Origin of the sequence: Corynebacterium sp. CNJ-954 (genome assembly GCF_001942345.1) — a bacterium.
Taxonomy (GTDB): domain Bacteria; phylum Actinomycetota; class Actinomycetes; order Mycobacteriales; family Mycobacteriaceae; genus Corynebacterium.
Map to the genome: position 1 here is coordinate 57,672 of NZ_MKKI01000042.1, position 56,938 is coordinate 114,609.

Annotated in this window: 59 protein-coding genes and 2 pseudogenes (2 of these 61 only partly in view); 14 read left to right on the forward strand and 47 right to left on the reverse strand. The window is 66.6% G+C overall.

Annotated features, from left to right (window positions below):
* The 16 genes and pseudogenes from pyk to hisD form a co-directional block, all read right to left on the reverse strand.
* A pseudogene (gene pyk / locus BJF89_RS12960) lies at positions 1–505 on the reverse strand (pyruvate kinase); it reaches 910 nt to the left of the window's first position.
* A gap of 33 nt (positions 506–538) precedes the next feature.
* Positions 539–1,462: a prolipoprotein diacylglyceryl transferase gene (lgt, locus tag BJF89_RS12965; RefSeq protein ID WP_075815483.1), complete on the reverse strand. Its 924-nt coding sequence runs from the start codon at positions 1,460–1,462 to the stop codon at positions 539–541.
* Entirely contained in the window at positions 1,459–2,232 is a 774-nt protein-coding gene (trpA, locus tag BJF89_RS12970) for a tryptophan synthase subunit alpha (RefSeq protein WP_075815485.1), read from the reverse strand. The genes lgt and trpA overlap by 4 nt, the downstream gene beginning before the upstream one ends.
* Positions 2,229–3,581, reverse strand: a complete 1,353-nt coding sequence (trpB, locus tag BJF89_RS12975; protein WP_075815487.1) for a tryptophan synthase subunit beta — start codon at positions 3,579–3,581, stop codon at positions 2,229–2,231. Before trpB ends, trpA begins: the two co-directional genes overlap by 4 nt.
* A gap of 30 nt (positions 3,582–3,611) precedes the next feature.
* Positions 3,612–4,424 carry an indole-3-glycerol phosphate synthase TrpC gene (trpC, locus tag BJF89_RS12980; RefSeq protein WP_075815489.1) on the reverse strand — a complete coding sequence of 271 codons (813 nt, stop codon included), beginning with the start codon at positions 4,422–4,424 and terminating at the stop codon, positions 3,612–3,614.
* 86 nt (positions 4,425–4,510) lie between these two features.
* Entirely contained in the window at positions 4,511–5,173 is a 663-nt protein-coding gene (locus BJF89_RS12985) for a TIGR02234 family membrane protein (RefSeq protein WP_075815491.1), read from the reverse strand.
* Positions 5,170–6,750: an anthranilate synthase component I gene (locus BJF89_RS12990; protein ID WP_075815493.1), complete on the reverse strand. Its 1,581-nt coding sequence runs from the start codon at positions 6,748–6,750 to the stop codon at positions 5,170–5,172. Before BJF89_RS12990 ends, BJF89_RS12985 begins: the two co-directional genes overlap by 4 nt.
* On the reverse strand, positions 6,743–7,138 hold the full coding sequence (gene hisI / locus BJF89_RS12995; RefSeq protein WP_075815495.1) for a phosphoribosyl-AMP cyclohydrolase: 396 nt from the start codon (positions 7,136–7,138) through the stop codon (positions 6,743–6,745). The genes BJF89_RS12990 and hisI overlap by 8 nt, the downstream gene beginning before the upstream one ends.
* Positions 7,135–7,911: an imidazole glycerol phosphate synthase subunit HisF gene (gene hisF / locus BJF89_RS13000; protein ID WP_075815497.1), complete on the reverse strand. Its 777-nt coding sequence runs from the start codon at positions 7,909–7,911 to the stop codon at positions 7,135–7,137. Before hisF ends, hisI begins: the two co-directional genes overlap by 4 nt.
* 7 nt (positions 7,912–7,918) lie before the next feature.
* Positions 7,919–8,917 (reverse strand): inositol monophosphatase, encoded by a 999-nt coding sequence (locus BJF89_RS13005; protein WP_075815499.1) that lies wholly within the window; start codon positions 8,915–8,917, stop codon positions 7,919–7,921.
* Positions 8,910–9,668 (reverse strand): bifunctional 1-(5-phosphoribosyl)-5-((5-phosphoribosylamino)methylideneamino)imidazole-4-carboxamide isomerase/phosphoribosylanthranilate isomerase PriA, encoded by a 759-nt coding sequence (priA, locus tag BJF89_RS13010; protein ID WP_075815501.1) that lies wholly within the window; start codon positions 9,666–9,668, stop codon positions 8,910–8,912. The genes BJF89_RS13005 and priA overlap by 8 nt, the downstream gene beginning before the upstream one ends.
* A 37-nt stretch (positions 9,669–9,705) precedes the next feature.
* Complete coding sequence (gene hisH, locus BJF89_RS13015; RefSeq protein WP_075815503.1) at positions 9,706–10,359, reverse strand: imidazole glycerol phosphate synthase subunit HisH; 654 nt, start codon at positions 10,357–10,359, stop codon at positions 9,706–9,708.
* Between the two features lie 78 nt (positions 10,360–10,437).
* Complete coding sequence (locus tag BJF89_RS13020) at positions 10,438–11,715, reverse strand: MFS transporter (RefSeq protein ID WP_075815505.1); 1,278 nt, start codon at positions 11,713–11,715, stop codon at positions 10,438–10,440.
* Positions 11,712–12,308, reverse strand: coding sequence for an imidazoleglycerol-phosphate dehydratase HisB (hisB, locus tag BJF89_RS13025; protein ID WP_075815507.1), 597 nt, complete (start codon positions 12,306–12,308; stop codon positions 11,712–11,714). Before hisB ends, BJF89_RS13020 begins: the two co-directional genes overlap by 4 nt.
* Entirely contained in the window at positions 12,305–13,420 is a 1,116-nt protein-coding gene (locus BJF89_RS13030; protein WP_075815509.1) for a histidinol-phosphate transaminase, read from the reverse strand. The genes hisB and BJF89_RS13030 overlap by 4 nt, the downstream gene beginning before the upstream one ends.
* Positions 13,420–14,748, reverse strand: a complete 1,329-nt coding sequence (hisD, locus tag BJF89_RS13035) for a histidinol dehydrogenase (protein WP_075815511.1) — start codon at positions 14,746–14,748, stop codon at positions 13,420–13,422. The genes BJF89_RS13030 and hisD overlap by 1 nt, the downstream gene beginning before the upstream one ends.
* Positions 14,749–14,837: 89 nt before the next feature.
* On the opposite strand from hisD, the gene BJF89_RS13040 reads away from it, so the two are divergent.
* The gene (locus tag BJF89_RS13040) at positions 14,838–16,532 is read left to right on the forward strand and encodes a hypothetical protein (RefSeq protein ID WP_075815513.1); all 1,695 of its coding nucleotides are present in this window, start codon (positions 14,838–14,840) and stop codon (positions 16,530–16,532) included.
* 5 nt (positions 16,533–16,537) lie between these two features.
* On the opposite strand, the gene BJF89_RS13045 is transcribed toward BJF89_RS13040, so the two are convergent.
* Complete coding sequence (locus BJF89_RS13045) at positions 16,538–17,056, reverse strand: hypothetical protein (protein WP_075815694.1); 519 nt, start codon at positions 17,054–17,056, stop codon at positions 16,538–16,540.
* A 98-nt stretch (positions 17,057–17,154) separates the two neighbouring features.
* Here BJF89_RS13045 and BJF89_RS13050 point away from each other — a divergent pair, with 98 nt between their 5' ends.
* The 6 genes from BJF89_RS13050 (at position 17,155) to BJF89_RS13070 (ending at position 20,758) form a co-directional block, all read left to right on the forward strand.
* On the forward strand, positions 17,155–17,823 hold the full coding sequence (locus BJF89_RS13050) for a hypothetical protein (RefSeq protein ID WP_075815515.1): 669 nt from the start codon (positions 17,155–17,157) through the stop codon (positions 17,821–17,823).
* 28 nt (positions 17,824–17,851) lie between these two features.
* A complete protein-coding gene (locus tag BJF89_RS13055) occupies positions 17,852–18,382 on the forward strand; it encodes a TetR/AcrR family transcriptional regulator (RefSeq protein ID WP_075815695.1) in 531 nt (176 codons plus the stop codon).
* Positions 18,383–18,393: 11 nt separating this feature from the next.
* The gene (locus tag BJF89_RS19680; RefSeq protein WP_255372647.1) at positions 18,394–18,720 is read left to right on the forward strand and encodes a hypothetical protein; all 327 of its coding nucleotides are present in this window, start codon (positions 18,394–18,396) and stop codon (positions 18,718–18,720) included.
* 316 nt (positions 18,721–19,036) lie between these two features.
* Positions 19,037–19,264: a hypothetical protein gene (locus BJF89_RS19685; protein ID WP_255372648.1), complete on the forward strand. Its 228-nt coding sequence runs from the start codon at positions 19,037–19,039 to the stop codon at positions 19,262–19,264.
* A 16-nt stretch (positions 19,265–19,280) separates the two neighbouring features.
* Positions 19,281–19,784: a hypothetical protein gene (locus BJF89_RS13065; protein WP_075815517.1), complete on the forward strand. Its 504-nt coding sequence runs from the start codon at positions 19,281–19,283 to the stop codon at positions 19,782–19,784.
* Positions 19,781–20,758, forward strand: a complete 978-nt coding sequence (locus BJF89_RS13070) for a GTP pyrophosphokinase family protein (protein WP_075815519.1) — start codon at positions 19,781–19,783, stop codon at positions 20,756–20,758. Before BJF89_RS13065 ends, BJF89_RS13070 begins: the two co-directional genes overlap by 4 nt.
* Here the strand turns inward: BJF89_RS13070 and BJF89_RS13075 are convergent.
* From BJF89_RS13075 to dnaE, 4 genes are read right to left on the reverse strand one after another with little or no spacing between them, the layout of a single operon-like run.
* Positions 20,740–21,096: an RNA-binding S4 domain-containing protein gene (locus BJF89_RS13075; protein WP_075815521.1), complete on the reverse strand. Its 357-nt coding sequence runs from the start codon at positions 21,094–21,096 to the stop codon at positions 20,740–20,742. The two genes, BJF89_RS13070 and BJF89_RS13075, sit on opposite strands and share 19 nt — an antisense overlap.
* A 3-nt stretch (positions 21,097–21,099) precedes the next feature.
* Complete coding sequence (locus BJF89_RS13080; RefSeq protein ID WP_075815523.1) at positions 21,100–21,330, reverse strand: hypothetical protein; 231 nt, start codon at positions 21,328–21,330, stop codon at positions 21,100–21,102.
* A 20-nt stretch (positions 21,331–21,350) separates the two neighbouring features.
* Positions 21,351–21,986: a YigZ family protein gene (locus BJF89_RS13085; RefSeq protein WP_255372649.1), complete on the reverse strand. Its 636-nt coding sequence runs from the start codon at positions 21,984–21,986 to the stop codon at positions 21,351–21,353.
* 8 nt (positions 21,987–21,994) lie between these two features.
* Complete coding sequence (gene dnaE / locus BJF89_RS13090; protein WP_075815527.1) at positions 21,995–25,558, reverse strand: DNA polymerase III subunit alpha; 3,564 nt, start codon at positions 25,556–25,558, stop codon at positions 21,995–21,997.
* 56 nt (positions 25,559–25,614) lie between these two features.
* On the opposite strand from dnaE, the gene BJF89_RS13095 reads away from it, so the two are divergent.
* From BJF89_RS13095 to BJF89_RS18660, 3 genes are all read left to right on the forward strand, one after another.
* Complete coding sequence (locus BJF89_RS13095; protein ID WP_075815529.1) at positions 25,615–26,355, forward strand: DnaB-like helicase C-terminal domain-containing protein; 741 nt, start codon at positions 25,615–25,617, stop codon at positions 26,353–26,355.
* Between the two features lie 29 nt (positions 26,356–26,384).
* Entirely contained in the window at positions 26,385–26,963 is a 579-nt protein-coding gene (locus BJF89_RS13100) for a hypothetical protein (RefSeq protein ID WP_083650787.1), read from the forward strand.
* A gap of 116 nt (positions 26,964–27,079) precedes the next feature.
* A complete protein-coding gene (locus tag BJF89_RS18660; RefSeq protein WP_139312051.1) occupies positions 27,080–27,583 on the forward strand; it encodes a hypothetical protein in 504 nt (167 codons plus the stop codon).
* Between the two features lie 192 nt (positions 27,584–27,775).
* Here BJF89_RS18660 and BJF89_RS13105 read toward each other — a convergent pair whose 3' ends face one another.
* The 5 genes from BJF89_RS13105 to nadA all read right to left on the reverse strand — a co-directional run bounded on the left by BJF89_RS13105 (position 27,776) and on the right by nadA (position 30,913).
* A complete protein-coding gene (locus tag BJF89_RS13105; RefSeq protein ID WP_158026068.1) occupies positions 27,776–28,213 on the reverse strand; it encodes a hypothetical protein in 438 nt (145 codons plus the stop codon).
* Entirely contained in the window at positions 28,179–28,337 is a 159-nt protein-coding gene (locus BJF89_RS18915; protein WP_158026069.1) for a hypothetical protein, read from the reverse strand. Before BJF89_RS18915 ends, BJF89_RS13105 begins: the two co-directional genes overlap by 35 nt.
* 115 nt (positions 28,338–28,452) lie before the next feature.
* On the reverse strand, positions 28,453–28,884 hold the full coding sequence (locus BJF89_RS13110) for a hypothetical protein (protein WP_139312055.1): 432 nt from the start codon (positions 28,882–28,884) through the stop codon (positions 28,453–28,455).
* Between the two features lie 26 nt (positions 28,885–28,910).
* Complete coding sequence (nadC, locus tag BJF89_RS13115; protein ID WP_083650792.1) at positions 28,911–29,834, reverse strand: carboxylating nicotinate-nucleotide diphosphorylase; 924 nt, start codon at positions 29,832–29,834, stop codon at positions 28,911–28,913.
* Positions 29,831–30,913 carry a quinolinate synthase NadA gene (gene nadA, locus BJF89_RS13120; protein ID WP_075815536.1) on the reverse strand — a complete coding sequence of 361 codons (1,083 nt, stop codon included), beginning with the start codon at positions 30,911–30,913 and terminating at the stop codon, positions 29,831–29,833. Before nadA ends, nadC begins: the two co-directional genes overlap by 4 nt.
* A 62-nt stretch (positions 30,914–30,975) precedes the next feature.
* On the opposite strand from nadA, the gene BJF89_RS13125 reads away from it, so the two are divergent.
* Together BJF89_RS13125 and BJF89_RS13130 are read left to right on the forward strand one after the other, a co-directional pair.
* The gene (locus BJF89_RS13125) at positions 30,976–32,148 is read left to right on the forward strand and encodes an amino acid deaminase/aldolase (RefSeq protein WP_255372650.1); all 1,173 of its coding nucleotides are present in this window, start codon (positions 30,976–30,978) and stop codon (positions 32,146–32,148) included.
* Positions 32,145–33,452 (forward strand): D-arabinono-1,4-lactone oxidase, encoded by a 1,308-nt coding sequence (locus BJF89_RS13130; protein WP_075815540.1) that lies wholly within the window; start codon positions 32,145–32,147, stop codon positions 33,450–33,452. Before BJF89_RS13125 ends, BJF89_RS13130 begins: the two co-directional genes overlap by 4 nt.
* Here the strand turns inward: BJF89_RS13130 and rarD are convergent.
* The 4 genes from rarD to lspA are packed head-to-tail and all read right to left on the reverse strand — an operon-like array spanning position 33,449 to position 36,445.
* Positions 33,449–34,327, reverse strand: a complete 879-nt coding sequence (gene rarD / locus BJF89_RS13135; protein ID WP_075815542.1) for an EamA family transporter RarD — start codon at positions 34,325–34,327, stop codon at positions 33,449–33,451. The two genes, BJF89_RS13130 and rarD, sit on opposite strands and share 4 nt — an antisense overlap.
* Positions 34,324–34,989 (reverse strand): hypothetical protein, encoded by a 666-nt coding sequence (locus BJF89_RS13140; protein ID WP_075815544.1) that lies wholly within the window; start codon positions 34,987–34,989, stop codon positions 34,324–34,326. The genes rarD and BJF89_RS13140 overlap by 4 nt, the downstream gene beginning before the upstream one ends.
* Entirely contained in the window at positions 34,989–35,900 is a 912-nt protein-coding gene (locus tag BJF89_RS13145; RefSeq protein ID WP_075815698.1) for an RluA family pseudouridine synthase, read from the reverse strand. The genes BJF89_RS13140 and BJF89_RS13145 overlap by 1 nt, the downstream gene beginning before the upstream one ends.
* Before the next feature lie 26 nt (positions 35,901–35,926).
* A complete protein-coding gene (gene lspA / locus BJF89_RS13150; protein ID WP_075815546.1) occupies positions 35,927–36,445 on the reverse strand; it encodes a signal peptidase II in 519 nt (172 codons plus the stop codon).
* A gap of 70 nt (positions 36,446–36,515) precedes the next feature.
* On the opposite strand from lspA, the gene BJF89_RS13155 reads away from it, so the two are divergent.
* On the forward strand, positions 36,516–37,451 hold the full coding sequence (locus BJF89_RS13155) for a hypothetical protein (protein ID WP_255372651.1): 936 nt from the start codon (positions 36,516–36,518) through the stop codon (positions 37,449–37,451).
* Here the strand turns inward: BJF89_RS13155 and BJF89_RS13160 are convergent.
* Positions 37,448–38,029, reverse strand: a complete 582-nt coding sequence (locus BJF89_RS13160; RefSeq protein ID WP_369803727.1) for a hypothetical protein — start codon at positions 38,027–38,029, stop codon at positions 37,448–37,450. The two genes, BJF89_RS13155 and BJF89_RS13160, sit on opposite strands and share 4 nt — an antisense overlap.
* An 80-nt stretch (positions 38,030–38,109) precedes the next feature.
* Here BJF89_RS13160 and BJF89_RS13165 point away from each other — a divergent pair, with 80 nt between their 5' ends.
* The gene (locus tag BJF89_RS13165; RefSeq protein WP_075815548.1) at positions 38,110–39,000 is read left to right on the forward strand and encodes an asparaginase; all 891 of its coding nucleotides are present in this window, start codon (positions 38,110–38,112) and stop codon (positions 38,998–39,000) included.
* On the opposite strand, the gene BJF89_RS13170 is transcribed toward BJF89_RS13165, so the two are convergent.
* From BJF89_RS13170 to mraY, 16 genes and pseudogenes are all read right to left on the reverse strand, one after another.
* Positions 38,997–40,352 carry a DNA polymerase IV gene (locus BJF89_RS13170; protein ID WP_075815549.1) on the reverse strand — a complete coding sequence of 452 codons (1,356 nt, stop codon included), beginning with the start codon at positions 40,350–40,352 and terminating at the stop codon, positions 38,997–38,999. The genes BJF89_RS13165 and BJF89_RS13170 overlap by 4 nt on opposite strands.
* Positions 40,353–40,387: 35 nt before the next feature.
* Positions 40,388–41,800 carry an HNH endonuclease signature motif containing protein gene (locus BJF89_RS13175; RefSeq protein ID WP_083650796.1) on the reverse strand — a complete coding sequence of 471 codons (1,413 nt, stop codon included), beginning with the start codon at positions 41,798–41,800 and terminating at the stop codon, positions 40,388–40,390.
* Between the two features lie 47 nt (positions 41,801–41,847).
* Positions 41,848–45,054: an isoleucine--tRNA ligase gene (ileS, locus tag BJF89_RS13180; RefSeq protein ID WP_075815551.1), complete on the reverse strand. Its 3,207-nt coding sequence runs from the start codon at positions 45,052–45,054 to the stop codon at positions 41,848–41,850.
* A gap of 223 nt (positions 45,055–45,277) precedes the next feature.
* The gene (locus BJF89_RS18295) at positions 45,278–45,475 is read right to left on the reverse strand and encodes a hypothetical protein (protein ID WP_187344718.1); all 198 of its coding nucleotides are present in this window, start codon (positions 45,473–45,475) and stop codon (positions 45,278–45,280) included.
* Between the two features lie 60 nt (positions 45,476–45,535).
* Positions 45,536–46,554, reverse strand: a pseudogene (locus tag BJF89_RS19875) (DivIVA domain-containing protein).
* Positions 46,555–46,745: 191 nt separating this feature from the next.
* Positions 46,746–47,042 carry a YggT family protein gene (locus tag BJF89_RS13190; protein WP_075815553.1) on the reverse strand — a complete coding sequence of 99 codons (297 nt, stop codon included), beginning with the start codon at positions 47,040–47,042 and terminating at the stop codon, positions 46,746–46,748.
* A gap of 6 nt (positions 47,043–47,048) precedes the next feature.
* Complete coding sequence (locus tag BJF89_RS13195) at positions 47,049–47,642, reverse strand: cell division protein SepF (protein ID WP_075815555.1); 594 nt, start codon at positions 47,640–47,642, stop codon at positions 47,049–47,051.
* Between the two features lie 70 nt (positions 47,643–47,712).
* A complete protein-coding gene (gene pgeF, locus BJF89_RS13200) occupies positions 47,713–48,477 on the reverse strand; it encodes a peptidoglycan editing factor PgeF (protein ID WP_255372665.1) in 765 nt (254 codons plus the stop codon).
* Complete coding sequence (gene ftsZ / locus BJF89_RS13205; protein WP_075815557.1) at positions 48,437–49,708, reverse strand: cell division protein FtsZ; 1,272 nt, start codon at positions 49,706–49,708, stop codon at positions 48,437–48,439. The genes pgeF and ftsZ overlap by 41 nt, the downstream gene beginning before the upstream one ends.
* Before the next feature lie 145 nt (positions 49,709–49,853).
* Positions 49,854–50,567, reverse strand: a complete 714-nt coding sequence (locus BJF89_RS13210; protein WP_075815559.1) for a cell division protein FtsQ/DivIB — start codon at positions 50,565–50,567, stop codon at positions 49,854–49,856.
* A gap of 6 nt (positions 50,568–50,573) precedes the next feature.
* Positions 50,574–52,043 (reverse strand): UDP-N-acetylmuramate--L-alanine ligase, encoded by a 1,470-nt coding sequence (murC, locus tag BJF89_RS13215; RefSeq protein ID WP_222843849.1) that lies wholly within the window; start codon positions 52,041–52,043, stop codon positions 50,574–50,576.
* 48 nt (positions 52,044–52,091) lie between these two features.
* A complete protein-coding gene (gene murG / locus BJF89_RS13220) occupies positions 52,092–53,192 on the reverse strand; it encodes an undecaprenyldiphospho-muramoylpentapeptide beta-N-acetylglucosaminyltransferase (RefSeq protein ID WP_075815563.1) in 1,101 nt (366 codons plus the stop codon).
* A gap of 3 nt (positions 53,193–53,195) precedes the next feature.
* Entirely contained in the window at positions 53,196–54,191 is a 996-nt protein-coding gene (locus BJF89_RS13225; protein ID WP_255372652.1) for an FtsW/RodA/SpoVE family cell cycle protein, read from the reverse strand.
* The gene (locus tag BJF89_RS19700; protein WP_255372653.1) at positions 54,170–54,652 is read right to left on the reverse strand and encodes an FtsW/RodA/SpoVE family cell cycle protein; all 483 of its coding nucleotides are present in this window, start codon (positions 54,650–54,652) and stop codon (positions 54,170–54,172) included. Before BJF89_RS19700 ends, BJF89_RS13225 begins: the two co-directional genes overlap by 22 nt.
* The gene (murD, locus tag BJF89_RS13230; protein ID WP_075815565.1) at positions 54,649–56,094 is read right to left on the reverse strand and encodes a UDP-N-acetylmuramoyl-L-alanine--D-glutamate ligase; all 1,446 of its coding nucleotides are present in this window, start codon (positions 56,092–56,094) and stop codon (positions 54,649–54,651) included. Before murD ends, BJF89_RS19700 begins: the two co-directional genes overlap by 4 nt.
* Positions 56,095–56,126: 32 nt before the next feature.
* Positions 56,127–56,938, reverse strand: the 3' portion of a protein-coding gene (mraY, locus tag BJF89_RS13235) for a phospho-N-acetylmuramoyl-pentapeptide-transferase (protein WP_075815567.1). Its footprint extends 289 nt past the window's final position; 812 of the gene's 1,101 nt are visible here — the last part of the coding sequence; its start codon lies beyond the right edge, outside the window; it ends in the stop codon at positions 56,127–56,129.

Genomic DNA, 56,938 nt, shown 5'->3' on the forward strand with positions numbered 1-56,938 from the left:
GCGCGGGAACGGAGATGTTCATCCCCGGCAGGGACACACCCTTGTTGTTGGAGACGGGGCCGCCCTCGACGACCTCGCACACGACGTCGTTCCCCTCGACGGACTTGCAGACGAGTCCGACCTTCCCGTCGTCGACGAGCAGCCGGTCGCCGGGGCGGGCGTCCCTGGCCAACTGCTTGTAGGTCGTCGACACACGGTCATGGGTGCCGGACACGTCGTCGACGGTGATCCGGATCTCCTCGCCGGTCTCCCAGTAGGTCTTCTCCTCGGCGAAACGGCCGAGCCGGATCTTGGGGCCCTGCAGGTCGGCGAGCACACCGACTGATCGGCCGGTCTCCTCCGCGGCCTGGCGGACCCACTCATAGTTCTGCTGGTGATCCGCGTGCTCACCGTGCGAAAAGTTCAGCCGGGCGACATTCATCCCCGCCAGAACGAGTTCACGGATTTTGTCCGCGGAGGCCACTGCCGGGCCCAGGGTGCATACGATCTTGGTGCGTCTACTCACCTGTCCGAGGATAACCCCGTCCCCCGGTGCCCGCTACTGCCGGGTCGGCTCCTCGTCGGTCTCTGCATCCATCTCCGCGTCCGTCTCTGCGACGGGCCCGGCGACGTACTCGGGGGTTTCCCGGCTCCGTGAGCGCGTTACGACGAACAGGACGACGGCAACGACGAACACCACCGCGGACACCACGCTGTTGATCCGGATGTCACCGAAGACGGTCGTCGCAGCATCGGTACGGATCAGTTCGATGAAGAAGCGTCCGAAGGTGTAGCCGGCCACGTACAGCATGAACACCCGGCCCCCGCCGAGCCGGAACCGACGGTCGGCGACGACCAGCAGCACCACGACCAGCAGGCTCCACAACAGTTCATAGAGGAACGTGGGCTGCACGGTGGCCAGGACGAACCCGTCCGAGACACCGTTCATCTGGTCGATGTTGCCGTTCTCGTCGACCCGGCGGTAGATCTCCAGCGCCCACGGCGCGTCAGACTCCCCGCCGTACAGCTCCTGGTTGAACCAGTTGCCCAGACGCCCGATGGCCTGGGCGAGCAGGATCGGCGGGGCCACGGCGTCGGCGAAGGGTGCCAGCGGCACCTTCTTGTAGGCCAGGACTGCCCACACCGCGAGCCCGCCGCCGAGTACCGCGCCCCAGATGCCGAGACCGCCGTTGGTGATCTTGAAGGCGTCGACCCAGTCGCGCCCCTCACCGAAGTAGAGGTGGTGGTCGGTGATGACGTGGTAGATCCGGCCACCGATGATGCCTGCGGGCACGGCGGCGATCGCACTGTCGATCACGGTCTCCGCACGTCCTCCCCGCGCGACGTAGCGACGCACGGTCCAGTACACCGCGACGACGATGCCGAGCAGGATGCACAGGGCGTAGGCACGGACCGCCACCGGTCCGAGGTGCCACACGCCCTGCGGTGGCGACGGGATGGCGGCGAGGATGTCGGTGGTCACCGGCGGACCCCCTCGTAGAGGTCCGAGGCCAGTGCCTCCAGGGCCGCCGTTCCTGATGACGCCGCTGAGATCAGGGCGGACCCGACGATGACGCCGTCCGCGTAGTCTGCGATCGCGGCGGCGTGGTCCCCGGTCTTCACACCGAGACCGACGGCGACGGGCAGGTCCGTGGCGGCGCGGGTCCGGGCCACAAGATCCCGGGCGTCGGCGGAGACGTCGTCCTGCGCACCGGTGACACCCATGTGCGACTGCGCGTAGATGAACCCCCCGCCGGCCTTCACGGTGAGGTCCAGTCGCTCGGGGGTCGTGGACGGTGCGACGAGGTAGACATTGTCGAGCCCGTTGGCCCGGCACGCGTCATTCCACCGCGCCGACTCCTCAGGCAACAGGTCCGGGATGATCGACCCGAGCCCGCCGGCGGCCGCCAGCTCCTCGGCGAACTTCTCCGGGCCGTACTGCAGGACCGGATTCCAGTAGCTCATGATGACGGCGTTACCGCCGGCGTCGGTGATGGCACGGACCGTGGTGAAGGTGTCCTTCACCCGGAAACCGGCGTCGAGTGCGGTCGTCGCCGCCTCCTGGATCGTCGGGCCGTCCATCATCGGGTCGGTGAACGGGATCCCGACCTCGATGAGGTCAGCGTAGCGGGACAACGTGGTCACCAGTTCCACGGACGCCTCGGCCGTCGGGTAGCCCGCGGGGAGGTAGCCGACGAGTGCCGCGCGGCCCTCTCCCCTGGCTCCGGTGAAGATATCGGACAGTCTGCTCATCGGTTGTTCTCCTCGTCCTGTGCCTCGCCCTGTTCCTCGCCCGACTGCTCGGGGTGCATACCGAACCAGGTCGCAGCGGTGTCGACGTCCTTGTCACCGCGACCGGAGACGTTGACGATGAACAGCGGGCGCCCACCGTGCTCCGTGGCCCGGGTCCCGTCGGCGTACTGCGCACCGACCTTCACCGCCAGTGCGACGGCATGGGCGGACTCGATCGCCGGGATGATGCCCTCGGTACGGGTCAGCAGACGGAAGGCCTCCATGGCCTCCGTGTCCGTGACGGGCAGGTACTCGGCCCGCCCCTGGGTGGCCAGGAAGGAGTGCTCGGGGCCGACCCCGGGGTAGTCCAGTCCCGCGGAGATGGAGTGCGACTCAGTGATCTGACCGTCCTCGTTCTGCATCAGTGCGGCGAAGGAACCCTGGAAGACCCCTTCCGAGCCCACGGTGATCGGTGCGGCGTGCCGTCCGGTCTCGACACCGTCGCCGCCCGCTTCACCTCCGATGAGCGCGACACCCTCGTCGTCGATGAAAGGGTGGAACAGCCCGATGGCATTCGACCCGCCACCGACGCAGGCCATGACCGCGTCCGGCAGGCGTCCCGCCCCGGCGAGGATCTGTGCACGGGCCTCCACACCGATGATGCGCTGCAGGTCGCGCACCATCTCGGGGAACGGGTGGGGCCCGGCGGCGGTGCCGAAGCAGTAGTAGGTGTCATCGGCGTGGGACACCCAGTAGCGCATCGCCTCGTTGATGGCGTCCTTCAGCGTCGCTGAGCCCACCGTCACCTCGATGACCTCGGCGCCGAGGAGCCGCATCCGGGCGATGTTGAGGGCCTGGCGCCGGGCGTCCACCTGTCCCATGTAGATCCGGCACTCCAGGCCGAGCAGCGCACAGGCGGTGGCGGTGGCCACACCGTGCTGGCCGGCACCGGTTTCGGCGATGACGTTCGCCTTGCCCATGCGCTTGGCCAGCAGGACCTGGCCGAGGACGTTGTTGATCTTGTGCGACCCGGTGTGGTTCAGGTCCTCCCGCTTGAACCACACGTCGGCACCGACGGCGTCCGAGAACCGGGCGCCGTAGTACAACGGCGACGGGCGTCCCGTGTAGGTACGGTGCAGGTCGTCCAACTCGTCGAGGTACTCCTGGTCGGCCCGCGCCTTGGCCCAGGAGTCCTGGATCTCCTCGACGACGGCCATCAGTGCTTCAGGAATGTACCGTCCGCCGTAGTTTCCCCAGTGACCGTTGTCGTCCGCGTCGTGCGCCGTCGGCACGGCGAGGACCTCCCCTGCCGTGGGCAGGTTGAGCGTGTTCTTGAAGTCACTCTTGTCGTTCCCGGATGGTGTACTCACACCCAGGAACTGTACCTTACGTGCCCCCGGCTACTTCGGGTCCGGTCGGAACGCGGGGTGCTGTCCGGCGGCGACGAGGGCGCGGCACGCCTGTCCCGGGTTGGCGGCGGTCACCAGTCCTTCACCGACCAGGATCGCATCGGCCCCGGCGGTGGCGTAGGCCTGCATATCGGTGGTGTTGCGCACCCCGGATTCGGCGATCTTGATGACGGAGTCCGGCAACTGGGGCACGATCCTGCTGAACACGCCGGGATCGACCTCAAGGGTCTTCAGGTTACGGGCGTTGACACCGATCACCGAGGCCCCGGCCGCGAGCGCACGCTCGGCCTCCTCCTCCGAGTGGACCTCCACCAGCGCGGTCATCCCCAGCGACTCCGTGCGGTCCAGCAGGGCGGCGAGCCGGTCCTGCTCCAGTGCCGCGACGATGAGCAGGACGACGTCGGCGCCGTGGGCCCGGGCCTCGTGCACCTGGTACGGGTTGACGGTGAAGTCCTTACGCAGCAGCGGGACGTCGACCGAGGCCCGGACCTTGTCGAAGTCGGCCAGTGAGCCACGGAACCGGCGCTCCTCGGTGAGACAGCTGATCACCGCTGCCCCGTTGGCGGCGTAGGCGCTGGCCAGAATCTCCGGCTCGGGGATGTCTGCGAGATGCCCCTTCGACGGGCTGGCCCTCTTGACCTCGGCGATCACACTCACGTCGGAGCCACCCAGCGCCGCGCGCGCATCGAGGGCGGGCGGCGCGTCCCGGGACATCGCCTTGATGTCGGCGAACGGGACCGCGGACTCGCGCCGCGCGGTGTCCTCGAGTACCCCGGCGATGATCTCGTCGAGTACGGTTGCCATCTTTCCTCCCGGCAGGTCAGGTGTCTAAACGAACTTCCATGCTATCCCCGCCCACGCAAGACAGTGACATCGGGGTGACGTGGCCGTCACATCCGACGTTCACCGTCGCCTGGATCACGGTCGGTGGGGTCCACCCCGGCGTCGAGGGCGTCCCACAGGACGCGTCCGGAACCGGGGTTGTCGTCCAGGTCCTTCTCCACGCCTTCGCGGCGGGCCTCCGGCGTCTCGTACTTGCTGTGTCCGGAGCGGGCCGCGCCTGGTTTCATGGCCAGCAGCACACCGCCGACGACGCCCAGGGCGGCCGCGGCCAGGAAGAGGACGACCGGTGCGGCGTGCACGTGTCCGTCCAGGACGACAGCCCACTCCGAGATCTGCACGGGGTCGGACTCCCGCTGCGTCCCAGCACCGCTGACCAGCAGGGACTGTGCTCGGTCCAGATCCGGTTCGCCGGAGAGCAGCGTCACGGCGGCGATGCCGGCGACAGCGGCGAGCAGGGCGGAGATCCCGCCCAGGATGCGCCGCGCCAGGGGTTGCAGGGCCATCGACAGGATCATCGCGGCGAGCATCGCCAGGGCCAGGGGGGTCCCGGCGGCGTCCCACACCGATCCGATGATGTTCTTGACCGACTCGCCGCTCTTGTCGTCCTCGACGGTCACCGTCAGCCAGGTCATCTGCCCGGCACCCCAGAGCCCGGCGGCACTGAGGACCGTCAACAGGAGTGCGAGGCTTCGCCCACCGAGACGTTTCACTGGTCGACCTCCACGTCGACCCCTGTGGGGGCGACATCGACCATCGTCTCCGCCGCAGCGACGGCACGGAGCACCGCCAGTGCCTTGTTCCTGGTTTCCTCGTCCTCCGCATCGGGGTCGGAGTCGGCGACGATGCCACCACCGGCCTGCACGTACACCGTCCCGTCCTTGTACAGGCCGGTACGGATGGCGATCGCCTGGTCGGCGTTTCCGGAGAAATCGAAGTAGCCCACGGTCCCACCGTAGACACCTCGCCGTGTGTCCTCCAGTTCATCGATGATGGTCAGGGCCGACGGCTTGGGGGCGCCCGAGAGGGTGCCGGCCGGGAAGGTGCCGACGAAGGCGTCGAGCGCGGTCTTTCCCTCGGCGAGGCGGCCGCTGACCCCGGAGACCAGGTGCATGATGGCGCTGTAGCGTTCCACGTGGCGGAAGTCGTGGACCTCCACCGTGCCGGGCGCACAGACCCGGCCGACGTCATTACGGCCCAGGTCCACCAGCATCAGGTGTTCCGAGTTCTCCTTCTCGTCGTTGACGAGCTCCTTCTCCATGAGCTCGTCCTCCTCGAAGGTCCCGCCCCGGGGGCGGGACCCGGCGATGGGGAAGGTGGTCACCCGGCCGTCGGAGACCTGGACCAGCGACTCCGGCGAGGAGCCGATGATCTGGAACGCCGTCTCCGTGAAGGAGTCGTCCGGGACGTTGAGCAGGAACATGTACGGGCTGGGGTTGGACACCCGCAGCATGCGGTAGATGTCCAGCCCCGGCACGTCGGTGTCGAGTTCGAACCGCTGCGACAGGACGATCTGGAAGGCGTCACCGGCGCGGATATGTTCCTTGCAGGTTTCGATACGGGCCTTGTGGTCCTCCAGGGCACGCTGGCGGCGCGGCTGCGGGGCCGGTGTGGAGAACGTCGCCGAGGGTAGGTGGGTGCCCGAGGCCAGGCGGCGTTCCATCTCATCGACCCGGGCCACGGCGTCGGCGTAGGCGCCCTCCACCCGGTCATCAGAGCCGTCCCAGTTCACCGCGTTGGCGATGAGCCAGACCGTACCCTCATGGTGGTCCATGACAGCGAGGGTGTCGGCGAGCAACTGCACCATGTCGGGGACCTGCAGATCGTCGGTACAGGTGTCGGGGATGTCCTCGATGTAGCGGATCACGTCATGGCCCATGTAGCCGACCAGGCCGGACGTCAGCGTGGGCAGGCCGGGCATCGGGTCGGTGTGCAGCAGCTCCAGGCTCTCACGGATCACGGCGAGCGGGTCGGTGCCTTCCGGCACACCGGCTGGCGGGGTGCCGATCCAGCGGACGTCACCGTTCTTCGCCGTCAGTGCGCACCGTGCGCCGGTTCCGATGAAGGAATGACGTGACCAGGACTGCCCCGGTGCCGCAGACTCGAAGAGGAACGTTCCCGGGCGGCCCCCGGCAAGTTTGGTGTAGGCGCTCAGCGCGCTCTCCCCGTCGGCGAGGATCTTACGTGCGACCGGGACGACGCGGTTGCGTGCGGCCAGGCGCCGGAACGTGTCGAAACTCGTGATCTGGTAGGGGTCGGCGGAGTCGATTCGGTCGTTCGGGTCAGTCATCAACTGGTCTTTCAGGCTGGAGCAGCCGGTCGGCGTCGAAGCAGGTGTGGTCCCCGGTGTGGCATGCACCGCCGGTCTGGTCGACGGTCAGCAGGACGGTGTCGCCGTCGCAGTCGAGGCGCACCTCGTGGACGTACTGGGTGTGCCCGGAGGTCTCCCCCTTGACCCAGTACTCGTTCCGGGACCGCGACCAGTAGGTCGCTCTGCGGGTGGCGAGGGTGTGCGCCAGGGCGTGCTCGTCCATCCAGGCGAGCATCAGGACATCGCCGGTCGCCTTCTCCTGCACCACGGCGGCCACGAGGCCCGCGTCGTTGGGTGCGAGACGGGCGGCGACAGCGGGGTCGAGGTCGACGCCGCGGATGTCGTCGTCGGTGGTCGCCGCGCTCATCGCCGGACCTCGATCCCCTGCGCCGCCATCGCGTCCTTGACCTCGGTGATGGCGATGTCACCGAAGTGGAAGACGGAGGCCGCGAGCACCGCGTCCGCGCCCGCCTCCACGGCGGGCGGGAAGTCGCCGACCGTACCCGCGCCACCTGAGGCGATGACCGGGATGCTCACGGCCTGACGCACCAGCGAAAGCAGGTCGAGGTCGAAGCCGTCGCGCGTGCCGTCGGCGTCCATGGAGTTCAGCAGGATCTCACCGACGCCGAGTTCCTGGCCACGCACGGCCCATTCGACCGCGTCGATGCCGGCGGACCGGGAGCCACCGTGGGTGGTCACCTCGAAGCCGCTGGGTTGGGGTGCCCCGCCCTCGGGGACCCGACGAGCGTCGACGGACAGCACGATGCACTGGGCGCCGAAACGGGCGGAGAGTTCCCGGAGCAGTTCCGGGCGGTGGATGGCCGAGGTGTTCACCGAGACCTTGTCCGCCCCGGCACGCAGGAGCTGGTCGACGTCCTCTTCGGAGCGGACGCCGCCACCGACGGTCAGCGGGATGAACACCTGGTCTGCGGTCCGACGTACGACGTCGAGCATCGTCCCGCGTCCCGCCTTCGACGCCGAGACGTCGAGGAAGGTCAGTTCGTCGGCGCCTTCGGCGTCGTAGCGTGCGGCGAGTTCGACGGGGTCGCCGGCATCCCTGAGGTTCAGGAAGTTCACGCCCTTGACCACACGTCCGTCGTCGACGTCGAGACACGGGATGACCCGTACTGCAACACTCATCGTTCAGTCACCTTATTCCTCCCCGGTCCATGATCTCCTGGGCGTTTCGTGCGGCGGTGCCGATCGGCACCGAGCGGATGTGGTCCAGCAGGATCGAATGGACCTCGGGCTCGCCGGCCACCAGGCCGGACACACCGGGGCGCCACGGGTCACCGTTGAAGTCGGTGACCACTCCCCCTGCCTCACGCACGAGCAGCATGCCGGCGGCGTTGTCCCAGAGATTCGGGCTGAAGGTCACGGTGCCACCGAAGATTCCGGCGGCGGTGAAGGCCAGGTCGATCCCGCAGGAACCGGTGACACGCATGCGCGGGTACGTCCGGCCGATGGCGTTGAGCATGTCCTGGCGGTACGAGATCGGGAGGTTACCGCGCCGTTGGGACAGGATCGACCCGAAGCTGATCTGCGTCACCCCGGGATCGGACGGCAGCATCGGGCGCGCAGGGTGGCCGTCGACGTAGAGTCCGTGGCCTTTGCGTGCCGTGATGCGCTGGCCCAGCAGAGGCATCTCGGTGACCGCGACAACCGCCTCCCCCTTGTGGACCAGGGAGACCAGGATGCAGCAGAACGGGTTCCCCACGGCGTAGTTCGCGGTACCGTCGATCGGGTCGACGACCCAGCAGGTCTCCGGGAGTTCGTCGAGGCCGGGATTCTTGTCGGCGTCCGCACGGTCGAGCATGTCGGCGTCGGTGGCCCGTGGCCCGGGGTCCGACCGGTCGCGACGCGGCCCGTCGAGGTCATCGGCCTTGTCGTCGTTGGGGTTGATCTCGACAGGCTCGCCGGGGCGTACCACCCCGTACTCCTCGCCGTGGACGGGCAGGCCGGTGTAGCTGGTCAACAGGTGCCGTAGCTGGCGTTCCACGCTGAGATCGGCCTCGGTGGCGAAGTCACCGGGGCTCTTCATCACCGAGGGTTCGGCACCGACGGCGGCGGAGAACGTCGTCTCCGCTTCGTCGACGGCGGCCTCGGCGATGGCCAGCAGAGCCCGGGTGTCGATCTCGTCACTCACCGGGCACCGCCTGTGTCTCCCCGCGGGCCGCCACCAGTGCCTCTTCCAGGGTGAACTTCCCTGCGTAGAGTGCTTTGCCGACGATGGCGGAGTCCACGCCCTCGTCCACGACACCGGCAAGGGCCCGCAGGTCATCCAGGCTGGAGATGCCGCCGGACGCCACCACCGGCGCGGAGGTCGCCGCCGCGACATCGCGCAGCAGGTCGATGTTCGGACCGTTGAGCATGCCGTCACGGGAGACGTCGGTGACCACGAAACGGGAGCAGCCCTGCGAATCGAGCCGTTCGAGGACCTCCCACAGGTCACCGCCGTCGGAGACCCACCCGCGCCCGCGCAGGCGCCACTCACCGTCGACCTGCCGGGTGTCGAGACCGATGGCGACGCGGTCACCGTGCTCGGCGATGATCTTCTCGCACCAGTCCGGGTTCTCCAGAGCGGCGGTGCCGATGTTCACGCGACGGCACCCCGTGGACAGGGCGCGCTCCAGCGAGGCGTCGTCCCGGATGCCCCCGGAGAGTTCGACGTCCACGTCGAGCCTGCCGATGACCTCGTTGAGCAGGTCGAAGTTGCTGCCCTTACCGAATGCCGCGTCGAGGTCGACGAGATGTACCCATTCCGCTCCGGCGTTCTGCCAGGCGAGGGCGGCGTCGAGCGGGGCACCGTAGCTGGTCTCGGTGCCTGCGGCTCCCTGGACGAGGCGAACCGCCTGACCATCGGCGACGTCAACGGCGGGCAGCAGAGTAAGAGTCATGTGAAGTATCCTATCGCGTGATTCAGGGCGGGACGTTCTAGAGCGTGGCGAGCCAGTTCCTGAGTAGCCGGGCACCGGCCTCGCCGGACTTCTCCGGGTGGAACTGCGTCGCCCAGAGCGGCCCGTTCTCGACCGCGGCGACGAACCGGCAGTCCTCGTGGGTCGCCCACGTCACCGTCGGTGCGACGGTGTGGCCGTCGGTCTCGAGTTCCCAGGACCTGACCCCGTAGGAGTGCACGAAGTAGTACCGCTCGTCCGCGGCTGCGCCGGCGAACATCCGGGAGTCCTGCGGGGCGTCGACGGTGTTCCAGCCCATGTGGGGCAGGACGGACGCCTCCAGGCGTGTCACGGTGCCGGGCCATTCGCCGCACCCCTCGGTTCCGGCCCCGTCGCCGCCTTCGACACCGCGGTCGAAGAGGACCTGCATGCCCACGCAGATGCCGAGCACGGGGCGTCCACCGGCGAGCCGCTCCCCGATCATCCGCGGTCCGTGGACGGCGCGGAGTCCGGTCATGCAGGCGGCGAAGTTACCGACGCCGGGGACCAGCAGACCGTCAGCGCCGAGGACGGTGTCCGGGTCGGCCGTGACGGTGACGTCCGCTCCGGCATGCTCCAGTGCACGCTGCGCCGAACGCAGGTTGCCGGAGCCGTAGTCCAGGAGCGCGACCGTCGGGGATGCTTTTTCCACCATGGTCAGTGATCCTACAAGGCGATGTGTCTCACAGGCTGCTCCGGGTACGCAAGGGGGACGACACGGCCTGTGCGGCCTCTACGGTTCGCTGCCCGGCCGTAGACTCCGCAGCCGGGTACGGACGTTGTGGTGGTCAGCCACCCGGTGGCGGCCCAGGATCCTGTCGCCGGCGAGGGTGGCGGTCCCGAGGCCGACGAGCCCCGCGCCGACCACGAATGCGCCGCCGTAACCGCTGGTGGTCGCGGCGACACCCAGCACGGACGAACCCGTGCCGGTGCCGGAGTCGAAGCCGATGTTCCACATCGCAGATGCTTCCGAGACCCGTTCCTTGGGCATGCGGGAGAACATCATCAGCAGGGTCTCGGACTGGATCGCACCGAATCCGAGGCCGAAGACCGCAGCCGCGCCCAGCGCACCGGCGATCAGGACGGTGCCGGTCGGCGCCGTGAAGATGAGCGTCGACATGGCGAGCATCCCGCCGACGGACAACAGTGACGCCCAGACAACCAGACGTCCCGGCTCCCCGACCCGGTCGGCCCACCACCCGGAGACGGTCCGGCCCAGGATCTGACCACCGCCGATGACCGCCAACGTCACCCCCGCCAGAGTCGCCGCCGCAGAGGCGTCGATCTCGCCTACGGCGGGAGCGGTGAAGGTGGAGAAGGCGCCGAAGCCCATCGCACCGGTGCACAGTCCGACGATCGGGACGAGGACGAGCTTCCACAGCGGCGCGCGGACCTGCGTCCGTTGTCGTGTCCTCTCCTGGGCCGGTGCCTGCCCGGCGTCCTTCGTCACGCTGGCAGCCTGCAAGGCGGGGATTCCGAGTGCGCCGGCACCACCGATCACTCCGCAGCCCACGGCGACGAGGAACACCAGGTCGCCTGCGTGGGTGTAGAGCGGCAGTCCGATGGTGAAACCGATGATCTCCCCGACGCCGATCGATGCACCGAAGAAGGCGTTCGCCCGGCCGAGTTGATGGGCCGGGACGAGTTCGGCCAGAAGCGCGGACTGGGCCACCGTGACCGCGCCGAATCCGATACCCCGGATCGCCGAGACCATAAGCACCAGCCAGGATCCACCGTCGATGAGGTAGAACACGGACGGCACCCCGAGCAGTACCGCCCCGGAGACCATCACCGGGACATACCCCCACCGGCGCAGCAGCCGGGGGACGAAGATCTGTGTGCCCACCGTCGCCGCCATGAAGACACCGGTGGACAGGCCCGCGAGGGAGTCGCCGTAGCCGGCGTCGAGCATCGCCACCGGGATGACCGGCAGCAGCAGCGACCAGCCGAGGAAGGCGCAGAACACGCTCAGCAGCATCAGGGGCACGCCCCTGACAGAGAGAACGGTCACAGGGTCCCCTTCGTCGACGGCACCCCCGTCACCCGCGGATCCGGTTCCACTGCGGCGCGCAGGGCGCGGGCGACGGCCTTGTACTCTGCCTCGGTGATGTGGTGCGGGTCGCGGCCGTAGAGACAGCGGACGTGCAGGGCGATCCGCGCGTTGAAGGCGAGGGTCTCGAAGAAGTGCTCGTTGATCACGGTGGCGTAGTGCCCGCCGATCACGGTGGTGAGCATGGTCTCCGGCTCACCGGTGCCCACGAAGTACGGTCGCCCGGAGACATCCACCACGGCCTGGGCGAGAGTCTCGTCCATGGGGATGTAAGTGTCCGCGAACCGGCGGATCCCGGTCTTGTCCCCGAGGGCTTCGTTGATGGCCTGGCCCAGCACGATGGCGGTGTCTTCGACGGTGTGGTGGGCGTCGACGTCGATGTCTCCGTCGGCGTGCACCGTCAGGTCGAAGCAGCCGTGGGAGCCGAAGGCGGTGAGCATGTGGTCGAAGAAGGGCAGGCCGGTGGAGATGTCTGTGGCCCCGGTCCCGTCGAGGTTGATCTCGACGGTGATCGAGGATTCCTTCGTGGTGCGTTCGATGCGGCTGGTTCTCACGTGTGTTCTCCGATGATCGTTGCGGCGGCGGTGAGGAAGGCGTCGTTCTCCTGCGGGAGCCCGACGGTCATCCTCAGGTGGCCGGGGACACCGACGTCACGGATGAGGACGTCGCTGTCGAGGAACTGCTGCCAGATGTCGTGTGCGTCGCCGGGGACGGCGAAGAAGATGAAGTTGGACTCGCTCGGCACCACACCGTAGCCGAGGTCCTCCAGGGTGGCGACCACACGGTCACGTTCGCCACGGAGTGCATCGACGGTGGCCAGCGTATCGTCACTGTGGCGCAGCGCGACCGTCGCCGCAGCCTGCGACAGTGTCGAGAGGTGGTACGGCAGGCGTACGAGCATGACTGCCTCGATGAAGGCCGGGTCGGCGATGAAGTAGCCGAGCCGTCCCCCGGCGAAGTCGAAGGCCTTGGACATCGTCCGGGACACCACCAGCGTCGCGGGGTACTCGGCGATCAGTTCGGCGGCACTGGGTTCGGCCGAGAACTCGGCGTAGGCCTCGTCGATGATCACGATGCAACCTGCCGTACGACCGGCCTCGAGAATCCGTCGCAGACCGGCCACAGAGGTCACTCCACCGGTGGGGTTGTTCGGGGTGGTGACGAAGACGATGTCGGGGTTCTTCTCTCCGATGGCCCGGACCGCGGCGTCGATGTCGATACCGAAGTTCTCGCCCGTGCGTGGCATGTCGATGAACTCGGTCTGCGTTCCGGCGGCGAGGATCGGATGCATCGAGTAGCTCGGCGTGAAACCGAGGACACTGCGCCCGGGCCCGCCGAAGGCCTGCAGCAGCTGCTGCAGGATCTCGTTGGAGCCGTTGGCGGCCCAGACGTTCTCCACCCCGACCTGCACACCGGTCTGCCGGCTCACGTAGGACGCCAGCTCTCCGCGAAGTTCGACGCTGTCACGTTCCGGGTAGCGGTTCAGGGTGGAGGCCAGGCGGGCCACCTCGGCCACGAGGTCCTCGACGAGGCCGGCGCTCGGAGGGTAGGGGTTTTCATTGGTGTTGAGCTGGTTGGTCACGGTGAGCTGTGGGGCCCCGTAGGCGGTTTTTCCACGCAACTCGGGACGCAGCGGCAGGTCCGCGACGGTGATCTGGTCGGTCATTATCGCTCCTGGGTCTCGAATCGTGCACGGACGGCTTCACCGTGGGCGGGCAGCTGCTCCGCGTCCGCGAGGGCGGTCACGGTGTCGGCAACCTCCTTGAGCGCCTCGCGGTCGTAGGAGATGACGTCCACGTGCTTGAGGAAGGTGTGGGTGGACAGTCCTGAGGAGTGCCTCGCAGTACCGGACGTGGGAAGGACGTGGTTGGATCCGGCGGCGTAGTCGCCCAGCGGCACCGGCGCGTAGTGGCCGACGAAGACGGCTCCGGCGTTGGTGATCCGGGCGGCGACGGCCGCAGAGTCCTCGGTCTGTACCTCGAGGTGCTCGGCGGCGTAGGCGTCGGCGACCCGGACCGCTTCGTCGAGACTGTCGGTGAGGATGATGCCGGACTGTTCCCCGGTCAGCGCCTCTGCCACGCGCTCGGCGTTGAGGGTGACCTTGTAGCGCGCCTCGATCTCCCGGTCGACTGCGTCGGCGAACTCCGACGAGTCGGTGATCAGCACCGAAGCAGCCATCACGTCATGCTCGGCCTGGCTGATCAGGTCGTAGGCCACGGCCACCGGGTCAGCGGAGTTGTCGGCGAGCACTGCGATTTCGGTGGGGCCGGCCTCGGAGTCGATGCCGACGACGGACCGGCACAACCGCTTGGCAGCGGTGACGAAGATATTGCCCGGCCCGGTGATCATGTCGACCGGCTCCAGATCGGCGGAACCGGCGGATCCTGTGTCGCCGTAGGCCATGAGCGCGACGGCCTGTCCACCGCCGACGGCCCAGACCTCGTCGACACCGAGCAGGGAGCACGCCGCGAGGATGGTGGGGTGGGGCCAGCCACCGAAATCCGCTTGTGGCGGTGACGACACCACGAGACTCCCAACGCCGGCCTCCTGGGCGGGGACGACGTTCATGATCACCGACGAGGGGTACACCGCGTTGCCTCCCGGGACGTACAGGCCCACCCGGTTGACCGGGATCCACCGCTCAGAGACGACGCCACCGGGCGCGACCTCCACCGAGGCGTCCTGCGGCTTCTGCGACCCGTGGAACGCCCGGACGCGCCGAATGGCCTCCCGCAGCGCGTCGGTGACGGCGGGGTCCAGGTCGCGCAGCGCCGCGGCGATGACGTCCGCGGGCACCCGGACCGAGGACGGGCGCACGTGGTCGAACTTCTCGCCGTACTCCAGCGCAGCCTCGGCGCCGCGTGCGCGGACGTCCTCCACGACCGGTGTCACCGCCGGAAGAACATGGTCGATGTCGGTGCCGCCACGCGGCAGGATTCGACGGAGTTCGGCGGTGGAGGGGGTCTGGCCCCTCAGGTCCAGGCGCGAGAGCATGGCGTGGGATCGTCTCCAGGGTCGGTGAACGGGTAACGTGTTGTGATTCTAGCCCGTTACCACAGCGAAGAAAGGACGGAGGGTCACCAGTGGCATCGCAGCCATCGCTTGTCGACCTGCTGCAGGCGTCCGTCGCCGCAACGTCCGTCGGAGACCACGCCACAAGTTGGCGTCTCACCAGTCAGTTCGGCACCCTGTACTGGCTGTCGGACCCGGACACCGATCTCCCGGCGGACACCCCCGCACACCTGCGGACCGAATTCCACGTCCTGCGCGCGGCGGTGTCCGACCGTCTCGAACTCCATGAGGAGGCGGCCGAGGCGGTGTTCGAGTGGCGCCACCTCGCCAGGGACAACGACGACCACGCCTCGGCGGTCCTCGCCAACTCGGCACTGTGCCTGGTGGCCATGGTGGTGGAGTCCGACGGCGTCGACCTCGCGGCACTCCCGCCTGCAGCCCGTCTGCTCGAGGACCTGCAGGGCGCTATCATGTCGTTCCGCCCCACCCCGGAAAGCCCCACGGTGGCCGCCGATCCGACGATCACGGGTGACAGTCTGCCCCGGCACCAGGCCACCTGCCTGTCGCTCGCGGCGATGGGTGGCTTGACGTGCGCCACGTCGCTGGCCACGCCCGAGACGGCAGCGCTACGACCGGTGTTCCGGGCATTGGCGGACAGGTTCACCGTCGGCACCGTCTCCCCCGGGGACAGGGAACTGACCCGTGCCCAGCAACTGCACGCCGACGGCGAGATCGAGGCGGCGGTCGCGGTCGCCACCGGAATGCTGGCATCGGAGGCTCCCACCACACGGTATGAGGCACATGACCTGCTGGGATATTTCGCGCTCACCGCCGATGACAACGACAGCGTGCTGGAGCACTGGCGTCAGTGCGCGGAGATCGCCCTGGAGCTCGGGGCGCCCCTGGAGGGGATGCACCGGGCGGAACAGGCGTGCCAGCTGCTCAACGCCGAAGGGGACTACGCCGCAGCCTATGACCTGGCAGTCCGCGTCGACGAGGCGGCCGCCGGAGCGCCCGTCTCCCCCGCCGTGCTGAACCTGCGTGGGGTCCGGGCCCGCGCCGCGATCGGGATCGGCGACCTGGACGAGGGGCTGTCCCTGGCCGTGGCGACGGCAGACTGGTCGATGTTCACTCCCGACAGTGAACGCACGCTGGCGTGCCTGACGATGGCGTGTGTCGCTGCGTCCTCGTCCGGACAGCACGTGGTGACCGCCGGGCTGCTGGAACGCAGTTGCGCGCTCTACCGTGACCTGGACCGGCCCCTGGCTGCAGCCCAGGCGCTACGTACCGGCGCACGGGAGCACCTCAATGTCGGTGACACCTCCCGTGCCCTGGAACTGATGGAACGCTCACGCCGGATCCTGGAGGAAGCGGACGGCGATCCGATGTTCTCCTGGCACCTGGGTGACTGGAACGAGGACATGTCGGCGATCTGGGAGGAGGCGGGGCGTGAGGATCTCGCCCTGGAGTACGCCACCCGCGCAGCCCACTCGTTCACCGAGGCCCGGGACCACAGCAGTGCGGCGATGAACTGGGTCGCAGCGGCGTCGCTGTACCTCGAGCGTGGCGAGGACTCCTCCTGTGACGTGGCCCTGGACCGGGCACACGGTGAGCTGCTGCTCGCCCCTGAGGAGATGGGGCTTGCCGAGGGATCCGACGGTAGCGAGGGTAACGAAGGTACAGACGCCGCCGGACTGTCCGACGGCGACCTCGGTGGTTCCGTCTGGCAGGCCTACCGCGAACTGCGCGACCTGCGGGGCCGCTGAGCGGCTCAGTGCTCGAAGGCGGTGTCCGGGGCGAAGAGCGAGCAGGTCCAGTAGACCACGGCAGCGGCGGCAGGTGCCGCCAGGTAGCCGGCGGCGCCGGTGACCTTGGAGACGATGGTGACGTCCTGTCCGGGCCTGAGGTTCTCCGCCAGTCCGGCGGTGACGTCCGTGCCGTGGAGGGTGTCTGCGATCCAGTTGCCGAAGAGGAGGAAGACGGCGGCGCCGAGGAATGCCAGGACGATCACCGTCAGCAGCATGACCGGCCCCCGCAACCGTGGTGAACGCCAGAATGACCAGCCGGCGAGGACCGCGCCGAGAAGCCCGGTAGCGAGCGCGAAGACCGCGAAAGACAGGAACGGTGCGCCGGACGTGGACGGGTCGAGTTCGGCGGCCCCGGTGTCGGTGACCACGGCGGTCACCGCTGGTCGCCACCAGCCCCACAGGAGTCCGGAAATGCTGAAGACAGCCAGGAAGACCGTGAGGGTCTTCGCCGACTGTCCGATCAGTACGCGACGAGATGCCATCAGGCGATACAGGTCCTCCACTGTCCGTCTTCCCGGACATAGTTCTTCGGCAGTGTCTGCCGGTTGTCGTTCATGCTCTGATCGAGATTAGCAGTCGCGTGGTCACCGTCGACCCGGATGTCATTGACACCGTGAATCACGGGGAGGGTACCTATCACCTCGCTGGCCTGCTTCTGCCCCAGCTCGCCGTTGGCCTCAGCATCCTGCATGGCCGCCTCACGGCCACCCACCGTCTGGTCGAGGTCCGCATTGCAGGTGTGCTCATAGGTGTACTTGAGGTACTCGCTGTAGGGACGTTCTTCACCGAACCCCCTTTCCAGCGCCGTGATCTGCGCGGCGTCGTCACCGTTGGCGGCGTTCCCTGCCGGGGCATTGGCGGGTTCCGGAGCCGGGGCGTCCGCCGGAGGCTCACCCTCGCCCCGGTCACCTTCCTGTTGGTCGTCCGGTGCCGGCTCGGCGGACTCGCTGGGATCCGGCTCGGCAGACTCCGAGACTTCCGAGGCTCCGTCGACTCCTTCGCACTGGTGGACGCAGCGCTCGAGGAACTGCTCGTCGTGCTGCCGGCGGCGTCCCCGTCAGCATCGTCGGAGCCGCAGGCGGCCAGTCCCAGCGTCGCCGCAACGACCCCGGCGAGGACGGCCGTGGTGATTCCCGGCCGGTGGCCTGACACCCGTGGTGACATTCGTGGTTCCCTTCTCATGCTTGTTGTACAGCTACGACCCTACAACGTCGCCCGCGGACGGAACGTTAGCCGTGGACGGTCGTGAGTTCCATCGGGGCACTACACTGGGTGGGGTGCAGCTCAACCGCGACCGAATCCTCACCGCCGCCTTCGACATCCTCGCCGAGTACGGTCTCGGCGACCTGACGATGCGGCGTCTCGCACGCACGCTCGACGTCGCCCCCGGGGCCTTGTACTGGCACTTCCCGAGCAAGCAGGACCTGCTCGGTGGCATTGCAGGCCGAATCCTGGAGGCAGCCGGACCATCGGAACAGGCGGGGCCACAGACGGCCGACTGGCGGGAGCAGGCCTACACCACCGCCTCCGCCCTGCTCGAACAGCTCCTCGGGGTGCGCGACGGCGCTGAGGTTGTCGCTGCCGCGCTGGCCGCGGGGACGGCAGCGCAGGATCCCGCCGGTACACTCGCCGAGGCACTGACGGGTTCACCTGCCGCGGACCGTCAGCTGACCGGATGGGTGCTGTCTCGGTACCTGCTGGGTGCGGCGACCGACGTGCAGACCGCGCAGGCGGCCGGTGCCACTCCCCGCACCGTCGCACAGGTGCTCTCCGGGGTCGACCTCGTCCTGGACGGCATCGGTAACTAGGATCGGACGCTATGAGTACCACGGCTGCAGCGCACACGGTCACCGCCCACGGGGCGGACGTCACGGTAGATGACAACGGGGTGCAGGTGCGGAGAACCCCGATGGGGCAGACCCTGCTGCCGGCCGAGCTCACTGTCACTCCGGCCGAACTGCGCGGCTGGTACCGCCACGCACCGACCGACGAGTCCCCCGGCTGGATCCAGTTCTCGCTGGCGACCCCTCCCGACAATGCCGTCCTCCGTCCGGTACGGGGTTTCCCGGCGACCCGGGCGCGTCCAACATCGTGGTCTTCGCCCCCGGACAACAGGAGCAGTTCACCCAGGTACACCAGCTGCTGAGCAACCTGCAGTCGGGTTTCCCGTTGGACACCGCCCCCACCTCCCCCGTCGAGACGGACACGGCGTCTGCCACGTCTCCTGCATCGGCCACCGAGTCGAGGCAATCAGCCCAGTCAGAACAGTCGTCACAGTCAGCACAGTCAGCACAGTCAGCACAGTCAGCACAGTCGTCGCCACAGCAGACTGGCAGCGCGTCGCGACGCCGGACACCGTCCCGGAGGCCAACACCGAGGCCGACGCGAACGGACCGATCTTCGGACAGAATGTCACCGTCACCGGGGACTTCGCCCCCTATGAGAAGGGTGAGGTCTGGGACATGATCGCCGAGGCCGGCGCGACCGTCGGCAAGAATGTCACCAAGAAGACCACACTGCTGGTCATCGGCGAATGGGGTTCGGTGACCAGCAAGGAGAAGCGTGCCCGCGAGCTGAAGGACAAGGGACAGGACATCACGCTGTGGAGCTTCGACGAGCTGCTCTCCGCGTTGGGGAAGTCGCGGCGCCCCGATCTGGACGAGGTGAAGGGAACCTCCGCGCCCTTCTAGGAGTCTCTCTACCGGTATGAACCGGAAACTCCAGCTGCATGTCACCACCACCTCCGTCGACCATGACCCCTACGATCCCGCTTCCATGGTCACCATTCCGCTGGGCGGGGGTCTGGGAGCGGCCGTGCAGGACGGTCCCCGGCGTCTCACCGTCGCCGACCTGGGCATCCGTCACACCAGCGCATCATTGTTGTGGCAGGAGACCGCCACCGGCATGCTCGCGACGCTGGGCGACCTCACCTCGGTGTACGGCACAGCCTTGCGGCACCGTGCTGTCGAACCGGGGGTCCGGGAGATCGCAGTCATCGGAGTGCCTTTTCCCGCTGCGGGTCTTCTCGCCCACCCTCTTCTCGCAGTACCGACACACCGTATCCTGACCGACGGGCCCGGACCTGCCCTGTTCTTCGTCACAGAGGACCAACGGCTGTTCATTTCGTCCGGGACACTTCCGTCGGTACCCAGCACCGGGCCGATCGACATCTCGGAAGGCCACTGTCAGGCGCTAGAGTCGGTGCCATGAAAGATTCCACCGTCCTGCGCGATTTCGACACGTGGCTCGCCGACCACCCCACGGTGGTCACGGACATCCAGAAAGTCCTCTCCGACGAACTGTCCGACGCGGGCATTGCCTTCGACCAGGTCTCGGTGCGAATCAAGGACCGTGGCAGTTACCTGGCGAAGATCCACGACACCGTCCACCCCGACTACCGTGACTTCGACTCCGCCTACGATGTCCTGGGGGTCCGGGTCACCGTCTACACCACCGCCGACATCCTGCTGCTCGTCGGGGTGATGCGCAGTCTCTTCGACGTGGTCTCCGTGACCGATAAATCTGCCCAGACCGCGGAGCGCGGCGAGTTCGGGTACGCATCCTCCCACGTCATCGCCCGGGTCACGAGTTCCACGATGCCGTCACTGACCGATCTGGAGGGCAGGCTGATCGAGATCCAGATCAGGACGGTGTTGCAGCACGCCTGGGCGGAGTTCGAGCATGACGTGCGCTACAAGAATCCGGGACACGTGATCAGTCCGGAAGTGCACCGCGCCTTCACCCTGGCCGCCGGCCTCATCGAGCTCGCGGACCAGCAGTTCGACACGATTGCCCGTGCCACCAGTGCTGACGGCGACACCACCGACGACACCGAACTCACGGCCACCATGCTGCCGGGTGTGTTGACCATGCTCGTCGGTAATGAATACCCCATGTCCAAGGCTGACTACTACCGGTTCGCCGTCGACATGCTCGCGGCGAACGGGGTGACGACCATCGGTGAGCTCACGGTCCTGTGTGCGCCGGAGGCACTGGTCCAGTTGCAGGAGACGATGGGCTACGGCTACCCCCCGGGACAGGTCCGCCTCATCGACGACCTACTGCTGTTCACCTACGGCCGCGACCATATTCGCCGCACCGTGCATATCGGCGACCACGCTTCATCGCGGCCCGGTCGCCTGGGCAACCGGTGGCAGCGGATGGGTCAGCGTCCGCGCAGCTGATCGATCTGGCGACGTTCCCGCTTCGTCGGGCGTCCGGCACCCCTGTCCCGTCGAGGGATCGAGGCCAGGATCTCCTTCGACGGTGGCGGCGGAGAGTGGTCCACGTAGCACTGCCGTGCCCGCGGAGCCCCGACCCTCTTCGAGACGAGTTCGGCGACCTCGACGACATACTCGCGGTGATTCACCCAGGCACGTACCCGGTCCCCCACTGCCACGGTCTGGGCGGGTTTGACGGAGACATCATTGACTTTCACGTGCCCTGCACGGCAGGCGTCAGCGGCAGCGGACCGTGTCTTGTACAGGCGGACGGCCCACACCCATGCATCGATCCGTGTCACGGATCACCACTGGTCCTTGTGGTTGAGCACCTCACGGACCTTCACCACGTTCCATCCCAGGACCACCAGAGCAACCACCGCAATCGTGAAGAAAAGCCCTGAAGCAACCCCCAGAATGCCCAGAATGCCCCCGGCGACCGCGATTCCCCCGGACACCTGGATCGACCGAGAACGTTTACGGACGTCGGCCTTACGACGGGCAACGGGATTGTCGGAGTAGTTGTCCATGGTCATGGCCCCGAGTCTACCCCGGTTCACCCCGCCTTGACGTCGTCCCAGCGGGACCCGACCCGTACAATTTCCAGAGTTCCTGCTGAGATTTCCCTGACAATGCCACCAGGGTCCTCTCCGGCTGCCACGGTGAGAATCAACGTCACGGTCTGACCGTAGGATGCCTCGACATCCAGGCCCCGCGCGCGGAGCTCGGCCTCGATCTTGCCTGCCTCCGCATGGTCGACCTCCAGGGTCCACACGTCCCGGGGCTCACGACGCATTACGGTGATATCCGCCAGCACGGCGCGGGTGGCGTCCTGGTACGCGCGGACCAGTCCGCCGGTGCCGAGCTTGACCCCACCGAAATAACGGACCACCACAACGGCAACGTCCTGCAGACCCGATCCGCGGAGCACCTCGAGCATCGGCTGGCCCGCCGTGCCTGCTGGCTCACCGTCGTCACCCGAGCGTTCCACCGGGTTCGCCCCGTCGACGTGCAGGATGTAGGCACTGCAGTGGTGCCGGGCATCGGTGAACCCGGCCCGGACCTCAGCCAGGAACGCCCGGGCGGCGTCCTCGTCAGGCACCCTGGCTGCGCAGGCGATGAACCGGGACCTTCTCACCTCGGTCTCCGCGACCGGACGATCGGCGGCAGGGCGCAGGTAGGCGTGACTCACGGGTTGTGTCACCCGAGGACGCCGGCCCATGTCGACGCCTTGAGGTCGCCCATCAACGACGACGTGCGCGCCACCCGGAGATCCGGAGGCAGCATGTACTGCAGCTCTTCGGTGCCGTCGGTGAGCGTGAGGTAGACGTCGGAGTCACCGCGGTTGTTGTGGAGCACGCCCTTGAGGCGGTCCATGTTGTCGGGGGTGCACTGGTCGATGCGCATCCGCAGTCTCAGCGGGACCCCGGCACCCGCACCGACGGAGAGCTCCGCGAGCTTGAGGTCATTGCAGAACAGGCTCGTGCGGTCATCCCTGATGCTCACCTCGGCCTGGGCGAGGATGATGTTGTCCTCGGCGATCATCGGCGCGACCATTGAATAGGTCCGGGAGAAACACAACAGTTCGATCTGGGCACCGTGCTGGTCCTCGATCGTGACGATGGCCCAGGGATTGCCCTTCTTGTCCACGCGACGGTCCACGCTGGAGATGATCCCGCCGACCTTGATCGTGCGCTTGTCCGGCAGCTCACCGGAGATCACGGTGGTCAACGGCGTGTCGATCTGCGAATCCAGGGAGGCCTCGAATCCGTCGAGGGGGTGCCCCGACACGTAGAGACCGAGCATCTCCCTTTCCAGCGTGAGTTCATGCTTGCGTTCCCAGTGTTGGTCGGGGACATCCACCTTGAAGGCGTCGTCCTCCACCGCGTCGAGCCCGGAGAACAGGTCGTACTGTCCACGCGCCGCCGCCTTCTTGGTGGAGGTGACCGAATCCACGGCGTCCTCGAATACCAGCATCAGGCCCTTGCGGGGGTGCTCGAGAGAGTCGAAGGCACCTGCCTTGATGAGAGATTCCGTGACCCGCTTGTTGCAGGCCGTGGCGTCGATCTTGTCGAGGTAGTCGGAGAAGTCGTCGAAGGCCCCCTTCTCCTTACGTGTCGCCACGATCGAGTCGACGACGTCCTCACCCACGTTACGGACTGCACCCAGGCCGAAACGGATGTCCTGGCCCACGGGCTTAAACGTGTAGTCAGATTCGTTGACGTCTGGCGACAACACCTTGATCCCCAGGTGACGGCAGTCGGCGAGGTAGATCGCGGACTTGTCCTTCTTGTCGGCCACGGAGGTCAGCAGGGCAGCCATGTACTCGGCGGTGTAGTGCTCCTTGAGATAGGCGGTCCAGAAACTGACCAGGCCGTAACCTGCGGCGTGGGACTTGTTGAACGCGTATCCGGCGAACGGGAGGATGGTGTCCCAGAGTGTCTTGATCGCCTCGTCGGAGAACCCGTTCTCCTTCATCCCCGCCTCGAAGTTCTCGAACTCCTTGGCCAGGACCTCCGGCTTCTTCTTACCCATGGCCTTACGGAAACCATCGGCCTGACCTGCGGTGTAGTTCGCGACCTTCTGCGAGATCCTCATGATCTGCTCCTGGTACACGATAAGACCGTAGGTCTCTTCCAGGATCTCCTCGAGCGCCTCGGCCAGCTCGGGGTGGATCGGTTCGATGGGCTTGCGCCCGTTCTTACGGTCGGCGTAGTCCCAGTGCGCACCGACACCCATCGGTCCCGGCCGGTACAGTGCGAGCGCCGCGACGATGTCGTTGAAGCCGGTCGGCTTCATCCGCTTCAGCAGCTCCTGCATTCCACCGGAGTCGAGCTGGAAGATGCCGAGCGTGTCACCACGGGCCAGCAGCTCGTATGACTGCGGATCATCGGTGGTCAGGCCCTCGAGATCCAGGTCCTCGTCCCGGTTCTTCTTGATGTTCTCGATGCAGTCGCCGATGACGGTGAGGTTGCGCAACCCCAGGAAGTCCATCTTCAGCAGCCCGATGGCCTCACACGCGGGGTAGGGCCATCCGGTGATGATCGCACCGTCCTGCTGACGCTTCCACATCGGGATGTGGTCCAGCAGGGGCACGGACGCCATGATCACCGCACACGCGTGCACACCGGCCTGACGGACGACGCCTTCCAGGCCGAGTGCGTCGTCGTAGATCTCCTTGACGACCGGATCGGTCTCGATGAGGGTGCGGATCTCCGCAGCCTCCTGATACCGGTCATGGTTGGGATCCATGATTCCGGACAGGGGAATGTCCTTGGCCGCCTGGGCCGGTGGCAGCGTCTTGGTGATCCGGTCAGCGATCTGGAAGCCGGGCTGTCCATGGTGGGCACGGGCGGCGTCCTTCAGCGCCTGCTTGGTCTTCACCGTGCCGAAGGTGATCACCTGGGCGACCTTGTCCTGACCCCAGTTGTCGGCGGCGTAGCGGATCATCTCGCCACGACGACGGTCGTCGAAGTCGATGTCGATATCCGGTGCCGAGGGACGCTCCGGGTTGAGGAACCGCTCGAACATCAGGCCGTGGTCGATGGGATCGATGTTGGTGATGGTCAGCGCATAGGCGACCAGGGCGCCGGCGGCCGAGCCACGCCCCGGCCCCACACGGATGCCGATGGACCGGGCATGCTTGATCAGGTCGGCGACGACGAGGAAGTAGGACGGGTAGCCCTTCATGTCGATCACGTCGATCTCGTACTCGGCACGGTCGATGTACTCCTTCGGGACCTCCCCGCCGTGGAAGCGCTCCTTGAGTCCGTCGTGAACCTCACTCCGGAGCCAGGTGGTGGGGGTGTGTCCTTCGGGTACGTCGTACTTCGGCATGCGGTCATGGGTGTGCTCCTCCCACAACTCGCCGTAGTCCTGGACGCGCTCAGCGATCCAGAGAGTGTTGTCACACCCGTCCGGGACGATCGGGTCCCAGTACTTGCGCAGCTCCTCGGCCGGTTTGATGTAGTAACCGTCGCCGGAGAACGCGAACCGGCGCCCACCTTCATCGAGGGTCGGTTCGTCCATGGTGGCACCGGTCTGCACGCACAGCATGACCTCGTGCGGCTTGGCCTGCTTCTGCAGGACGTAGTGGCAGTCGTTGGTGACCAGCGGGGGCAGGTCGAGTTTCCGGCCGATCTCCAGCAGTTCGTCGCGGACCCGCTTCTCGATCTCCAGACCGTGGTCCATCAGCTCGAGGAAGTAGTTGTCCTTGCCGTAGATGTCCTGCCACATCGCGGCGGCCTCGAGAGCCTTGTCGAACTGGCCGAGTCGCAGGCGGGTCTGGACGTCGCCCGACGGACAGCCGGTGGTCGCGATGATGCCCTCCGCATGCTCGGCGACGATCTCGGCGTCCATACGCGGGTACTTCGAGACCTGTCCCTCATAGCTCGCCAGGGACGACAGCCGGAAAAGGTTACGTAGGCCGGTGGCGTTCTCCGCCATCATTGTCTGGTGCAGGTAATAGCCGCCGCCGGCGACGTCATCGCGCTTCTGCTCCGGCTCACCCCATTTGACGCGGTCCTTGATGAGGCGGGACTCGGGTGCCATGTAGCACTCGATGCCGATAATGGGCTTGATGCCGGCACCGGTCATCGCGCGGTAGAAGGCGTCGGAACCGAACATGTTGCCGTGATCGGTCATGCCGACCGCGGGCATCCCCTGGCGCGAAACCTCTTCGGCGAGCAGGTCCACCTTCGCCATCCCGTCGAGCATGGAGTACTCGGTGTGATTGTGCAGGTGGACGAAGGAGGACTTCTTCATGCGGAACAGTCTACCGTCGGAACGACACCAGACAATCCGCCGCTAACATCGGCACCATGCACCCTGCCCCACCTATATCGGTACCCTTCGGCCTGCCTGAACTCGATGACGTCACCGGCGGTATGCGTCCCGGGCACCTCATCGTCGTCGCCTCCGCCCCAGGGGCAGGAAAGACTACGCTACTGCTCCAGTTCCTCCGCCATGCCGCCTTCCGGCACGGATGCAGCACGCACCTGATCTCCCTGGAGATGACGGATTCCGACATCCGCCAACGCCTGCTGAGTGGGGAGTCCGGGATCCGACTGCATTCTGTGGGCCACCCAGCGACTGGCAACCTCAACCGGGAGCCGTCGGCTGCCACACTGGCGGAGGCGAAAGCTCTGATGAATCAGGGCACATTGGCGGTCGATTCCCGTACCTCGTTCAGCATCACTGACCTGCCCCTGACGTTCTACCAGGAGCAGCATCAGATTCTCGCTGTGGACTGCATCGATCTCGTGGACGCCGACGCATCACCGTTCACCGTCGCGCGGGCCTTCAAGAAATATGCCCTCGAGGCAGAGATGCCCGTGCTAGTCTCAACACGGGTCCGCGATAATTCCCCGCATGTCGACGCATTGATGGAGGAAGCGGACATAGTCCTGCGCTTAGAGCGCCCAGACACGACAGACTGGGACCATGAGAGAGCGGGCGAGGCAGATATTCACGTCGTTAAGAACCGTATGGGTCCAATTGCCAGGATCACCATGCAGCACCAGTTGTTTCGCTCGAGTTTTGTACCGTTAGGTCAGAGTTAGATAAATTAAGAATAGAAATATCCAACACAATGCAGAGCATCTCCGATGAAGCCATCGCAGCACTCATAAATTCTCACAGTAGCTATGTCAGTAACAATTCCAAGCATTATGACGAAGTTTTCAATCAAGTTTGTGAAAATATCGAAATAAATAAATCAATTGGGAAGATCGATGTTGGTGCACTACTGTTTTGGAAGCGCATTACTGCGGCCACACCATGGGTACGGAAGCTGATGATACTGAGCGATGAAGAGGTCCGCGCAGTAACCAGAACCGTGGTACGACTGGCAAATGATGAGCACAATAACCCCGCCAAGTCCGCCACTTCGGCACGCAGCGAACTAAGTCAGCTTCCTGGTTTCAAAAGCGGCGACGCATTGGCTTCTGCTCTTCTTTATGCCGCCGCACCCAAGAGAATGGCTGTCTACGACCGACGCGCAGAATCCGGCCTCAAGAAGTTGAACATATCAGTAAAAAAGGGACAGGGCCACTATGGACGATACATCCAGACCCTCGAGGACATTCGTAGCCAGGTAAATTCCGCACATGCCAAATCCTGGATCGCACGAGATGTCGACGTCGCCTTATTCGACCTCGGGGGGCAGTAGTTGGCCCCTCTATCGTTATATATGGAAATATATTAAATGCTCGCCCCTCCGCCATAGCCCCAACCGACCCATACACTCCGTTTGCCAGCCAGATGCCCCGTTTTCAACTGGACGCAGTGCCATACGACGCCGCCGGGGAGTTGTTGACTATTGCCACCTACGATGGCCGCACGCCTCGACCTCTCTTTCTTATCGATCCTCGGAGCATCGGAAAGATTGTCGTTATCAAGCAGATTTCTGAAACTGCAAGAAGGAACTCCGACTGGACAACTTTTCATATTGACGTTACTCCGAGAAACCTCATCGCCACGCTCATCACACAACTGAAGGTCGTCGAAGAGCCCCCTTCTCGTCGCGTCAGCCTCGCGTGTGACGAAAATGTTCTGACGACGACGCTCTGTGACCAATTGCGCACCACCGTGGAAAGCGCCGAACGTCAAGTAGTCGGACTGCTAGTTTCCCTCGATAATCAGCACCACACCACCTCGTCTGAGATGGACGAACTCGGCAGCATACTCCAAGAAATCGCTCCAGAGAACCGTCCGCTTGTCGTCATGATGTCCGCCCTTCCCCGTTCTTGGGGGGGAAGACCTCGGTGGCAGCCTGCCCGACTACCTTGAGCGTGCAGAATGGCTTCCCGCAGGGTCGCATTCGGCGCCCGGCGCTCGCGAAGCTCTCCCAAGACCCGCCGAAAATCCGGGCCACCCCATGTGGATTTCCTGCTTGACCTATCCCTACATGATTCCGGTGGCCTGCACTTCATCACGCCGGGCATGGCCGCTTGGGTCCGGAGACTTGCCGAAGTGTAGAACTCACAGGCACAGTCCGCCGCTCACCCCGCGATGGCAGAGCAGAGTGCGTTCCACGGTGTCGATGGTGTATTCTCGCCCGTTCTCCCCGACGTCTTCCCGGACAGTGATGAACAGGCGTTCACCGGCCTGGGCGTCATCCTGCATGCCGGTGACGTCGGCCCGGTAGAAGGGCTCGCCGGCGTAGTCCGGGGTGGTTTCCAGGATCCAGTCCCCCATGCCGCGGGTCGCTTGCTCCGCCACGGCAGCCACCAGGCCCCGCGCCCCGGAGGACGCCGGGATGTCGGCGTAGTCCGCGGTGACGTCGGCCGCAGGCTGTTCCCGCACGACGACCGGCTCCATGTCCGGGCCGAGACCCGCGACTCCGCCTTCCTGACCCTCAGTCGAGAAATAGGTTTCGGTCTCCTCACCGGGGGGCGATGACCTCGCCGGGCGTGTCACCGGGAACCTCCGGAGGGGCTGTCACCTCCACGGTGCGGGTCGGGGTCTCGGTGACGGTGCCGACGGAGTCCGCCGCGAGGACAGGTGTCATGATTCCGTGCTTCGAGGTTGTGTGGTTCTTCATTGTGAAGCACCTCCTATTGTCCCCGTCGAACATGACACCGGTTCGTTTCACCGGCATCCGACGAAACGACGGTTAGAAAGGCGACAAAACGGCGGTTAGGCAGAGAAACCGCAGATCACTGGCCCCGCGCGTCCTCAAGGTCCCGGGCACACGCCTGCGCCGTCGCCGTATCACGAAACACCGTGGTGATCTTCTGTGCCCCGTCACCTAATGTGACCCGCAGGGCGGCCGATCCACCGAGGTTTAGCCGCACCCCTGCGGGTGATTCGGTACGCCCCACAACCGGCCAATTCACCAAGCCCGGGTTCAGGCCGTTGTCTCGCAGCAGCTCGACACGGTCGATTCGCTCGAGAGGCACGTCCAGCCGGTAGAACGGCGCGGTGAACCTCACGGCGTCCTCCCCCACGTCGACCCGGATCTTCATGCCGAACACACCCCACAGCAGCACCGCGAAGACCACCACCATTACGCCCATCGCCGCCCACGACCCGGTGACGGCCACCACCATCACAGAAGGAACCATCACCACCACCGGGATGACAGCCATCACCCGTGACATCCTCATCTCGTACATCACAGGTCCAACCCGATGTCCAACGCCGTCACCGAATGGGTCAACGCCCCCACGGCCAGCGAATCCACCCCGGCCGCGGCATACTCGCCGGCGACGTCCAGAGTCAGACCACCGGACGACTCCAGCAGCACACCCGGCGCGGTCTCGTCGCGCATCCGCACCGCTGCCACAGTGTCCGGTACCGCGAAGTTGTCCAGCAGCACCTGCTGTGGCGGCACGTCCACCGCCAGTACCGCGCGCAACTGGTCCAGGTCATCGACTTCGACCTCGCACCACAGTGCCGGGTTGTCCGCTCGGACCGCCAGGTAGGCGGCGACGACTCCCCCACCCGCGACGACGTGGTTGTCCTTGACCATGGCCTGGTCGGAGAGGTTGTAGCGGTGTGGGGTCCCCCCTCCGTGCACGACAGCCCGCTTCTGCAGCAGCCGCAGTCCCGGCAGCGTCTTACGGGAGTCCCGCACGACAGTTCCTGCTCCCGGACAAGTAGTAGAAGAAGGAGGAGAAACAGCCTCCACCCATGCGGCGGTGTGCGTCGCCACACCTGAGGCGTGGGACAATACGTTGAGCACGGTGCGTTCCAGCTGCAGGATCGCCCGCACCGGACCGTTCAGGGTTCCCACGACCGCGCCCTCGGTGACGTGTGTGCCGTTATGCACCGGCTCCTGCAGTTCCACGCGGCCGCCGAGAACGGGGTAGGACGCTCCTGCCTCCAGGACCGCCTGGACGGCGTCGATGCCGGAGATGACTCCGTGCTGACGCGCCACCAGACGTCCGCTGCCGGTCAGGTCCTCCGGGACGGTGGCCAGGGTCGTGGCGTCCCCGGAGGCGATGTCCTCCTGCAGTGCCGCCCACGCCAGGGCAGAGAACAGGGTCGGGTCGCCGTCGAGTGCACCGAGGTCGGTCTCGGGAACTGTGGCGGTCACTCGCCCCCTCCCGGTGTGCCGACCGAGATCATCCGTTCGACGGCCTGCCTGGCCTTGTCGGCGACGTCCTCGTCGACATCGACCTCGTCAGTGCCCAGCGCAAGGCAGCGCAGCAGTGCCGCCGGGGTGATCATCTTCATGTAGGGGCAGGACGCGCGTTCGTTGACCGGTGCGAAGTCCACGTCCGGCGCCACGCCTTTGAGCTGGTGGAGCATGCCGACCTCGGTCGCGACGAGTACCTTACCCCGCCCCTCCTCGGACGCTGTGCGGGCCGAGGTCAGCATCTCACCGGTGGAGAGCATGTGGACCCGTCCCTGGTCGATCACCCCCTCGCCCGCCAGGTAGATCGCGGAGTTCGCGCAACCGCACTCCGGGTGGATGAAGAGGTCTGCGTCAGGGTTCTCCTCCGCACGGCGCGCCAGCTCCGGACCGGAGATTCCGGCGTGGACGTGGCATTCCCCGGCCCAGACATGGATGTTGTCCCGACCTGTCTGGCGTCGGACGTGGGCACCGAGGAACTGGTCGGGACCGAAGAGGATCTCCCGGTCGGCAGGCAACCCGGCCACCACATCCACGGCGTTGGAACTGGTGCAGCACACGTCGGTGAGTCCCTTCACCGCGGCGGTGGTGTTGATGTAGCTGACGACCAGGGCGTCGGGATGTTCGGACTTCCACTCGGCGAGTTCCTCTACGGTCAGGGAATCCGCCAGGGAGCATCCTGCGTCCTCGTCAGGGATCAGGACGGTCCTGTCCGGGGAGAGGATCTTGGCGGTCTCGGCCATGAAGTGCACACCGCAGAAGACGATGACCTCGGCGTCGGTCTCCGCGGCGATCCGTGACAGGGCGAGGGAGTCTCCGGTGTGGTCGGCGATGTCCTGGATCTCCGGAAGCTCGTAGTTGTGGGCCAGGATCACCGCGTTGCGCAGTTGTTTGAGACGACGGATCTCCGCGGCCCACTCCGCGTCGCCGACGATGCCCTCCCACCGTCCTATGTCCCCCTCGGGGCCGGTGTGCCCCGGAGCGCGGAAGACCCTCTCCAACAGGGGACTCCCGAATTGTTCAACAGTCGTCACAGTCATGTCCGGTGATGATATCCGAAACCACCGCACGCCGGGTGGTTTCGCGACGTATCCTCAACCTCGTGAGTACTCCACGACCTGCGGTGCGCGAGGCGGTAGCGCACCTCGACGCCCCGTTCTCCGTCCTCGATCTGGACAATGCGCTGGCCAATGCCGGTGACATGGTCCGGCGTGCGGCCGGCACCCCGATCCGGCTGGCAACGAAGTCGGTACGCATCCGACCACTGATTCAACGGCTGTTGATGATCGACGGCGTCGAGGGGTTGCTGTCCTACTCTCTCGGCGAGGCACTGTGGTTGGCCGACGAGGGTGTCAGTGACGACATTCTCGTCGCCTACCCCAGTGCCGACCGCCAGTTGCTCCACCAGTTGATGTGCGGCGAAGACTACCTGCGCTCGATCACGGTGATGGTCGACTCGGTGGAACACCTGGATTTCATCGACGCTGTCGTCCCACCGACCGAACGCGGGAACCTGCGGGTGTGTATCGACATCGACGCCTCCCTGACTGTCGGACCCGTCCATCTCGGCGCCCGACGGTCTCCGGTGCATACCGTGGAGCAGGCCCGGGCTCTCACCGAGCTCATCAGCGACCGCGACGGTTTCACCCTGGTCGGGCTGATGGCCTATGAGGGGCAGATCGCCGGGACCACGGACTCTTCACCCCTGGTCTCGGCGGTCAAACGTATCTCGGCGAAGGAGTTGGCGGGACGGCGTGCCGCCATTGTCTCCGCCGTCAGCGCCGTCGACGGTGGACTGGAGTTCGTCAACGGCGGTGGCACAGGGTCGATCGAGTCGACCGTCGCCGAGGAGGTCGTCACCGAGATCGGCGCGGGATCGGGTGTCGTCGGGCCCGGCCTGTTCGACAACTACTCCTCTTTCCGCCCCCTGTCGGCCGAGTGGTTTGTCCTGCCGGTCGTCCGGCGTCCCGCGCCGGACTTCATCACCGTCGCCGGCGGTGGACGTATCGCCTCGGGCCCTCCCGGAGCCGACCGGGTACCGGTCGTCGACTACCCGCGGGGCCTGTCCCTGACGTCCGCCGAGGGGGCCGGCGAAGTGCAGACGCCCTTGCGCGGCGACGTGGCGGCGGCGATGAACCTCGGTGACCATGTCTGGTTCCGTCACGCCAAAGCCGGTGAGCAGGCCGAGTTCACCGACTCCGTGCTCGTCGTCAGCGACGGCGACATCATCGACGAATGGCCCACCTACCGGGGTGAGGGAAGGATCTTCACATGAGATGGCACAACTGGTCCGGCGGTCAGACCGCCGACCCGGCGCGTTTCGTCCAGCCGACGACCGAGGCCGGAGTCGTCGATGTCGTCGTCCGTGCCGCCGAGGACGGTCTGCGGGTCAAGGCGGTCGGTGCCGGCCACTCGTTCACACCCGTCGCGGTGACCGACGGTGTCCTGGTCAACCTCGACCACCTCAGTGGCATCGTCTCGGTCGACAGTGAGGCGATGGAGGTCACGTTCCTCGCCGGGACCCGGTTGCGGGACGTACCCGCTCTGCTGCAGCCCCACGGACTGGCGCTGGCGAATCAGGGTGACGTGGACCCACAGTCCCTGGCCGGCGCGGTGAGCACCGGCACGCACGGCACCGGGATCGGATTGACCGGGTTCGCCGGGATGGTCCGTGGACTGCGCACCGTCACCGCGGACGGCACCGTGCACGACGTCGGTCCCGGTGATCCGCTCTTCGACCTGGGGCGGGTGTCGCTGGGGGCGTTGGGGATCACCACCCGGATCACAATGTCGGTGGTGGAGTCTTTCGTCCTGTCCGCGGTGGAGAAGGCCGAACCTCTTGCTCCCCTGGTCAGTGACTTCCCGTCACGCGCTTCAGACGTCGACCACCTGGAGTACTACTGGTTCCCCGGCACCGACGTGGCGCACGTCAAGACCAACACCCGCTACAGTCCACGGGCGGCAGCCACCGCCGGCCTGCCCGGTCCGGTGCCGCGCTGGCGGTCGGTCATCGACGACGAGCTGGTCAGCAACGCCGCCTTCGGGGCGATGTGCGGGCTGATGCACCTGGCACCACGCACGACCGGTGCAATGAACCGTCTGGCCGCGGCGACGTTGGCGCAGCGTGAGTACGCCGACACCGCGCACAATGTGTTCGTCTCTCCGCGCCGGGTCCGTTTCAACGAGATGGAGTACGCCGTCCCCCTCGCTGACGCGTCCGAGGTCCTCGCCGAGGTGCACCGGGTCATCGACACCTCACGCCTACCCGTCGGGTTCCCCGTCGAGGTCCGCTGCACCGCAGCCGACACTGTCCCGCTCTCGACGGCCAACGGCCGGCAGTCCTGCTACATTGCCGTGCACCGTTACCACCGCGACGACTACCGCGAGCTCTTCTCCGTCGTCGAGCCGGTGCTGGTCGCCGCCGGAGGACGTCCACACTGGGGCAAGCTCCACACCCTCGACCACGCCGGGCTGGCCGCCGTCCACCCCGACCTGGGCGCCGTCGCCGACCTGCGGGGGCATGTCGACCCGGAGGGGATGTTCCGTAACCCGATGGTCGACCGGGTCTTCGACCTCTAACTGAGCCGCTTCAGCCGGTTGGTCCGGCGCGTATGCAGCAGTGTGTCGGTGATGAAGACCAGCAGTGCCACCCAGATGATGGCGAACCCGACCCAGCGGGCCGGTTCAATGTGCTCACCGACCACCAGCACGGCCCAGAGCATCTGCATCACCGGAGTGAGGTACTGCAGCATCCCCAGACTGGTCAACGACAGTTCATGGGCGGCACGGGCGAAGCACAGCAACGGTAGCGCGGTGATCGCACCCGCGGTGATCAGCAGCAGGGCGTGACCGACCCCGTGCCCGCCCTGGACCATCGTGTTCTCCCCCTGGGTCTGAAGCCACGCGAGGAACAGAACCCCGACGGGCGCGAGCACCGCGGTCTCCGCCGTCAACGACTGCAGCGGTGTCAGCGGCACCCGCTTCTTCAACAGCCCGTAACCGGCGAAGGACAGGGCCAGGCCGAGCGACACCACCGGTGGCGAGCCCAGTGCCACCGTGAGGATCACGACGGCCACCCCTGCGATGCCGACGGAGACCCACTGCAGGGTTCTCAGCCGCTCCCGCAGAACCAGCACCCCCAGCAACACACTCACCAGAGGGTTGATGAAGTACCCCAGTGCGGCGTCGGCGACATGGTCGTTGTTGACCGCGTAGATGTACAGTCCCCAGTTTCCCGCGATGAGCACAGCCGCCGCCGTGATACGTAGCCAGAGCGACAACGGGATCCGTCGCGCCCACCGGAAACCGGTGGTGCACGCCATCACCACGACGACGAATGCCAGCGTCCACACGAAACGGTGGGCCAGGATCTCCATCGGCACCGCCGGGCGCAGCAGGGGGAAGAACGCGGGGAAGAACCCCCACATCAGGTAGGCGAGCACGCCCCAGATCATCGGATCTCCTTCCGGTCGGCCACGGTCACCGGACGCAAACCGAACCGTCCGTACGCGGCGTCCGGGGGCAACGCCTCCACGGCGAGGACGCCGGGGCGCTCGCTGAGCTCCTGCAGCTCCGCGGGCGTGCCGTGGACCAGAACGCCGAGGACGTCGAGCGACGGGTCGTCCAGGCCGACCCCGGCGCTCGCCGCGACCTGTTCGCGGGTGGCTGCGAAGACGTCCGCACGCCGGTGCCCGTCCGCAGGCTCCGGTATCTCCCACCGCGACTCCGCGGACAACAGGGTGGACACCCGCAGCGCGGACATGCCGGAGAAGATCTCCGCGAGTTCATCCGGGTCGGCCGGTTCGTCCGGAGACATCAGTGCCCACCGGGCGGCGTCGGGGGGCTCGGCATCCTGCACCGATTCAGCGGCCCGGGTGAGGTACTCGTCCACGGTCTCGCTGTTGTCCGGCCCGAGGACGTCACCGTTGATCGCCTGGGGACGGGACATGCGCTCCGAACTCGCCAGGGCGATAACCGTCACCGCCAGGCACACCAGACACACCACCGACAGCCACATGACCCACGCGGGCCGGCGGGTGTCCTCCCATTCCCGCCGCCGACGCACCTTACGGTTCGGCGCGATCCTGCGGGACGGACGGGATCCGGCCGATGCCATCAGTTCACCTCCCGCAGGCGGTCGAGAGCCTCGCTGAGATCCGCCGGGTACGGTGACTCGATGTCCATCCAGCTGCCGTTCGGGTGGGTGAATCCCAGGTGGACGGCATGGAGCCACTGCCGCTCCAGCCCCAGGAACTCGGTGAGCGCCGGGTCGGAGCCGTACATGGGGTCCCCACAGCACGGATGGTGCAGCGCCGAGAAATGGACCCGGATCTGGTGGGTCCGGCCGGTTTCCAGATGCACTTTCACCAGCGTCGCCTGGCGGAACGCCTCGAGGGTCTCATAGTGGGTGACGGCATGGCGGCCGTCCTCACGGACCGCAAACTTCCAGCCTGCACCGGGGTGCCGCGCGATCGGTGCGTCGATCGTCCCCACCGTCGGGTCCGGATGCCCCTGGACCAGGGCGTGGTAGGTCTTGTCCACGGTGCGGTCCCGGAACGCCCGCTTGAGCACGGTGTAGGCACGCTCGCTGGCGGCGACGACCATCACTCCGGACGTCCCGACGTCCAACCGGTGGACGATACCCTTGCGCTCCGGAGGTCCGGAGGTCGAGATGCGGAAGCCGTCGGCCGCCAGGCCGGAGGTTACCGTCGGCCCCTCCCACCCGATGGTCGGATGCGCGGCGACCCCGACCGGCTTGTTCACCGCGATGATGTCGTCGTCGGCGTAGAGAATCTCCATCCCGTCGACATGTTCGGCGGGCTCGTCGGCGAGATCCCGCTCGGGCTCGGGCAGCGTGACGTCCAGCCATGCACCGGCGACCAGCCTGTCCGACTTCCCTGCCGGACGACTGTCCTGCGTGACGTCGCCTGCCTCGGCGAGCTCGGCGACGACAGTGCGCGACAGACCAAGCAATTTCGACAGTCCGGCGTCCACGCGCATACCCGCCAACCCGTCGGGCACCGGCATCATGCGCGACTCTCTGGGCCCTACGCTCACGACGGCTGCACCTCCTGCTCCTCGGCCCGGTCCTCTTGTCTGCTCTTCCTCGGCTCAATGAGCAAGGCATACACCAGGTACACCGCCACGCCGACACAGATCGCCGCATCCGCGACATTGAAGATCGCGAAACTTCCGACCGAGACGAAGTCGACGACATGACCGTGCAGTCCACCCGGGTCCCGGAAGATCCGGTCGATCAGGTTCCCTGCCGCCCCACCGCCGATCAGCCCCACCGCAGCGACCGCCCAAGGGTTACGCACCCGGAACGCCAGAATGATGCAGATGAGCACGGCGACCATCTGGATCACGGAGAACACCACGGTGGCACCCTCGCCCATGGAGAAGGCCGCACCGGAGTTGCGGATCAGGTACAGCCGGGCGATATCGCCGATCACCGGGTACGCCGTCGTCGGCTCGAGGTTCTCCACGACGAGCCACTTGGTGAGTTGATCGACGGCGACGATGCCGATCAGCGGGAAAAGCGCCCAGGGGCGGACGTTGAAAACAGTCACGGCGTCGATCTTATCGCGTCGCCGCCTGTGGACCTCAGTTGGTGCGCCGCCAGTTGGTACGCTGACGGGCGTGCGCACTCAACGACGCGTGTCCCTGCGACGGGCACTTCTGCCGACCCTGCTGACGACCCTGCTGACCGGGTCGGTCCTTACCGCGTGTTCCTCCGATGACGACGCCTCGCCCGAAGCCCCCGTCGACGCCCCGGTATCCGGGGTGTCGGTGACCGTCGACGACACCGGCGACGCGCCGAGGGAGCCGTTGGTCTGGTTCAGCGACGCCGGGGAAAAGGAGACCGTCTTCCGTGCGACGCAGGGCTGGGGCCAGGCCACCGAGGGTGACGGCAGTGACGAGGGCGAGGACGACCTGCCCTATGACGACGTCACCATGGAGGTCCCCCTCACCTCGTCGAGCTCGACCGACGGGAATGAGCTGGAGGCCACCGTGGTGGCGGGACGCCCCACGGGGGACAACACCGACGGAAACGACGATCTGGCCACGGCTGAAGGGTTCACCATGAACCAGAAGTACAACCAGGACGGGCGGGTGACGTCCCGTGGATTCTCCGCCCCGGAAGGCGCCTCGGACGCAGCGCGGTCCAATGTGGAGCGGTCCTTCACCCAGATGACCGACATTCCGGTCGTCTTTCCCGCCGACGACCTCGGTACCGGCGCACGATGGACCGTGACCGGACAGGTCGACGACCCGATGCTCGGTGTCTCGATGCGACAGGGCGTCACCTACACCCTGTTGTCACGGGAAGGCTCGCGCATCGAACTGGATGTCGACGTCGAACGCACCCCCTCAGTCCAGAGGATGTCGGGTTCCGACCTGACCGTCACCGATTCCAGCAGTGAATCCAACGGAAACATCACCGTCGACCTGCGACGCCCGGTGCCGGTGTCGGGCATGATCGAGACCACGACCAGCGTGACCTACGGTGAGACCGACTCCCCGGTCACCGTCGTGCAGACCTCGCGCACGAGGTCAAGCTGGGAACCTGCTTAAGCCGCAGGGGCAGCAGGTGCGTCGCCCTCCGGAGCCGGTGCATCGCCCGCCGGTGCCGGGGCGTCCTCGAGGAACGGTGCGCATGTGTCGGGGACCTGGTCCGGAGCCACGTTGCTGACCAGGGTGCAGGCCCATTCCTGAGACAGCTTCCACTGGCCGTTGTCGTTGACAAACTTCACGCCGTCCATCCTCACCGGTTCTGCGTCCGGCTGAATGAGATTCATGGTCGCGGTGACCTCCTGCGGGGTGACCCCCGGCAGGATAGGATCAACAACCTCAAACGTTGCACCGGACTCCTGCTGTGACTGAATCATCACATCGAAGAGCTCGACTGCCTGCTCCCCGTTCTCGACGGTGTCCGCCTTCTCCTCGGCGGCCACGTCCGGGGCCACTGCACGGTCGAGGATCTCGCCGAGCTCCTGGGCCGTAGGCAGCGGGGTCTGCTCGGTCGTCTGCTCAGCGGTGGTTTCTGCGGCAGTGTTGTCGTCGGCATCGTCTGAGGAACAGGCGGTCGCGGACAGGCCGGCGGTGAGGACGACGGCTGCGGCGATGGCGCGGGTTCGCTTCAATGATCTCACGGTGACGAGGCTCCTTTTGCGTGTAGATGTACAGCGGATGACGAGAGTCTACCGTCGAACAGGCGGTAGCCTTGAAATCCGTGACTGACACGACTGCTGATACGCCCACCGTGCTCGCCACGGGCGGCACGATCTCCTGCACTTCAGACGCCCTCGGTGACCTGGTGCCCACCCGGGGCATCCGTACTCTCCTCGACGACGCCGGCGTCCCCTTGTCGTCCGTGACGGCGCGGGACGTCCTGCGGCTCGATTCGTCGACGATGGGGCTCGCTGACCTCGACGCGCTTCTCGCTGAGATCCACGCAGCCCGAGAATACGGGCCCGTTGTCGTCACCCACGGCACCGACTCCATGGAGGAAACCGCCATGGCCGTCGACCGGCTCATCGGAGGCAGGGTCGTCCTCACGGGCGCCCAGCGGCCAGCGGACGACCCTTCTCCCGACGGACCACGTAATCTCCGCGACGCCGTGGCAGCGACCTCGCGCTCTGACGCCCCGAGCGTGGTTTTCGGCGGACGGAGGACCCCCGCCTACGGTGTCCGGAAGATCCACACCACTGCAGATGTGGCTTTCAATGCCCCTCCGATCCCCCGTCCTGCGGCCCTGGCTTCGGCACCGGTCCCGTTGGACGGTCTTCGGGTTGACGTCGTCGCAGCGTACCAGGGTGCCGACCCTGCCGCGGTCGGGTCGGCGCTGAGGGCAGGGGCCGACGGTATCGTCATCGCCGCTTTCGGTTCCGGAAATGTCGGTGTCCTGGCCGACGGGGTCGCCGATGCCCTGGCAGACGGGATCCCTGTGGTGGTGGCGAGCCGGGTCCCGGCGGGCGGAGTGCAGCTGGTCTACGGCGGCGCGGGTGGTGGACGCAGCCTCGCCAGGGCAGGGATCCGGTCCGCCGGTGAGCTCACCCCGCCACAGGCGCGGATGGAGCTCCTGTGCGAACTCGCGGTCAAACGCGCACAGCTACGCCACTAGCGGAGACTGTCCAGCGGATCGGCGGGACGGAGAGCCGGGTCATCGACTGCCAATGACCTCGCCTTTCCAGGACCCGTCGACCGGGTCTCGAACCGTATGCTCACCACTCCTGCACCAGTTCCCTGTACCCAACCGTGCCCGAACTCCGCGTGGTGCACATCCACGGTCGGCCGCCAGGACGTCGGCTGCATGTCGTGGTCCTCGTCCTGCTGGCCCGTCGTCTCATCCGCCACATCGTTGATCTCTGGCGCAGTAGTGACCTCTGCTTCCAGGTCGGCCACGCCTGATTCAGGGAAAAGGACTGCCTGGCGTTCCTCGGTGAGACCGGAGAGGCTCACACCCACCAGACGTACCGCACCGGAGACTTCGGGGCGTGGGACAACCGAGCGTGCTGCCGCGATGATTTCGTCCACGTCATCTGTGGGTGTGATCAGGGTCGTGGACCGGGTGTGGGCCTTGAAGTCCGCGGTCCGGGTCTTCACCGTCACCGTCCTCGCCGCGCGTCCGTCACCGAGCAGACGGTCCCGTGCCGCGGTAGCCGCACGTACCAGGACCGGGTCGACGTCCGCGGTCGTCGTCGCGTCTGTCTCGAGTGTGCGCTCCGCAGACACCTGTTTGGCGCGGGCGCGGGGGGCGACAGGTCGTGAATCCTGCCCGCGGGCGTATCCCTGAACCTGCAGCCCCACCGAGCCGAGCAACCCTTTGACGTCGACATCGTCCATGTCGGTGAAGTCACCGATCGTCGTGACACCGACTTCTGCCAGCTTGTTCTGTGCGACCGGTCCGATGCCCCACAACTCACCGACCGGACGGGTCGCAAAAACCTCCGCTCTCCGTTCGACGCCCACGACTGTCACACCATGGGGCTTGGCGAGGTCAGACGCCATCTTGGCATCTAGCTTCGTCGACGCCACGCCGATGGAACACGGCAGTCCGACCTCATCATCCACCCGTGCCTGCAGCTCCCGCGCCCAGCCCTCAACCTCCTGGGGGCTGCGTCCCGCCAAGGATTCGGGCTCGACGAAACCTTCGTCGACACTCAGCTGCTCGACGGTGTCGCCTTCCCTTCCCAGCAACTCGAAGACCTGTGCGGAGACAGCGGAGTACACCGCGAACCGTGGTGTCACGACGACAGCTTTGCCACGACACAACCGGACTGCCTGCTGCATGGGCATGGCGGACCTGGCTCCGTACACACGGGATTCGTATGAGGCACCTGCGACAACACCGCGTCCTGAAGCACCACCGACCAGGACCGGACGACCCGCCAGCGTTGGCCTCGTCAACTGTTCGACCGAGGCGAAGAACGCGTCCATGTCGAGGTGGACCACCCACCGCTGCCTGGTGTTCATGCCACCGATTCTAGGCAGTACGTTCCCTGGTGCCCTCAAAAAGGCACCAGCTCTTCCACCTCTGCCTCCGCTACGGCGTCTTCAATGTCGGCGAGCCACCGCAACCTCGCCGCATTATGGCTCGCCAGGGTCCGCACCTTACGGTGCAGCCGCGAGTCGAAATCGAGGACAGCATCTGCCAAAGGTCCTGTCGGCGTCGAGACGTAGACATGACCGTCCTCCACGCTGGTCCACCAGTCCGAGCCGTCCGGATTGAGGGTGACGTCGTACAGCCCCCGGGTCTTGAGACTGTGGCACCCGGGACACAGGGAGTGCATCGCCCACGTCGCTGTCTTTCCGCCCGGAGAGACGCCCTCGGTATCGCCGTCTCCGCCAGTCCACCGGGTGACGTGGTCGAGTTGGGCTGTGGCGGCAGGGCTGTCGCATCCCGGGAACCTGCAGGTGCCGTCTCTGCCCGCGTCGGTCGCGCGCTGATGCTCGGACGGAGAATAGCTGGCGACCTCACTGTGGCCGACGATGCACAGGTCGGTGACCCGCGCCATCCACCGCTCAGTGGCGACCTCGTGCAGCCAGGTGCTCTCCAGGTGCATCCGACCGTTGTCGAGATCCCGGTAACAGTTCAGCGTGACAGAGACGTCACCCGCCCTGCCGTGCACCAGGTCAAGCAGGGCGCGGGACCTGCTACATGTCCGGGAGGCGGCAACCGCGTCGATGATGCGGATCATGCCTAACCCCTCGTCTGTCGGAACAGTGACATGGAAGGTCGTCGCCGCATCTCCGCGGGTATCCACCGTGAAGTCGAGCTGATGCTGCGGCGGTGGCGGTTCACCCCGGCCTTCCGGGTCAAGAGGACGTGCCGACGGCTGGATTTCGGCAACGACCTGCTGCGCTAGTCGACGCAGCGTGACTACCCCCGGCACGGCTTGACGAGGCGTGACGGGGGTCACCAGAGCCACAACGCCCCGCTCGACCTCGTCGAGGTGCTCGTCATCCACTGCCGCAACCGAGTCAGCGAGTGTCCGAAGGTGGTCGAAGGAGAAAGCACCACCCTGCAGATGTCGCCCCAACACTCTCATCCGGGTGATCATCGTGCCGATGTCACAGTAGGCCAGCGCCTTCCCCTTGGAGACCCCGAGCCCCACGGACAGGTTCCTGACATGGCGCGACACTTCGCTGGACGGTGACGGTGCCGCGTCACGCGCTATGTCGAGCTCAAGTCGGTTGATCTCCCTCTTCGCGCTGTACATGGGCTCCTGGACACTCACCGCCCAGCACGGCTCATCAAGGTTCTCCTCGACATATTCGACATCACAGTCGAAGCACAGCTCCTCGTAATCACGTTCGATAACGCTGAGATCCGCCCTGCCCTGCACCATGATCTTCCCCTCATCATCCTGGACACCACCCTCACTACCTTTTACGGTACCGAACTTATGTTCGATTATCAAGAAGGGAAGAACCCCGGACGGATTCCCGTCCGGGGTGTGGGGTGGGGTTACACCTTCACGAGGTCAGCAGACACACCGTCGCCCACGTCATGAGACAGAGACTCTCCGACGACAACCGACACCGACGTCGCCAAGACCTCACCGGCGATCGTCTCGGTGTGCTCATCAGCCCAGGCCTTCTTCTCCTCCGGCACAGACAGGGTCAGCGTAATGCGGTCCGAGACGTCGAAACCGGACGCCTTCCGAGCGTCCTGAACGCCACGGACCCGGTCCGCTGCCCATCCCTCCGCCTCGAGCTCCGGCGTCACGGTGGTGTCAAGGACGACGAGACCGTCCCCACCCGGGATCTCGGCGGTGTTCTCCGGGTCAACCGCCACGAGTTTGCGGCTGAACTCACCGTCGATCAGCTCGATGCCGTCAGCCGTGACGGTCCCGTCGTCTGCGACAGTGTAGTTGCCCGTCTTGACGGCCTTGATCACCTTCTGGACGTCCTTGCCCAGACGCGGGCCGGCAGCACGGGCATTGACCACCACGTCAAAGCGTCCCACGGACGAAACATCATCGGTCAGCCTCACAGACTTGACGTTCACCTCGTCACGGATGATCGACGCAAAGTCTTCCAGTGCGCCCGACTCCGGCAGCGCCACTGTGAGCCCCGGCAACGGTAGACGGTTGCGCAGCTTATGGGACTTACGCAACGACGACGTCGCCGAGCACACGCCCCGCACGGCGTCCATCGAGGCCACCAACGCCTCGTCCGCGGGAAGATCATCCGCCGACGGCCAGTCGGTGAGATGCACCGAACGTTCACCGGTCAGGCCCCGCCAGATGACCTCCGTGGTCATCGGCAGCAACGGAGCCGCAATGCGACACAGCGTCTCCAGTACCGTGTACAGGGTGTTGAACGCTTCCGGGTGCCCGTTCTCGCCGGAGTCCCCCGCCCAGAAGCGGTCGCGGGACCGCCTGACATACCAGTTGGTCAACACGTCACAGAACTGGCGGATCTCATCCGTGGCGGAGGCGATGTCCGTCGCGTCCAACGCACCGGTGACCGCCGACACGGTGTCGTGGAGCTTCGCGAGGATGTACCGGTCGAGCACGTTCGTCGAAGTGGTATCCCACTGCGCCGGGGTGTGGGCGTACAGCCGCAGGAAGGAATAGGCGTTCCACATCGGCAGCATCGCCTGGCGGACACCTTCACGGATCCCCTGTTCCGTCACGATGAGGTTACCGCCACGCAGGATCGGCGAACTCATAAGGAACCACCGCATCGCATCCGAGCCGTCCCGGTCGAAGACCTCGTTGACGTCGGGGTAGTTACCCTTCGACTTCGACATCTTCAATCCGTCGTCGCCCAGCACAATGCCGTGCGACACCACCTTGGTGAACGCAGGGCGGTCGAACAACGCGGTGGACAACACGTGCAGCAGGTAGAACCAGCCACGGGTCTGCCCGATGTACTCCACGATGAAGTCCGCCGGGGAATGGGTGTCGAACCACTCCTTGTTCTCGAACGGGTAGTGCACCTGCGCGAAAGGCATCGAGCCCGAGTCGAACCACACGTCCAGGACGTCAGGGACGCGACGCATCGTTGACTGTCCTGTGGGATCGTCAGGGTTCGGCCGGGTCAGCTCGTCGATGTAGGGACGGTGCAGCGACTCAGGACGCACCCCGAAATCCGCCTCCAGCTCATCGAGCGAGCCGTACACGTCGATGCGCGGGTACTGGTCGTTGTCGGACACCCACACCGGGATCGGCGACCCCCAGTACCGTGAGCGGGAGATGTTCCAGTCGCGCGCTCCCTCGAGCCACTTGCCAAACTGGCCATCCCGGATGTGCTCCGGGATCCACTCGATCTGCTCGTGGTTCAGCTCCACCATCCTGTCCCGGAACGTGGAGACGGACACGAACCAGCTGGGCAGCGCCATATAGATCAGCGGCTCGCCGGAACGCCAGGAGTGCGGGTAGGAGTGCTCGATGGTCTGGTGGCGCACCACCCGTCCCGCGGCCTTGAGGTCACGGATGATGTCCTTGTTCGCGTCGAAGACCAGCTGTCCCTCGTAGTCAGGCACGAGGGAGGTGAACTTGCCGTCCATGTCCACCGGCACGACGGTGTCGATCCCTGCTGCATTGCAGGTGATCATGTCATCCTCACCGAAGGCGGGGGCCTGGTGGACGATACCGGTACCGTCCTCGGTGGTGACGTAGTCCGCGGCCAGGATGCGGAACGGTCGCTTCTCCCCCAGCCCGGCACGGTCGGCGAAGTAACCGAAGATCGGCTCATAGGTCAGTCCGACCAACTGCTCGCCGGTGAACTCGGCCACCACCGCCGCTGCCTCGCCCAGCTCACTGCCGTAGGCGGTCATCAGGTCCCTGGCGAGCAGGACGGTGCGTCCGGCGACTGCCTCAGCACCGTCATCAGCGACCTCGACCAGCACATAGATGACAGACGGGTTGACCGCCAGGGCGAGGTTCGACGGCAACGTCCAGGGTGTCGTCGTCCACGCCAGCGCCGACGCCTCGGCAAGCTCCGGGTGCGCAGCCAGCGTCTCCACCGCCGCGGTACCTGGATGCGCTCCGGTGACCGGGAACGTGACTGTCAGGGTGGGGTCCTGACGCATCTTGTAGGAGTCGTCCAGGCGGGTCTCCTGGTTGGACAACGGCGTGTGCTCAGCCCACGAGTAGGGCAGCACCCGGAAACCCTGGTAGATCAGACCCTTGTCGTACAGGTTCTTGAAGGCCCAGATCACCGACTCCATGTACGACAGGTCCATGGTCTTGTACCCGTTGTCGAAGTCCACCCACCGGGCCTGGCGGGTGACGTAGTCCTTCCACTCGTCGGTGTAGCGCAGCACCGACTTCGCGCAGTACTCGTTGAAAGACGCCAGCCCCATCTTCTCGATGTCACCCTTGTCGGTGATGCCGAGCTGCTTCTCCGCCTCCAGCTCCGCGGGAAGGCCGTGGGTGTCCCAGCCGAAGACACGCGGGACACGGTAACCGCGCATGGTCTTGTAACGCGGGACGATGTCCTTGACGTAGCCGGTCAACAGGTGCCCGTAGTGCGGGAGACCATTGGCGAACGGCGGGCCGTCGTAGAAGATGTACTCCGGCGCGCCCTCGCGGTTGTCGAGGGACGCCTGGAAGGTGTCGTCCTGCTTCCAGTAGTCGAGGACGGAGCGTTCCATCGTCGGGAACGAACTGGTGCCGTTCGACATGTCGGTGTGCGGGTACGCTCCGCCGGCGGGGGTGGTCATCGCGGACTCCTCGTAAGGTCGTGTGCTTTCTCACGGTCCGCGGGGACGTCGCCTGTGCCGGCAACGCGGTACCACCCCGCTTGGGCTCCCCGGCGACACCGCCGTGCCGGGAAATCCCGCTTGTTCCTACGGCTGTGACGTGCCGCGACCACGTCCGGTTCTACTCGGCCCGCCCAGTCCGGGGCACGCCTTTCTTCCGGATCGCTCCCCGGTGATGGCCGGATCACAGCGATTGAAAAACCCCGCACGGCGGTGCGGGGCCGGTCAGACATGAAGTATACGCCTCATCGTCTTCGGTGGAGAAACAGGTCGACGACGAAGAGACGATCCCTACGGCCGCCACTCCGATGCAGATCCACGCCCACAACGCCGACCCCACATAGAGGGCGACGAGTAGGGCGAGGAACCCCAGGAGGGACATCAAGAGAGACAGTGCGAGCATCGTTACCGCCGTCCGCCGTCCACGCCGTTGACCGGAGAACTACTTCTCGCTGAAGTCGATGTTGGAGTTCGGTGCCGCGGTGCTGCGGCTGTTGAGCTCCTCCAGCTGGGACTCCAGGAAGGTCTTCAGGCGGGTACGGTACTCCCGCTCGTAGGTGCGCAGTTCCTCGATCCGGCTCTCCAGCGCGGTCTGCTGCTTCTTCACCGTGGTCATGATCTCGGTGTGCTTGCGCTCTGCATCCTGCTGCAGGGCGTCCGCCTTCTCCTGGGCGGCACGGACCTGGGCCTCGGACTGGGCGGTCGCGTCGGAGATCAGGGTCTCGGACTTCTGCGTAGCATCGGCGACGAGCGTGTCAGCCTTCTGCTGTGCCTCGGCCACCGTCTTGCGTGCCTTCTGGTCGGCCTCGGCGAGCTGCTTCTCAGAACGCTTCTGTGCGTCCGACAGCTGCGAGCTGGCCTTCGAGTTGGCCTCCTCGAGGGTCCGGTTGGCTTCACCACGTGCGTCGTCCAGCATGGCCTGGGACTCGGACTTGGCGTCACCGGTGAGCCGGTCAGCCATCTCCTGCGCCATGCTCAGCACGCGGGCAGCCTGCATGTGGGTATCGGCGTTGGCGGTGCCGGACTCCTGTGCCGTCCCGGTGGCCGGTGCCTGAGCAGCAGCCGCCGCCGGAGCCTGAGCGGCCTGCGACGACGCAGCCTCGGCACGCTTCTCGGCGTCAGCGGCCTTGTTCTCCGCAGCGTGGCACGCTTCTCCGCTGCGGCGGTGGCGTCCTGCGCCTTCTTCAGCTCGGCTTCGAGCTCGGTGACCCGGGCGCGGGCCTCCTCGAGTTCAGCCGTCAACTCGGAATCATCGGACGACGCGGGGGCAGCAGCCGGGGCCGCGGCAGTTGCGCCGGTCCCCACCTGCCCACGGAGGTCATCATTCTCGTCCTGGAGTTCGGCAAGCGTGTCTTCGACGAGATCGAGGAACTGGTCAACCTCGTCCTCGTTGTAGCCACGCTTGCCGATCGGCGGCTTGCTGAATGCCACGTTATGAACGTCAGCGGGAGTCAACGGCATCGGTAGTTCCCTTCACAGTCGATATGTTCCGCCGGCCGAGGGGGCCGGCGGCGAGTCAGTCACGATCTTATCAGCGACCACGTCCACAAGGCTTCAGGTTCAACCTTATGTGCAGTCTTTCAGGTCAGTTATACAGGAGGGGTTTTCCCACCTGCAAGAATGTCAGGGCAGAAGCACACCCACACGGTCGGTCACGCCTGCGCGGCAATACTCATCAGGATCGTGATGAGAATCGAGATCCCGAAGAAGAGTACGAGGACCGACACATCCAGCGCGACGCCGCCCAACCGGAGAGGTGGGATGACCCGGCGCAACGGACGCACCACGAAGTCGGTGAGCACGAAGATCGGCTCGGCGACCAGAGCGAACCGACGTGAGGGCCGCCACTGTCGGGAGAAGGAACGGATCATCTCGATGATGACCCGCGCGAGGAGGATGAACCAGTACAGCCTCAGGAGCAGTGCGATGAGATAGAGAGTTGTGGCCACGGTGTTCTACTGGTCCTCCACCAGCTGGTCGAGCTGGCTCTGGTCTAGGGTCACGGAGGCGGGGATGAGGGCGAAGTTACGCAGCCCGCCGAGCTTCTTCAGTGTACCGTCCAGCCCCTTGGCGAGCCCGACGGAGAAGTCCAGCACGCGGCTGGCCTCGGCCTTCTCCATCCCAGAAAGGTTCAGCACGACGATGTCCCCTGCCTTGAACTCCGTCGCCAACTCCCCTGCCTGCTGGAACGAACTCAGCGCCAGGCGGACGACCTGCGGCTCGCGAGCGGGTGTCGCCGGCACCGGTGCGACAGGGGCCGCGCCCACGTCGGCACGACGTGACGGTCGGGACGAACGGTAGTCGTAGTCGGAGCGGTCGGAACGGTCGGAACGACTCACCCGGTCCGGGCGCTCAGATCGCTCGACCCGGTCTCCGCGGTCGCGGTCGTAGTCCCGCTCCCGGTCGTCCTCGCGGTCCTGGTACCGCCCCGACTGCCGGTAACCGCCGCGGTCCTCCTCGAACTCGTCGCGGTAATACGGGTCATCGAAGCTGTCAACGTCACCGAAGCCGAAGAAATCCTTGACCTTCCCGGTGATTCCGTCTGCCATGGTCTGTCTCGCTTTCTCTGGGATGTGTCGTACGCGGGTCGTCTGCTGTCAAAAATACCGGGAAGTGGCGTCAGACGTCAGGAATCCAGACCACCGAGGCCTGGCGTCCTGTCCGTCCTTCTCTCCGGTACGAAAAGAAGTTCTCCTCGGAGACCGTGCTCCGCGGGTCCGCGTCGACTGACGTGATCCCGGCGCCGAGCAGCTGCCGGGTGATGCCGGCACGGATGTCCAGCCCCGGAGTGCCCCGGGTCGTGGTCGTCCGGGATCCGGGCAACCGTTCCTCGACGTCCCTGGCCATCTCCTCGGGAACCTCGTAGTCCTCGCCGGCGGCCGCTGCACCCAGCAGTGCATGGATCCTGGCGGGGACGGCACCGAGCTCCGTCATCGCGGCGACGGTCGCCGGCACCACTCCGTTGCGTGCCCCCATCCGCCCGGCGTGCACGGCGGCGACGACACCTGCCTCCTCGTCGGACAGGAGGAGCGGGACGCAGTCGGCGGTCAGGACGACCAGTGCGATACCGGGCTCCCTGGTCACCAGCGCATCAGTGAACTCGACGGGCCCGCCGTCAAGGGACTCGAGCAGCTCGCCGGTCACCTCAGTGACATTCGGCGAGTGGATCTGCTCCATGTAGACCATCCGCTCGGGAGGTACACCGATCAACTCCGCCAGCCGCAACCGGTTGGCAGCCACATGGGAGGCGTCGTCGCCGACGTGGTCAGCGAGGTTGAAGGAGGAGAAATCCCCCGACGACGACCCACCGTGCCGGTCGGTCACCACCTTGCGGACACGACGGTCAGAGGAAGGTCGGGACATCGAGATCGTCATCCCCCTCATCTCCACGGTCGTCACGACGGGTGTCCCGACGGTCGTCGTTCGAGGTGAACAGCCCCGAGGAGTTCGGCGACTCCGACGACCCCGGGACGCCGGACCGGGAACGGCGGGTGAAGCTGCTCGAGCCGGTGCTCTGCGGCTGTGCCTCGGTCCGCTGGGCCGCGGGGGCGTCGTCCCCGTTGAAGATGCCGGGCTGGGACTGCTGCGGCTGTTCAGCGGCGGACGCTGTACCGGCACCGTTCTCCGGTGCACGGTGCTGCCCACGACGCGGTGTCGCGGTCACGTTCGGGGAGTCGTCGAAGCCCGTGGCGATGACGGTCACACGGACCTCGTCGCCCAGCTGGTCGTCGATGATGGTGCCGAAGATGATGTTGGCGTCCTCGTCGGCGAGGTCCTGGACGATCGTGGCCGCCTCATTGACCTCGAAGAGTCCCAGGTCGGACCCGCCGGCGAAGGACAGCAGCACGCCCTTGGCACCCTGCATGGTCGTCTCCAGCAGCGGGGAGTTGATCGCCAGCTCGGTCGCCTTACGGGCACGGTCGTCGCCGCGTGAGCTGCCGATGCCCATCAGGGCCGAGCCCGCGTCGGTCATCACCGAGCGCACGTCGGCGAAGTCCACGTTGATCACGCCGGGAGTGGTGATCAGCCGGGTGATGCCCTCGACACCGGAGTGCAGGACCTCGTCGGCCTTGCGGAAGGCGTCCATCAGCTGGAGATCCGCGTCGCCCATCTTCAGCAGGCTGTCGTTCGGGATGACGATGAGTGTGTCGCAGACGTCACGCAACGCCTCGATCCCCTCGAGTGCCTGCTTGGAACGACGCTGCCCCTCGAAGGTGAACGGCCGGGTGACGACGCCGACAGTGAGCGCACCCTTCTTCTTGGCGATGTTCGCGACCACCGGCGCGGCACCCGTCCCGGTGCCGCCACCCTCACCACAGGTCACGAAGACCATGTCGGAACCTTCGATGACCTCCTCGATCTGCTCCTTGTGGTCCTCCGCCGACTTCCGTCCGACCTCGGGGTTCGCGCCGGCGCCGAGACCGCGGGTCTCCGCCTGGCCGATGTCCAGCTTGGTGTCCGCGTCGGTGAGCAGGAGTGCCTGCGCGTCTGTGTTGATCGCGACGAACTCCACACCCTGGAGATTCGCGTCGATCATCCTGTTCACGGCATTGACACCACCGCCACCGACACCGACGACGGTGATCTTGGCGAGGTGGTTGTCGTAGAGGGTCATGGTGTGCGCTCTCTTTCCCGGGGGTGCCTGTTGTGCTGTCGCTCTAACTCTGCGACCAATTGTGTGTGACACGGCGGTGATTTCCGCGCACATTTTTCTTGCGTGTCGTATCCCTCAACGTCGGGTTGAGAGTTGTCGGGGCGGTTCAGTCGCGTACCGAGGGCAGTGCGGGGTTGGAGACATTCCACCGCTGCCCCTCCCTGGTGAGCACCACCCGTGTCGCCTCTGCCTTCTCCTCGGCACGGTCGGCGGAACCCCAGTACACCTCGCGCCCCTCGGCGAAGCGCAGGGTGACCTCCTCCGCAGACGACGCGTCGACCTCCTCCACCGTCCCGCGGAGCTCGTCCGGCAAGGCCCCGAGCACTGTGCCCGCCGCCTGAAGAGCGCCGGAGTCGTCGGCGGACGCCTGCACCGGCACCGCCCCCTCCGGACTCTCACCACGGAGGAAGACACGGCCACGTTCGTTGATCACCAGCGGACCATCGTCCCCGTCAACGACACCGACGGCGTTGTACTCGGTGATGTTCACCCGCACGCCCGACGGCCAGTCACGGGAGACGGTCACCTTCTCGACCCAGGGCAGCTCGGAGACGGTCCTCGCCGCGTCACCGGTGTCGGCGAACAGCAGGTTCTGCCCCTCCACCGGAGACGCCGCGGAGATGACCTCTTCCGGTGTCAGGTGCCCTGTCCCCTCGACATCGATGGTACGGACCTGGAACAACGGGCTGAACACGACGACGGCCGCGAGGACCACGAGCAGGCCGAGGGCCCCCAGGACGACGGCGAGCCTGCGCCGTCGACGGGGGTCCCGCCGCCCCTTCCGCCGTGCCCGGGCGGCACGGGTGTCACTGCTCGCCATCGGACATCAACCCTCGTCCGGAGCGGTCTCGTCGAGCGCCCGCAGGATCTCGTCGGCGAGCATCGTGACCGTCCCCGCTCCGACTGTCAGCACGACGTCTCCGCCCTCCGCCAGCTCTGCGACCCGCGCGGGAGCATCGGCGAAGCGAGGCTCGTAATGCACCTCGGTCGTCGTCCGGTCCACCCGGTCGGTGATCACCCGGCTGTCCACGCCCTCGACCGGCTCCTCCCTCGCGCCGAAGATGTCCAGCACCACCACGACATCCGCCAGCGACAACGCCTCGGCGAATTCCCCGGCGAAGGCGAGGGTACGGGAGTACAGGTGAGGCTGGAACACGGCGACGACACGGCCGGCCTGCCCGGTGTCCTCGTGGCGGGCACGCACCTTCTCACGCGCAGCCGTCACGACGGCGCGGACCTCCGTCGGATGGTGGGCGTAGTCGTCGTAGACCTCCACCCCACCGACCCGGCCGTGGTACTCGAAGCGTCGACGCACCCCGTCGAAGGATGCGACACCGGCGGCCATCCCGTCGACCGGGGCGCCGACCAGGACGCCCGCGACCAGCGATGCCACGCCGTTGAGCAGCATGTGCTGTCCCGGGGTGCGCACGGTCACGTGGACGGTGTCGACGGAACCTGCGGCGAGCCGGACCTCCGCGTCAGTACCACCGTCCGACAGCGTGGCGGTCGACAGGATCTCCGCGGCCACGGGGACGGACGGATGGGCCGCGGCGGCGACCGAGGTCCCGTAGCCGAGCACACGGACCCCCTCGGCGACGTGGACCTCACCGGCGACGACGGACTCCGCCAGCCGTGCACTCCCGTCGTCGTCCAGACACAGGACGAGTGCACCGCCCGGGACGACACGTCCGGCGAACTGTTCGAAGACCTCCCGGTACGCCTGCTCCGTGCCGAAGAAGTCGAGATGGTCCGGCTCGATGTTGGTGACCACCGCGACCTCCGGCGAGTAGGACAGGAATGAGCCGTCCGACTCGTCGGCCTCCGCGACGAAGACATCGCCGGTGCCGTGGTGGGCGTTCGTCCCCGCCCGGTTGAGCTGCCCGCCGATGGCGAACGACGGGTCCATGCCCGCGTGCTGGAGTGCGACCACCGCCATGGAGGTCGTCGAGGTCTTGCCGTGGGTACCTGCCATCAGGACCGCCCGCCTGCCCTCCATCAGCAACGCCAGGACGTCGGAGCGCCGCAGCAGGGGGACACCGGCCTCGCGCGCCGCCACGAGCTCCGGGTTGTCCTGCGGGATGGCGGCGAAGGACGTCACGACCGCATCCGGCAGGCCACCGTCCGGCGTGCCCGCCGTCAGGTTCTCCGCGCGGTGCCCCACAGCGACCTCCGCGCCCGCCGCCCGCAGCGCCAGCACGATCCGTGACTCCTTCATGTCCGATCCGCTCACGGACACCCCCCGGTCCAGCAGGATCCGCGCGATGCCGGACATCCCGGCACCACCGATCCCGACCATGTGGACGTGCCGGAGGTCATCCACCGAACTCACCGTTGTGCTCACCTGCTACTCCCCTGCCTCACTGATGACGATCTCCGCGATGCGGTCCGCCGCATCGCGGTGTCCGGCCGCAGCCGCAGCGTCACCGGCACGCTGCAGCCTCTCCTTGTCCCGCAGAAGCGGGACGACCTCCCGCGCCACACGTCCGGGGTCGAGTTCAGCGTCGGGTACGATCACCCCGCCACCGGCGGCGACGACCGGACGGGCGTTGAGCTCCTGCTCCCCGTTGCCGTGCGGCAGAGGAACGTACACGGCCGGCAGGCCGCAGGCAGAGATCTCCGCCACGGTCATCGCACCCGAACGGCACAGAACCATGTCGGCGGCCGACAGGGCGAGATCCATACGGTCGATGTAGGGCACCGCGACGTACGCCGGGGCGCCGTCAATCGACGGCACCGACGGTGCCTCGTTCTTCCTGCCGTAGGCGTGCAGGACGCCGATACCGGCGTCGGCGAACGTTCCCGCAGCCCCACTGACCGCGGCATTGATGGAGGACGCACCCTGACTCCCTCCGGTGACCAGCAGGACCGGCCGGTCCTGGTCCAGCCCGAAGAACTCACGCGCCTCGGAACGCAGTGCCTGACGGTCCAACGCCAGCAGTGAGTCACGGACGGGGATGCCGACGACGTCGGCGTCGAGACCGGAGTCGGCGGTTGCGGCGAGGGCCCGTCCCCCGAGCCGGACACCGAGTTTGTTGGACATGCCGGCGCGCGCATTCGCCTCGTGGACCACGATCGGCACACCGAGCGACTTCGCCGCCAGGTAGGCGGGCGCCGAGACATAGCCGCCGAACCCCACGACCACGTCAGCCTTCAGGTCCTTGAGCGTGCGACGGGTCCGCCGCAGCGCCCCGACGAGGCGGAAGGGTAGCGTGAACAGATCCCTGTTCACCGTACGCGGCACCGGTACCGCAGGGATCAACTCGAGATCCACGCCCCGGGCGGGGACGAGCGTCGTTTCCAGGCCCCGGGTCGTTCCCAGGGCGGTCACGCGGGCGTCCGGGCGCGCCCGCCGGACGGACTCGGCCACGGCGAGGGCGGGCTCGATGTGACCCGCCGTCCCACCGCCCGCGAGGACGACGGATATCGGACGGGATGAGGGGGACACGGCTTAACGCCTCCTGCGGTTGTGCTGCTGACTGGTGCGGTGACGGGGTTCCGGCAACGGTTCGCGGGCCCCACGGTGACGTGAGGTGCCGGACCTGACCGGCTCGCCCGGCGGCGGCTGTCGTCGCCGGGTCACCGGTTCACCGTACCGCTTCGGCTGTTCGCGGACGCGCTCGCGACGCTCCTGGCCGGGCTTGTAGGGTTCCGGCTCCGGCAGGAACAGGATGCGGTCGATCAGCGGACGTCCTTCATGCTGCATCGACGACACCGTGGCAGGTTCATGCCGGGCGATGTTCGCCAGCAGTCCGAGGGAGGCGAGCGTGACCACCGCGGAGGAACCACCGGCCGAAATCAGCGGGAGCTGCACACCGGTCATCGGGAACAACCCCACGACATACCCCATGTTGTAGAACGCCTGGACCGTGATACCCATCGTCAGGGCCGCCGCAAGGAGCCGGAGGAAAGGATCGTTCTGCGCCATCGCGGTACGGATGCCGAACCAGGCGAGCACCCCGAACAGGATGACGACGAGTCCCGCACCGAGCAGTCCGAGCTCCTCACCGATGATGGCGAAGACGAAGTCGTTGGCCGCCTCTGGCAGATAGAGCCACTTCGCGCGTGACTGGCCGAGCCCTTGACCGAGCAGACCTCCGTCGGACAGCGAGAGGATCCCCTGCCGCGACTGGAACGTCGCACCGCGGGACGTCGCCTCGTCGAAACTCAGGGTGAAGGTCTCGGTCCAGGAGCTGAACCTCGCGCTACGGAACGCGTGCTGAAGGCTGAAGATCACGCCCGCCACACCGGCGACGGCGAGCACCGACATCAGCGCGGTCGTGCTGACACCGGCGAAGAACAGCATCGCCGCCACCACGGCGGCCAGCGACAGCATCATGCCGAGGTCGTCCTGCAGGAGCACCAGCCCCAGGATCACCGCCGCGACGATGAGGAACGGGTTAAGGACGAACCGCGCCGAACTGCTTACCCGGGAGCGGGCCGCCACGACGCTGCGCCCCAGACCGCCAGGGAGAACTTCGCGACCTCGGAGGGCTGGATGCCGACACCGGCGAAGCGGATCCAGGAGTTCGAGCCGACCTCGGTCCCGCCGACGCCGATGCCGGGGATCAGCACCAGGATCAACAGCACCACCGAGATACCCAGGAAGATCACCGAGAGGTTACGCACGGTGGACGGTGTCACCCGCAGGAAGAACCACATGGCGACGAGACCGGCGGCCACGACGACCGCCTGTTTCATGAACTCGCCGAAGACACCGGTGTCGCTGTCGATGGAGGTCACCATCGACGACGAGAGAACCATCGTCAGGCCGATCACGACGAGGATGGCGGTCACACTCATGATGACCTTGTAGTTGAACTGCGGCGTGTTCAGTACATGACGGAACTTGTCCCCGAGTCCCTGCCACGGCGACTCGGTGCGTCCGGAGTCGTTCTTCACCGTCATCGGTCAACGTCCTTTCCCGCCGGTTGTCCCGCCAGTTCCGCGAAGAGGTCGCCTCGTTGCGACATACCCTCGTACATGTCCAGTGACGCTGCCGCCGGGGCGAGGACGACACTGTCGCCGACGTCGGCGAGCGACCGGGCCGCCGCGACGGCCGCGACCATCGCGGCGACCGGGTCAGCGTCATCGATGACGCTCACCGGGAGATCCGGTGCCACCGCCGCCAACGCGTCCGCGAGGATCTGCCGGTCGACCCCCAACAGTACGGCTCCCCGGAGCCCGGGCGCGACCTCTGCGACGAGGTCGTCGACGGCGGCTCCCTTGAGCTGGCCACCGGCCACCCAGACAACGTGGTCGAGGCCGCGCAACGCCGCCGATGCGGCGTGGGGGTTCGTCGCCTTGGAGTTGTCCACCCAGCGCACACCGTCGGACTCGGCCACGACCTGGCCCCGGTGCGCCTGGACGCGGAAACCTGCCAGAGCGGTGGACACCGCCTCCGTCGACACGCCGACGCTGCGCGACAGCGCTGCCGCAGCCGCAGCGTCCGCCACACCGGCCGGACCGGGTGGGGAGATTCCCTCGGCGCTGGCGAGGTCCGTGAGCTGTCCGGTCGCCGCCTCCAGCTCGACGATCCGACCGTCCCGTACTCCGGTGACGACGGCCACAGGACCGTCCGCCAGCACGACCGCACCGGGGTCGCCGGTGGTGAAGGCACGCCGTTCACCGGAGACCACGTGCGCCCCTGACGTGACGTTCGGGTCGTCGGCGGCGATCACCGCGACCGCGCCGGTCAAGGCACGCATCTTGTCTGCAACGTAGTTCCCGAAGGAGCCGTGCCAGTCCAGGTGGTCCTCGGCGAGGTTCAGCACGCATCCCGCGTCCGGGGCGAACTCCGGCGCCCAGTGGAGCTGGAAACTCGACACCTCGGCAGCCAGGACGTCGATCCTCGGCTCAGCGCGCAAGGCCTCGCCCGGCGGTGTCCCGATGTTGCCGACCGCGCGTGAGCGTCGTCCGTCCGCCTGCAGGATCGCGTCGAGCATGGCCGTCGTCGTCGTCTTGCCGTTGGTCCCCGTGACCGCCAACCATGTCCTCGGCGCGCCGAACAGGGCGGCCCTGTCCGCCAACCAGGCCGCCTCGACATCGCCGACCACGGCGACCCCGGCCGCCGCGGCGGTGGTCGGGAGCGGCCCGTCCGGACGCCACCCCGGTGACGTGATGACCAGGTCGATGCGTCCGTCCCCCACCCGCGTCAGGGCTTCGGCGACGGTCACGGGGTGGCCACCGGTCTCCGTGCCCAGCATGCCGCCGGCGGCGACATTGTCGTCGGCGATCGTCACCGTGCACTCCAGGTCACCCAGCATCCGGGCAACCCCTGCACCGGCCACGCCGGCACCTGCGACGAGGACGCTACCGCCTCGCATCGCTTCGACGACCTGGTTCACCATGTGATCGTTCTCCTGTCGTGGGACTGTAGGTGTCAGAGTGGTGAGTTACTCAGCCACTCGGAGTAGAACACGGCCACACCGACCACGGCGAACAGCGCCGACAGCAGCCAGAAACGGACGGTGACCGTGGTCTCCGCCCACCCCCCGGCCTCGAAGTGGTGGTGGAAGGGTGCCATACGGAAGATGCGTCGCCCGGTGGTCTTGAAGGACACGACCTGGATGACCACGCTCGCCGCCTCCATGACGAACAGGAGACCGACGACGATCATCAGCAGCTCGGTCCGGGATGCGATGGACAGGCCGGCGACCAGGCCGCCGAGGGCCAGTGAGCCGGTGTCCCCCATGAAGATCTTCGCCGGGGCGGCGTTCCACCACAGGAATCCGACGCAGCCACCCAGTCCGGCGGCCGCGAGCATCGACAGGTCCAGTGGGTCCCGCACCGCGTAACACCCCGCCTCTGCCGCACCGGAGCACGAGTTGCGGAACTGCCAGAAGGTGATCACCACGTACGCCGACAGGACCATCGCCGTGACACCGGAGGCCAGTCCGTCAAGGCCGTCGGTGAGGTTCACGGCATTCGACCAGGCCGAGATCACCAGGTAGATGAAGATCAGGAAGAGGATCGTACCGATGACCGCTCCGCCGACAGCGAGGTCGAGGGTGTTGATGTCCCGGGTGAAGGAGAGTTTCGTCGACGCCGGCTTCAACCCGTCTGAGTTGGGGAACTGCAAGACCAGGAAACCGAAGATCAGGGCGGTGACCAGCTGCCCGGCCAGCTTCGCCTTCGCGTTCAGGCCGAGGTTCCGCCCCTTGACGACCTTGATGTAGTCGTCGGTGAAACCGA

Coding starts and splice junctions, on each gene's coding strand:
- priA (WP_075815501.1), bottom strand. CDS start 9,668: ATGACTCTTACTCTGCTGCCCGCCGTTGACGTCGCCGATGGTCAGGCG.
- trpA (WP_075815485.1), bottom strand. CDS start 2,232: ATGAGCAGACTGTCCGATATCTTCACCGGAGCCAGGGGAGAGGGCCGC.
- dnaE (WP_075815527.1), bottom strand. CDS start 25,558: ATGAAGAAGTCCTCCTTCGTCCACCTGCACAATCACACCGAGTACTCC.
- BJF89_RS13140 (WP_075815544.1), bottom strand. CDS start 34,989: ATGGCATCGGCCGGATCCCGTCCGTCCCGCAGGATCGCGCCGAACCGT.
- nadA (WP_075815536.1), bottom strand. CDS start 30,913: ATGACTGTGACGACTGTTGAACAATTCGGGAGTCCCCTGTTGGAGAGG.
- BJF89_RS13080 (WP_075815523.1), bottom strand. CDS start 21,330: ATGACCATGGACAACTACTCCGACAATCCCGTTGCCCGTCGTAAGGCC.
- BJF89_RS13030 (WP_075815509.1), bottom strand. CDS start 13,420: ATGACCGACCAGATCACCGTCGCGGACCTGCCGCTGCGTCCCGAGTTG.
- BJF89_RS19680 (WP_255372647.1), top strand. CDS start 18,394: ATGAGTACCACGGCTGCAGCGCACACGGTCACCGCCCACGGGGCGGAC.
- rarD (WP_075815542.1), bottom strand. CDS start 34,327: ATGATCTGGGGCGTGCTCGCCTACCTGATGTGGGGGTTCTTCCCCGCG.
- BJF89_RS13210 (WP_075815559.1), bottom strand. CDS start 50,567: ATGGCGAGCAGTGACACCCGTGCCGCCCGGGCACGGCGGAAGGGGCGG.
- ileS (WP_075815551.1), bottom strand. CDS start 45,054: ATGACCACCCCCGCCGGCGGAGCGTACCCGCACACCGACATGTCGAAC.
- trpC (WP_075815489.1), bottom strand. CDS start 4,424: ATGGCAACCGTACTCGACGAGATCATCGCCGGGGTACTCGAGGACACC.
- hisF (WP_075815497.1), bottom strand. CDS start 7,911: ATGAGTGTTGCAGTACGGGTCATCCCGTGTCTCGACGTCGACGACGGA.
- BJF89_RS13070 (WP_075815519.1), top strand. CDS start 19,781: ATGAAAGATTCCACCGTCCTGCGCGATTTCGACACGTGGCTCGCCGAC.
- BJF89_RS19685 (WP_255372648.1), top strand. CDS start 19,037: ATGATCGCCGAGGCCGGCGCGACCGTCGGCAAGAATGTCACCAAGAAG.
- BJF89_RS13065 (WP_075815517.1), top strand. CDS start 19,281: ATGAACCGGAAACTCCAGCTGCATGTCACCACCACCTCCGTCGACCAT.
- BJF89_RS13195 (WP_075815555.1), bottom strand. CDS start 47,642: ATGGCAGACGGAATCACCGGGAAGGTCAAGGATTTCTTCGGCTTCGGT.
- BJF89_RS13100 (WP_083650787.1), top strand. CDS start 26,385: ATGCAGAGCATCTCCGATGAAGCCATCGCAGCACTCATAAATTCTCAC.
- murD (WP_075815565.1), bottom strand. CDS start 56,094: ATGGTGAACCAGGTCGTCGAAGCGATGCGAGGCGGTAGCGTCCTCGTC.
- BJF89_RS13095 (WP_075815529.1), top strand. CDS start 25,615: ATGCACCCTGCCCCACCTATATCGGTACCCTTCGGCCTGCCTGAACTC.
- BJF89_RS18915 (WP_158026069.1), bottom strand. CDS start 28,337: ATGAAGAACCACACAACCTCGAAGCACGGAATCATGACACCTGTCCTC.
- BJF89_RS12990 (WP_075815493.1), bottom strand. CDS start 6,750: ATGACTGACCCGAACGACCGAATCGACTCCGCCGACCCCTACCAGATC.
- hisI (WP_075815495.1), bottom strand. CDS start 7,138: ATGAGCGCGGCGACCACCGACGACGACATCCGCGGCGTCGACCTCGAC.
- BJF89_RS13045 (WP_075815694.1), bottom strand. CDS start 17,056: ATGGCATCTCGTCGCGTACTGATCGGACAGTCGGCGAAGACCCTCACG.
- BJF89_RS13145 (WP_075815698.1), bottom strand. CDS start 35,900: ATGCCGGTGCCCGACGGGTTGGCGGGTATGCGCGTGGACGCCGGACTG.
- BJF89_RS19700 (WP_255372653.1), bottom strand. CDS start 54,652: ATGACGGTGAAGAACGACTCCGGACGCACCGAGTCGCCGTGGCAGGGA.
- murC (WP_222843849.1), bottom strand. CDS start 52,043: ATGGTCGGGATCGGTGGTGCCGGGATGTCCGGCATCGCGCGGATCCTG.
- BJF89_RS13110 (WP_139312055.1), bottom strand. CDS start 28,884: ATGGCTGTCATCCCGGTGGTGGTGATGGTTCCTTCTGTGATGGTGGTG.
- ftsZ (WP_075815557.1), bottom strand. CDS start 49,708: ATGACCCTCTACGACAACCACCTCGCCAAGATCACCGTCGTCGGTGTC.
- hisD (WP_075815511.1), bottom strand. CDS start 14,748: ATGCTCTCGCGCCTGGACCTGAGGGGCCAGACCCCCTCCACCGCCGAA.
- BJF89_RS13170 (WP_075815549.1), bottom strand. CDS start 40,352: ATGAACACCAGGCAGCGGTGGGTGGTCCACCTCGACATGGACGCGTTC.
- BJF89_RS18295 (WP_187344718.1), bottom strand. CDS start 45,475: ATGTCCCTCCTGGGGTTCCTCGCCCTACTCGTCGCCCTCTATGTGGGG.
- BJF89_RS13130 (WP_075815540.1), top strand. CDS start 32,145: ATGAGATGGCACAACTGGTCCGGCGGTCAGACCGCCGACCCGGCGCGT.
- pgeF (WP_255372665.1), bottom strand. CDS start 48,477: ATGAGGGGGATGACGATCTCGATGTCCCGACCTTCCTCTGACCGTCGT.
- hisH (WP_075815503.1), bottom strand. CDS start 10,359: ATGGTGGAAAAAGCATCCCCGACGGTCGCGCTCCTGGACTACGGCTCC.